This window comes from Acinetobacter sp. WU_MDCI_Abxb74, from assembly GCF_025513915.1.
Lineage (GTDB): Bacteria > Pseudomonadota > Gammaproteobacteria > Pseudomonadales > Moraxellaceae > Acinetobacter > Acinetobacter calcoaceticus_C.
In genome coordinates, this window is record NZ_JAHPRP010000005.1 from 57672 (window position 1) to 115342 (window position 57671).

General features: G+C 39.3%; 50 protein-coding genes and 1 pseudogene (2 of these 51 cut by a window edge). 27 read left to right on the plus strand and 24 right to left on the minus strand.

The window, feature by feature from the left end:
- The 7 genes from hutU to murI form a co-directional block, all read left to right on the plus strand.
- Positions 1-860, plus strand: partial view of a urocanate hydratase gene (gene hutU, locus KTH84_RS10400; RefSeq protein WP_133971127.1) — the 3' portion only. Its footprint begins 817 nt before the window's first position; only the last 860 of its 1677 coding nucleotides appear in the window; its start codon lies off the left edge, out of view; it ends in the stop codon at positions 858-860.
- Positions 861-947: 87 nt separating this feature from the next.
- Entirely contained in the window at positions 948-2486 is a 1539-nt protein-coding gene (gene hutH / locus KTH84_RS10405; protein ID WP_133971128.1) for a histidine ammonia-lyase, read from the plus strand.
- A gap of 64 nt (positions 2487-2550) precedes the next feature.
- Positions 2551-3963, plus strand: a complete 1413-nt coding sequence (locus tag KTH84_RS10410; protein WP_133971130.1) for an amino acid permease — start codon at positions 2551-2553, stop codon at positions 3961-3963.
- A gap of 51 nt (positions 3964-4014) precedes the next feature.
- Complete coding sequence (hutI, locus tag KTH84_RS10415) at positions 4015-5220, plus strand: imidazolonepropionase (protein WP_262473061.1); 1206 nt, start codon at positions 4015-4017, stop codon at positions 5218-5220.
- Positions 5221-5230: 10 nt separating this feature from the next.
- The gene (hutG, locus tag KTH84_RS10420) at positions 5231-6151 is read left to right on the plus strand and encodes a formimidoylglutamase (protein WP_262473062.1); all 921 of its coding nucleotides are present in this window, start codon (positions 5231-5233) and stop codon (positions 6149-6151) included.
- 252 nt (positions 6152-6403) lie between these two features.
- Positions 6404-8230: a DUF885 domain-containing protein gene (locus tag KTH84_RS10425; RefSeq protein WP_262473063.1), complete on the plus strand. Its 1827-nt coding sequence runs from the start codon at positions 6404-6406 to the stop codon at positions 8228-8230.
- A gap of 115 nt (positions 8231-8345) precedes the next feature.
- Complete coding sequence (gene murI / locus KTH84_RS10430; RefSeq protein ID WP_262473064.1) at positions 8346-9146, plus strand: glutamate racemase; 801 nt, start codon at positions 8346-8348, stop codon at positions 9144-9146.
- A 61-nt stretch (positions 9147-9207) separates the two neighbouring features.
- Here murI and KTH84_RS10435 read toward each other — a convergent pair whose 3' ends face one another.
- Positions 9208-10431, minus strand: a complete 1224-nt coding sequence (locus tag KTH84_RS10435; RefSeq protein ID WP_262473065.1) for a hypothetical protein — start codon at positions 10429-10431, stop codon at positions 9208-9210.
- A gap of 1072 nt (positions 10432-11503) precedes the next feature.
- On the opposite strand from KTH84_RS10435, the pseudogene KTH84_RS10440 reads away from it, so the two are divergent.
- Positions 11504-11798 (plus strand): annotated as a pseudogene (locus tag KTH84_RS10440) (hypothetical protein).
- A 226-nt stretch (positions 11799-12024) separates the two neighbouring features.
- Here KTH84_RS10440 and glmS read toward each other — a convergent pair.
- From glmS to KTH84_RS10480, 8 genes are all read right to left on the minus strand, one after another.
- On the minus strand, positions 12025-13863 hold the full coding sequence (gene glmS / locus KTH84_RS10445) for a glutamine--fructose-6-phosphate transaminase (isomerizing) (protein ID WP_262473066.1): 1839 nt from the start codon (positions 13861-13863) through the stop codon (positions 12025-12027).
- 12 nt (positions 13864-13875) lie between these two features.
- Positions 13876-15240, minus strand: coding sequence for a bifunctional UDP-N-acetylglucosamine diphosphorylase/glucosamine-1-phosphate N-acetyltransferase GlmU (gene glmU / locus KTH84_RS10450; protein ID WP_133971145.1), 1365 nt, complete (start codon positions 15238-15240; stop codon positions 13876-13878).
- Between the two features lie 15 nt (positions 15241-15255).
- On the minus strand, positions 15256-15771 hold the full coding sequence (locus KTH84_RS10455; protein ID WP_133747300.1) for a phosphatidylglycerophosphatase A: 516 nt from the start codon (positions 15769-15771) through the stop codon (positions 15256-15258).
- Entirely contained in the window at positions 15749-16666 is a 918-nt protein-coding gene (gene thiL, locus KTH84_RS10460) for a thiamine-phosphate kinase (protein WP_133971149.1), read from the minus strand. The genes KTH84_RS10455 and thiL overlap by 23 nt, the downstream gene beginning before the upstream one ends.
- Positions 16667-16682: 16 nt before the next feature.
- Positions 16683-17132 carry a transcription antitermination factor NusB gene (gene nusB, locus KTH84_RS10465; RefSeq protein WP_042895867.1) on the minus strand — a complete coding sequence of 150 codons (450 nt, stop codon included), beginning with the start codon at positions 17130-17132 and terminating at the stop codon, positions 16683-16685.
- Between the two features lie 3 nt (positions 17133-17135).
- Entirely contained in the window at positions 17136-17606 is a 471-nt protein-coding gene (gene ribE, locus KTH84_RS10470) for a 6,7-dimethyl-8-ribityllumazine synthase (protein WP_002119264.1), read from the minus strand.
- Positions 17607-17617: 11 nt separating this feature from the next.
- A complete protein-coding gene (gene ribBA, locus KTH84_RS10475; protein ID WP_016139809.1) occupies positions 17618-18739 on the minus strand; it encodes a bifunctional 3,4-dihydroxy-2-butanone-4-phosphate synthase/GTP cyclohydrolase II in 1122 nt (373 codons plus the stop codon).
- A 239-nt stretch (positions 18740-18978) separates the two neighbouring features.
- The gene (locus tag KTH84_RS10480) at positions 18979-20286 is read right to left on the minus strand and encodes a hypothetical protein (RefSeq protein WP_262473067.1); all 1308 of its coding nucleotides are present in this window, start codon (positions 20284-20286) and stop codon (positions 18979-18981) included.
- A gap of 59 nt (positions 20287-20345) precedes the next feature.
- Here KTH84_RS10480 and serB point away from each other — a divergent pair, with 59 nt between their 5' ends.
- From serB to KTH84_RS10495, 3 genes are all read left to right on the plus strand, one after another.
- A complete protein-coding gene (gene serB, locus KTH84_RS10485; RefSeq protein ID WP_262473068.1) occupies positions 20346-21569 on the plus strand; it encodes a phosphoserine phosphatase SerB in 1224 nt (407 codons plus the stop codon).
- A 409-nt stretch (positions 21570-21978) separates the two neighbouring features.
- The gene (gene aciT, locus KTH84_RS10490) at positions 21979-22314 is read left to right on the plus strand and encodes a ciprofloxacin tolerance protein AciT (protein WP_042896020.1); all 336 of its coding nucleotides are present in this window, start codon (positions 21979-21981) and stop codon (positions 22312-22314) included.
- Between the two features lie 251 nt (positions 22315-22565).
- The gene (locus tag KTH84_RS10495; RefSeq protein WP_003654185.1) at positions 22566-23045 is read left to right on the plus strand and encodes a hypothetical protein; all 480 of its coding nucleotides are present in this window, start codon (positions 22566-22568) and stop codon (positions 23043-23045) included.
- Between the two features lie 43 nt (positions 23046-23088).
- On the opposite strand, the gene dtd is transcribed toward KTH84_RS10495, so the two are convergent.
- Entirely contained in the window at positions 23089-23532 is a 444-nt protein-coding gene (gene dtd / locus KTH84_RS10500) for a D-aminoacyl-tRNA deacylase (protein WP_009391425.1), read from the minus strand.
- A gap of 168 nt (positions 23533-23700) precedes the next feature.
- Between dtd and pncB the strand changes: the two genes are divergently transcribed.
- The 5 genes from pncB (at position 23701) to KTH84_RS10525 (ending at position 28959) form a co-directional block, all read left to right on the plus strand.
- The gene (gene pncB / locus KTH84_RS10505; protein WP_262473069.1) at positions 23701-24915 is read left to right on the plus strand and encodes a nicotinate phosphoribosyltransferase; all 1215 of its coding nucleotides are present in this window, start codon (positions 23701-23703) and stop codon (positions 24913-24915) included.
- A gap of 147 nt (positions 24916-25062) precedes the next feature.
- Positions 25063-25911, plus strand: a complete 849-nt coding sequence (locus tag KTH84_RS10510) for a sulfurtransferase (RefSeq protein ID WP_262473070.1) — start codon at positions 25063-25065, stop codon at positions 25909-25911.
- Positions 25908-26759 (plus strand): archaetidylserine decarboxylase, encoded by an 852-nt coding sequence (gene asd, locus KTH84_RS10515; RefSeq protein ID WP_262473071.1) that lies wholly within the window; start codon positions 25908-25910, stop codon positions 26757-26759. Before KTH84_RS10510 ends, asd begins: the two co-directional genes overlap by 4 nt.
- A gap of 430 nt (positions 26760-27189) precedes the next feature.
- Positions 27190-28410 carry an acetamidase/formamidase family protein gene (locus KTH84_RS10520; RefSeq protein ID WP_133971163.1) on the plus strand — a complete coding sequence of 407 codons (1221 nt, stop codon included), beginning with the start codon at positions 27190-27192 and terminating at the stop codon, positions 28408-28410.
- 129 nt (positions 28411-28539) lie between these two features.
- Positions 28540-28959 carry a hypothetical protein gene (locus KTH84_RS10525; RefSeq protein ID WP_262473072.1) on the plus strand — a complete coding sequence of 140 codons (420 nt, stop codon included), beginning with the start codon at positions 28540-28542 and terminating at the stop codon, positions 28957-28959.
- 73 nt (positions 28960-29032) lie between these two features.
- Here KTH84_RS10525 and KTH84_RS10530 read toward each other — a convergent pair whose 3' ends face one another.
- The gene (locus tag KTH84_RS10530; RefSeq protein WP_262473073.1) at positions 29033-29794 is read right to left on the minus strand and encodes an AcfC family putative adhesin; all 762 of its coding nucleotides are present in this window, start codon (positions 29792-29794) and stop codon (positions 29033-29035) included.
- 241 nt (positions 29795-30035) lie between these two features.
- Here KTH84_RS10530 and KTH84_RS10535 point away from each other — a divergent pair, with 241 nt between their 5' ends.
- Entirely contained in the window at positions 30036-31232 is a 1197-nt protein-coding gene (locus tag KTH84_RS10535; RefSeq protein WP_262473074.1) for a lysophospholipase, read from the plus strand.
- Between the two features lie 66 nt (positions 31233-31298).
- On the opposite strand, the gene phoR is transcribed toward KTH84_RS10535, so the two are convergent.
- The 3 genes from phoR to KTH84_RS10550 all read right to left on the minus strand — a co-directional run bounded on the left by phoR (position 31299) and on the right by KTH84_RS10550 (position 34303).
- The gene (gene phoR / locus KTH84_RS10540) at positions 31299-32657 is read right to left on the minus strand and encodes a phosphate regulon sensor histidine kinase PhoR (RefSeq protein WP_042895849.1); all 1359 of its coding nucleotides are present in this window, start codon (positions 32655-32657) and stop codon (positions 31299-31301) included.
- A 9-nt stretch (positions 32658-32666) separates the two neighbouring features.
- Positions 32667-33377, minus strand: a complete 711-nt coding sequence (gene phoB, locus KTH84_RS10545; RefSeq protein WP_042895848.1) for a phosphate regulon transcriptional regulator PhoB — start codon at positions 33375-33377, stop codon at positions 32667-32669.
- 254 nt (positions 33378-33631) lie between these two features.
- Entirely contained in the window at positions 33632-34303 is a 672-nt protein-coding gene (locus KTH84_RS10550) for a TetR/AcrR family transcriptional regulator (protein ID WP_042895847.1), read from the minus strand.
- 212 nt (positions 34304-34515) lie between these two features.
- On the opposite strand from KTH84_RS10550, the gene KTH84_RS10555 reads away from it, so the two are divergent.
- On the plus strand, positions 34516-35349 hold the full coding sequence (locus KTH84_RS10555; protein WP_042895846.1) for an SDR family NAD(P)-dependent oxidoreductase: 834 nt from the start codon (positions 34516-34518) through the stop codon (positions 35347-35349).
- Positions 35350-35405: 56 nt separating this feature from the next.
- Here the strand turns inward: KTH84_RS10555 and KTH84_RS10560 are convergent, their stop codons facing one another.
- From KTH84_RS10560 to KTH84_RS10580, 5 genes are all read right to left on the minus strand, one after another.
- Complete coding sequence (locus tag KTH84_RS10560; RefSeq protein WP_262473075.1) at positions 35406-36773, minus strand: MATE family efflux transporter; 1368 nt, start codon at positions 36771-36773, stop codon at positions 35406-35408.
- Between the two features lie 106 nt (positions 36774-36879).
- Positions 36880-38034: a pyridoxal phosphate-dependent aminotransferase gene (locus tag KTH84_RS10565; protein WP_262473076.1), complete on the minus strand. Its 1155-nt coding sequence runs from the start codon at positions 38032-38034 to the stop codon at positions 36880-36882.
- Between the two features lie 28 nt (positions 38035-38062).
- On the minus strand, positions 38063-39373 hold the full coding sequence (locus KTH84_RS10570; RefSeq protein WP_262473077.1) for a DUF445 domain-containing protein: 1311 nt from the start codon (positions 39371-39373) through the stop codon (positions 38063-38065).
- Positions 39374-39386: 13 nt separating this feature from the next.
- On the minus strand, positions 39387-39950 hold the full coding sequence (locus tag KTH84_RS10575; RefSeq protein ID WP_004640061.1) for a CC0125/CC1285 family lipoprotein: 564 nt from the start codon (positions 39948-39950) through the stop codon (positions 39387-39389).
- 59 nt (positions 39951-40009) lie between these two features.
- Positions 40010-40549 carry a DUF924 family protein gene (locus KTH84_RS10580; protein ID WP_262473078.1) on the minus strand — a complete coding sequence of 180 codons (540 nt, stop codon included), beginning with the start codon at positions 40547-40549 and terminating at the stop codon, positions 40010-40012.
- Positions 40550-40717: 168 nt separating this feature from the next.
- On the opposite strand from KTH84_RS10580, the gene gshA reads away from it, so the two are divergent.
- The 6 genes from gshA to KTH84_RS10610 all read left to right on the plus strand — a co-directional run bounded on the left by gshA (position 40718) and on the right by KTH84_RS10610 (position 48894).
- Positions 40718-42295: a glutamate--cysteine ligase gene (gshA, locus tag KTH84_RS10585; protein WP_262473079.1), complete on the plus strand. Its 1578-nt coding sequence runs from the start codon at positions 40718-40720 to the stop codon at positions 42293-42295.
- A 16-nt stretch (positions 42296-42311) separates the two neighbouring features.
- On the plus strand, positions 42312-42827 hold the full coding sequence (locus KTH84_RS10590; protein WP_262473080.1) for a disulfide bond formation protein B: 516 nt from the start codon (positions 42312-42314) through the stop codon (positions 42825-42827).
- Positions 42828-42990: 163 nt separating this feature from the next.
- Positions 42991-46296: a type VI secretion system Vgr family protein gene (locus KTH84_RS10595; protein ID WP_262473081.1), complete on the plus strand. Its 3306-nt coding sequence runs from the start codon at positions 42991-42993 to the stop codon at positions 46294-46296.
- A gap of 11 nt (positions 46297-46307) precedes the next feature.
- Entirely contained in the window at positions 46308-48056 is a 1749-nt protein-coding gene (locus KTH84_RS10600) for a LysM peptidoglycan-binding domain-containing protein (RefSeq protein ID WP_262473082.1), read from the plus strand.
- Positions 48057-48077: 21 nt separating this feature from the next.
- Positions 48078-48536: a hypothetical protein gene (locus KTH84_RS10605; RefSeq protein ID WP_262473083.1), complete on the plus strand. Its 459-nt coding sequence runs from the start codon at positions 48078-48080 to the stop codon at positions 48534-48536.
- 1 nt (position 48537) lies between these two features.
- Positions 48538-48894: a DUF5991 domain-containing protein gene (locus tag KTH84_RS10610; RefSeq protein ID WP_262473084.1), complete on the plus strand. Its 357-nt coding sequence runs from the start codon at positions 48538-48540 to the stop codon at positions 48892-48894.
- Positions 48895-48962: 68 nt separating this feature from the next.
- Here the strand turns inward: KTH84_RS10610 and KTH84_RS10615 are convergent, their stop codons facing one another.
- Entirely contained in the window at positions 48963-50306 is a 1344-nt protein-coding gene (locus KTH84_RS10615; RefSeq protein WP_042895828.1) for an alpha/beta fold hydrolase, read from the minus strand.
- A 210-nt stretch (positions 50307-50516) separates the two neighbouring features.
- On the opposite strand from KTH84_RS10615, the gene KTH84_RS10620 reads away from it, so the two are divergent.
- Positions 50517-51098, plus strand: coding sequence for a YqiA/YcfP family alpha/beta fold hydrolase (locus tag KTH84_RS10620; RefSeq protein ID WP_262473085.1), 582 nt, complete (start codon positions 50517-50519; stop codon positions 51096-51098).
- A 14-nt stretch (positions 51099-51112) separates the two neighbouring features.
- On the plus strand, positions 51113-52996 hold the full coding sequence (gene parE / locus KTH84_RS10625) for a DNA topoisomerase IV subunit B (protein WP_042895824.1): 1884 nt from the start codon (positions 51113-51115) through the stop codon (positions 52994-52996).
- 140 nt (positions 52997-53136) lie between these two features.
- On the opposite strand, the gene KTH84_RS10630 is transcribed toward parE, so the two are convergent.
- Both KTH84_RS10630 and alc read right to left on the minus strand, forming a co-directional pair.
- The gene (locus KTH84_RS10630; RefSeq protein ID WP_262473086.1) at positions 53137-53640 is read right to left on the minus strand and encodes an ureidoglycolate lyase; all 504 of its coding nucleotides are present in this window, start codon (positions 53638-53640) and stop codon (positions 53137-53139) included.
- Positions 53637-54647, minus strand: coding sequence for an allantoicase (alc, locus tag KTH84_RS10635; protein ID WP_262473087.1), 1011 nt, complete (start codon positions 54645-54647; stop codon positions 53637-53639). Before alc ends, KTH84_RS10630 begins: the two co-directional genes overlap by 4 nt.
- Before the next feature lie 199 nt (positions 54648-54846).
- Between alc and hpxO the strand changes: the two genes are divergently transcribed.
- Positions 54847-56004: an FAD-dependent urate hydroxylase HpxO gene (gene hpxO, locus KTH84_RS10640; RefSeq protein ID WP_262473088.1), complete on the plus strand. Its 1158-nt coding sequence runs from the start codon at positions 54847-54849 to the stop codon at positions 56002-56004.
- Positions 56005-56056: 52 nt separating this feature from the next.
- On the opposite strand, the gene KTH84_RS10645 is transcribed toward hpxO, so the two are convergent.
- Complete coding sequence (locus KTH84_RS10645; RefSeq protein WP_262473089.1) at positions 56057-56782, minus strand: outer membrane protein OmpK; 726 nt, start codon at positions 56780-56782, stop codon at positions 56057-56059.
- A 121-nt stretch (positions 56783-56903) separates the two neighbouring features.
- Positions 56904-57671, minus strand: partial view of a nucleobase:cation symporter-2 family protein gene (locus tag KTH84_RS10650; RefSeq protein WP_262473090.1) — the 3' portion only. 600 nt of this gene lie beyond the right edge of the window; only the last 768 of its 1368 coding nucleotides appear in the window; the start codon falls outside the window, past its right edge; it ends in the stop codon at positions 56904-56906.

The following is a 57671-nucleotide window of genomic DNA, read 5'->3' on the forward strand; positions in this document are numbered from 1 at the left end:
ATGGCTACCTACCAGTAGGCTGGACTTGGGATGAATACCGTGAACGTGCGAAAACAGAACCAGAAACTGTTGTAAAAGCTGCAAAACAGTCGATGGCGAAACACGTACAAGCGATGCTCGATTTCCAAAAAATGGGTGTTCCAACATTTGACTATGGTAATAACATCCGTCAAATGGCGAAAGAAGAAGGCGTAGCAAACGCATTTGATTTCCCTGGTTTTGTTCCTGCATATATCCGTCCATTGTTCTGCCGTGGTATTGGTCCATTCCGTTGGGCAGCGCTTTCTGGTGACCCAGAAGACATTTATAAAACAGATGCCAAAGTTAAAGAGTTAATTCCTGATGATGAACATTTACATCACTGGTTAGACATGGCACGTGAACGTATTAGCTTCCAAGGCTTACCAGCTCGTATTTGCTGGGTTGGTTTAGGTTTACGTGCAAAACTTGGCTTAGCTTTTAACGAAATGGTTCGTAGTGGTGAATTATCAGCACCAGTCGTAATTGGTCGTGACCACTTAGACTCAGGTTCAGTTGCGAGTCCAAACCGTGAAACTGAAGCAATGCAAGACGGCTCAGATGCAGTATCTGACTGGCCTTTATTAAATGCATTGTTAAATACAGCAGGCGGGGCAACTTGGGTGTCTTTACATCACGGTGGTGGTGTAGGTATGGGCTTCTCTCAACACTCAGGCGTTGTGATTGTGTGTGATGGTACAGATGACGCTGCTGCACGTATTGCTCGCGTACTGACCAATGACCCTGCAACAGGTGTTATGCGTCATGCTGATGCAGGTTATGAAATTGCGATTAACTGTGCGAAAGAGCAAGGCTTAAACTTGCCAATGATCACTCAATAAAAACACATGGAAGAACTGGCGGTGCTTTTTGCAATTGTGAAAAGCACCGTCTCAGCAGAATATAGTGCCAAAAATTAGGAAGCCAACATGGAATTATTGATCCAACCGGGAAAACTGACCTTAGCTGATTTACGTCAAGCTTACCTCAACCCGATTAAAGTTAAATTAGATGAAAGTGCTTCAGCTGCAATTAACGCAAGCGTGGCTTGTGTAGAACAGATTGTAAATGAAGGACGTACAGCTTACGGAATTAACACCGGTTTTGGTTTACTCGCTTCAACCAAGATTGCTCCTGAAGATTTAGAACAATTACAGCGTTCATTGGTTCTTTCGCATGCAGCAGGTGTAGGTGAACCACTTGATGATGCGATGGTTCGCTTAATTATTCTATTGAAAGCAAACAGCTTGGCACGTGGTTTCTCAGGTATTCGCCGTAAAGTCATTGATGCTTTGTTGGCATTAATTAATGCTGAAGTTTATCCGCATATTCCTCTTAAAGGTTCTGTAGGTGCTTCTGGTGATTTAGCACCACTTGCGCATATGTCTTTAGTTCTATTGGGTGAAAGTAAAGCACGTTATAAGGGTGAATGGATACCAGCAGTTGAAGCTTTAAAAATTGCAGGTTTAGAACCTATTTCTTTAGCGGCAAAAGAAGGCTTGGCACTTTTAAATGGTACTCAGGTTTCTACAGCGTATGCTTTACGCGGTTTATTTGAAGCTGAAGATTTGTTTGCTGCTGCAACTGTTTGTGGTGGTTTAAGCGTTGAAGCGATGTTAGGTTCACGTGCGCCATTCGATGCTCGTATTCATGAAGTACGTGGTCAGCGTGGTCAAATTGATGTGGCTGCGGCTTATCGTGACCTCTTAACAGAATCAAGTGAAATTGCACATTCACATGAAGACTGTAGCAAAGTTCAAGATCCGTATTCTTTACGTTGCCAACCACAGGTGATGGGTGCATGTTTAACTCAAATCCGTCAGGCTGCCGAAGTATTAGCAATTGAAGCAAACGCAGTGTCTGATAACCCACTGGTTTTTGCAGCAGAAGGTGATGTGATTTCAGGTGGTAACTTCCACGCTGAACCTGTTGCGATGGCAGCAGATAATCTCGCATTGGCGATTGCAGAAATTGGTTCACTCTCAGAACGTCGTATTTCGATGATGATGGACCGCCACATGTCACAGCTTCCACCGTTCTTGGTCGCAAATGGTGGCGTGAACTCGGGTTTCATGATTGCTCAAGTTACGGCGGCTGCGCTTGCGAGTGACAACAAAGCGCTTGCACATCCAGCGAGTGTAGATAGTTTACCAACCTCAGCGAATCAGGAAGACCATGTTTCAATGGCACCTAACGCAGGTAAACGTCTTTGGCCAATGGCTGACAACGTCCGCGGCATTCTAGCTGTTGAATGGTTAGGCGCTTGTCAGGGTTTAGACTTCCGTGAAGGCCTAAAAAGCTCGCCTAAACTTGAACAAGCCCGTAAAATCTTGCGCGCTCAAGTGCCTTACTACAGTGAAGACCGTTTCTTTGCTCCTGATATTGAACAGGCAAGTGAATTACTTTCGAGTGGTTGTCTAAACGAGTTAATTATTCCAAACCTACTCCCTAGTCTATCTGAAGTGTGATTAATAAAACGGTCACATGGAGTGGCCGAATCTAACTAAATATCCTCAAGGATTGGAGATTATAATGTCACAAAACTCCACACTACAGCGGGGGTTGAACACCCGTCACATTCGTTTCTTGGCATTGGGCTCAGCAATTGGAACTGGGCTTTTCTATGGTTCGGCAACTGCCATTAAAATGGCGGGGCCTTCAGTATTACTAGCGTATATTGTTGCAGGGATTGCAATTTATATTGTTATGCGTGCACTGGGTGAAATGGCTGTCCATAACCCTGTATCTGGTTCATTTAGCCATTATGCATCACAGTACATTAGTCCACTGGCAGGTTTTACCACAGGTTGGACTTATGTTTTTGAAATGGTGATTGTTGCACTTGCCGATGTCACTGCTTTTGGTATTTATATGGGGTTCTGGTACCCCGATGTGCCGAGGTGGATCTGGATTTTATCGTTAATTATGTTCTTGGGTGCCATTAATTTAATTCACGTTAAAGTCTTTGGTGAACTCGAATTCTGGTTATCCATTATAAAAGTTACCGCCATTGTTGCCATGATTTTAGGCGGTTTGGGCCTTATGTTCTATGGTTTTCAGGCTGACCATAGCAATATCGTACCGGGCATTTCAAACCTATGGATTTATGACGGTTTTATGCCGCATGGTATTGCCGGTCTGGTGGCATGTTTATCTGTAGTTGTATTTGCTTTTGGTGGTATTGAGATTATTGGCATTACAGCGGGTGAGTCGCAAGATCCGAAAACGACTTTGCCAAAAGCAATTAATGCTGTTCCGGTTCGTATTTTACTTTTTTATGTACTCACGATTTTTGTTTTGATGTCGATTTTCCCATGGAACCAAATTGGTAGCCAAGGTAGTCCATTTGTCCAGATTTTTGAAAATTTAGGCATTAAATCAGCAGCAAATATTTTAAATATTGTCGTGATTACAGCGGCTGTTTCAGCAATTAACAGTGATGTATTCGGCGCAGGCCGTATGCTTTATGGCATGGCAAACCGTGGTCAAGCACCTCGAGTTTTCCAAAAACTGTCACGTAATGGTGTGCCATGGATGACTGTTGTGGTGATGGCCGGTGTGCTATTGACGGGTGTGGTACTGAACTACCTTATTCCTGAAAATGTATTCATGATCATTGCATCAATTGCGACTTTTGCAACCGTCTGGGTTTGGCTCATGATTTTGCTTTCGCAAGTGGCAATGCGCCGTAAATTATCTACTGCTGAAATTAAGGCGCTTGATTTCCCTGTATGGGGTTGGCCATATGCACCTGCGTTCGCGATTGGTTTTATGGTGTTTATTTTAGTGATGATGGGTTATTTCCCTGATTCACGTCCTGCAATTTATGTAGGCATAACATGGCTTGTTCTATTAACTATTGCTTATCGCATATGGGTAAAACCAGACCAGAACTTGGGCAAGGAAAGTAATCCTATCCATCAAAATGTTGAGATAGAAAGCTAACAAATGAACTGCCCAATGGTTTAACTATTGGGCAGTTTTGAGGAAAGGCTCATGAAAAAACTTTGGCAAAATTGCCACATTGCGACCATGCAAAATGGGCAATACTCCTACATTGAAGATGCTGCAATTGTCACAGAAGGGTATCTCATTCAGTGGATTGGAAAACAACAACAACTTCCTACCGACACATATTCCGAAACAGTTGATTTAAATGGAGCTTGGGTTACCCCAGGGTTTATTGACTGTCATACGCATAGTGTATTTGGCGGGAACCGTAGTGTTGAGTTTGAAAAACGCTTGCAAGGTGTGAGCTATGCCGAAATTGCAGCCAGCGGTGGCGGTATTGCAAGTACCGTACGGGCAACACGTGAAGCCAGTGAAGAACAATTACTAAATTCAGCACTTAAGCGCATTCGTTGTATGCAACAAGACGGTGTAACAACCATCGAGATTAAGTCTGGTTACGGGCTCAATTACGAAAATGAACGCAAAATGCTGCGTGTGATCCGTCAAATTGGTGAAGTCTTGCCAATGACGGTAAAAAGTACTTGTTTAGCCGCGCATGCTTTACCGCCAGAGTACAAAGATCAAAGCGATGCTTATATCGACCATATCTGTACAGAAATGCTGCCTAAACTACATGCTGAAGGTTTAGTCGATGCAGTTGATGCTTTTTGTGAGCATCTGGCATTTTCACCAGCTCAAGTTGAACGTGTTTTTAAAACAGCACAGTCTTTGAATCTACCTGTTAAGCTTCATGCCGAGCAGCTCTCATCGCTAGGTGGCTCAAGCTTGGCAGCACGTTATCATGCTTTGTCGGCAGACCATTTAGAATACATGACCGAAGATGATGTCAAAGCAATGGCAGAGTCGGGTACGGTTGCTGTGTTATTGCCGGGTGCCTTTTATCTATTACGTGAAACACAATATCCACCGGTTGAAAGTCTCATTAAGCATGGCGTGCGTATTGCGCTGTCGAGCGATTTAAACCCAGGTACATCTCCAGCACTTTCTTTACGTTTAATGCTCAATATGGGAAGCACGCTATTCCGTCTTACACCTGAGCAAGCATTAGCGGGTGTCACCATTCATGCTGCACAAGCACTCGGTTTAGAGCAAACGCACGGTAGTTTAGAGCAGGGTAAAGTCGCGGATTTTGTGGCTTGGGATATTGAGCATCCATCTGAAATTGTCTACTGGCTTGGCGGAGATTTGCCTAAGCGAGTGATTCAGCATGGACAAGAAGTTATTTTTTAAACGGTGTCATATGAATCACACATTTAAATGGCAAGGTCGCCATGATGGCGAAGGTGAAGCACACCAACGCATTCATCATATTATCAACAAAACCCAACACGCAGACTTTGCGCTGATTGGTTTTAGTTCTGATGAAGGCGTGAAACGTAACAAAGGCCGAGTTGGTGCTGCCGATGCTCCAGACGCAATACGTAACCAGCTTGCCAATTTACCTATTCATCGTCCAGTCAGTATTGTCGATTTAGGTACAGTAACTTGTGAATATGGCAATTTAGAACAAGCGCAAACTGAGTTGGCTGAGCAAGTCGCAACCAGCCTACAAAATGGTTTAAAACCGATTGTACTAGGTGGTGGACATGAGGTTGCATTTGGCAGCTTTAGCGGTTTATTCCAATATGTACAAGCACATGCGCCTGAACAAAAAATAGGAATTATTAACTTCGATGCCCATTTTGATTTGCGTGAAGCAGAGCATGCAACATCTGGCACGCCTTTTTTGCAGGCAGCACGACTTTCTGAGCAACATCAAAAACAATTTAATTATTTATGTATTGGGGTAGCTAACCATGCCAATACTAAAGTTTTGTTTGATACAGCTGATGCGCTGAATTGCTCATATTTACGCGATCATGAGGTTAATATTTTTAACCTGAACAACGTACTTGCGGCGGTTGATGCTTTTATTGAGAAAGTGGACTGTTTGTACGTTACGATTGATCTAGATGTATTTGCTGCTGCGGTTGCACCGGGAGTTAGTGCGCCAGCTGTAAAAGGAATTGATTTAGCTACTTTTGAAGCAATTTTTAAGCATATTCAAGAGACTGGAAAAATTAAACTTTTAGATATTGCTGAGTGCAATCCAAAATTTGATTTAGACAATAGAACAGCAAAATTGGCAGCCTATATTGTTTATCAATATTTGTTTTCTTGAGAAACAATTTTTAATGTAGAAATTCAAAAGTGCACTGAGATCGCTCATGTGCACTTCTTTAAGTGTCTGATACATTAAAGTCAGATACGGAATATAGATAGCAACTATAAATAATTTAATTAAAAAGAAAATTAATTTATAAAATCATTGAGTTAAAAAAATACTCGATTTTTACACCATTTTATATGCTGCTTGGCACGTAATTTGTTTTGTCTTTATTTTAACCTTCGTTAAATATTTCTGGATAATTAAATGAAAAACAGAACCTTACATTTTGCTTGTATCAGTGTTTTATTTTGGATGTCTCATTCTTCTGGTGCTGCAACCCCCGAAATTAATACGAATACCATCGAAAAATCACAATCTAAACCAAATAGTAATGTCTCTGTTCGGGTGAAAGCTTTAAACCAGCTTTTACAAGAACAGTGGGAATATACTTTAAAAAATAATCCTGAAACTGCAACTATTTTAGGAGATTTACGCTACAACAATCGATGGACTGAGCTTTCAAAAAATCAGATCGAGAAAGATAAAAAAAGTACTCAAAATTTCTTAAAACGTTTTGAAGCGATTAATAGCACAGGGTTTTCAGCAACTGATCAATTAAATAAAGATTTAATAATTTATCAGTTGAAAGAGTCACTTAAAAATTATGATTTGAAACTCTATGAGATGCCTTTCAATCAAATGTGGGGACTGCATTTACAATTTCCGGGGTTTATTAGTTCGATTCCCTTTGATAATGCTAAGCAATATGAAGACTATATTGCTCGTTTAAAGCAAATCCCTCTTATTCTTGATCAGGGGATTCAGTTAGCGAAACAAGGACAAAAAGATGGCTTGATGCCACCGAAATACTTAATTGAAAAGGTGGCAAAACAGATTAATAGCATTGCAACTCCTTCAGGGAAAGACAGTGTGTTTGCTTCTCCATTAAAGCAATTTCCAAACAACATTTCGAAAGTAGAGCAAGAACGTTTAAGCCGAGAAATGCTACAGGCCATAGATCAGCATGTTCGGCCTGCTTATCAAAAACTAGGGACGTTTATTCAGAAAGATTACTTACCCCATGGACGGCAACATGAAGGTATATGGAGCTTACCAAAAGGAGATGAGCTCTATCGCTTTTATGTAGAAAATAATACGACAACGTTAGAAAGCCCTGAAAATATTCATCAGCTCGGATTAAAAGAAGTTGCTCGTATTGAAGCTGAAATGCTTAAAATTGCCAAAGCACAAGGTTTCAGCGACTTAAAAAGTTTCCAACAATCCTTAAAAACAAATCCTGCGGTTTTCCCAAAGTCTCGTGAAGAAATTTTAGAGATTTATCGAGGGTATATTGCCCAAATGCAACCAGAGTTGCCGAAGCTATTTGGTTTATTACCCAAAAATAAAGTCGAAGTTTTACCTGTAGAGCAATATCGAGAAAAAGAAGCGGCAGGTGCGGAGTATCATCAAGGAACACCTGATGGTTCACGCCCCGGACAAGTTTATGTGAATACAGGCGACTTCTCTGAACGTTCAAAAATATCAATGGAAGCTACGGCTTATCATGAGGCTATTCCCGGCCACCATATGCAAATTGATATTGCCCAAAACCTGCCAAATTTGCCGATGTTCCGAAAGCAGCCTAACCACACAGCTTATATTGAAGGATGGGCACTTTACGCAGAGCAACTGGGTAAAGATGTTGGTTTCTATAAAGACCCGCTTTCAGACTATGGAAGACTATCGAGTGAGTTATTCCGTGCTTGTCGGTTAGTGGTCGATACGGGTGTGCATTATAAGAAGTGGACTCGTCAGCAAATGATTGATTTTATGCGAGAACATTCTGCTTTAGATGAACCTGATATTCAGGCAGAAACAGATCGATATATTGCTATTCCCGCACAAGCACTAGCATACAAGATGGGGCAACTAAAAATTTTAGAGTTACGAGAGTTAGCTAAACATGAGCTCGGAGATCGTTTTGATATAAAAGCATTCCATGACATGATCTTAAATGCAGGAACCTTGCCTTTAAATATACTGGATGCCCGTATTAAAAATTGGATTAAGGAACAAAAAGCGGCAGCTTAAAATAAAATTTGAAATTTAGGTCAGGTCCTCGTTGGGCCTGATGTAAAAACCGATAGAAAACAGAATATAATAATGAAAAATATAGTTTCTTTTAGAATTTTAAATTGGAAAAATAATGAACCAGAAGAATAACCCGATTGGAATGATTGATTCTGGTTTAGGCGGGCTGTCTCTATTTAAGCACATTCGGCAGGCCCTTCCGAATGAAGACATTATCTATTTCGCTGACTCGAAATATGTCCCGTATGGAGACAAAGAAAGCGACTGGATTGTTTCACGAACCACGCATTTAATTTCAAACCTAGTTGCACAGGGTAAATGCAAAGCGATTGTGATTGCTTGTAACACCATGACGGCTGTAGCGATTGAAACGATTAGAGCACAAATTAATGTGCCACTTATTGCAATAGAACCCGCCGTAAAACCCGCAGTAGCAATCACTCAAAGTAAGCATATTGCTGTCTTGGCAACTGCCACCACGGTTAAGGGAAAAAATCTCAAGAATTTAATCGAGACTTACGCACAAAATATCAAAGTATCTTTAGTACCTTGTATTGGTTTAGCCGAAAAAATTGAAACGGGTAAAGCACATACAGCGGAAGTTAAAGATTATTTAAAAAATATTTTGGCGCCGCTGGTCGAGCAAAAAGTCGATACGATTATTTTAGGATGCACACACTATCCATTTGTCTCAAACATTATTCAGGAAATTGTAGGTCGTGATATACAAATTCTTGAGCCTTCAGAAGCAGTTACAGCGCATTTAATCCGCCAGTTAAAGAGATATCATTTAAGGTCAGAAAGTCCAAATGAAGGGAATCATATTATTTGGACCAGTTCAGATCCGTTGGAAGTTGCGGACGTTACTTTTTCTTTGTTAGGTACTCATTTACCTGTAAAAGATATCGCTATATAAATTTTATAAGGATGGTAAGAGAGCTTTCTCTTACCATCTTATGTTCTAACTCAAATTAAACTTATTTAAATTCCCAGCGCTGTTTTGGGTCATTAGATCGTTGACTAATACCTATAGATGAACCCCAGAGATGTGTAAGTACAGCATTTGGTTGGCCTTCTACAAAGATATAACCATCTTCAAATGCCCACTTAGTTTGGTACTGGCGGCCCGCTCCTTGTAAGAAAACATCGCCACTATGCCAATTAACTGGTTTTATTTCTTTACCATTGGTACTTTTTAATGCTGTTTGCAGTTGCTCAAAAGACTCATTTGACTGTAAACCTATCTGCAAAATCTTTTTGGCCGTATCTATATTTTTTTCATTCGTATGTAAATCTAGCGTTTTTCTAAGCTCTAAAAGGACTTTTACGGCTTCTTTTTTAAGATCCTGAGAATTTTTATCTTCCTTATATTCTTCATAAACTTTTCCATAAAGCTCCTGCAGGTTCTCGTTCTTCATATTTTTTAGAAGAGCATTGATATTTTGATGGCGTAAATGTAGTCGGAACTCTGACCTTGAGGTCGGATCTTTTTGATCCAAGACATGTAATTGGACAGAGGCAAGAATAATCTTATAGAGTTGTTCGTTATGCCGGGTGAAAGGATTCTCAGATAAACCTTTAATTTCAGGAATATCTAAACCTAGATACGGAGAGGATGCATATTTATGGAACCTGTGTTCGATGCTACGAATTGAGTTATGAGCCAGTACCGTATTTAAAGAGTCATTCAGCTTAGTCTCATCAAGTTTGCCAATGAGTTCAGATTTAATGGTTTCTTCGCCGTTACTATGAATAAATGTTTTTAATAAACGAACAATATCAAGACCATCACTGGTTTTTAAATGGGCTAGTGTTTCTTCATCTTGCTTTGGTAAAAGACTAAGGAAGTGTTCTAAGTCTTTGTCTAATAATTTATATGCAATCGCATTTGTCTTAACATGAGCACCGAGAACCCAACTAGAACGAATATCTTTAACTTTGTTATAAAGCATATTCCGTTTGTGACCCCAGCTGTCTGCACTACTGTCAAAATACCAAAGCTCTTCTTCTATGTTTTTAACTTTATCGTGTACCGTAAATTCACGGTCATTTGTATGAGAGTACGATAACTGACCCGTTTCACCACGTGCAGTTACGGCATCTTGCATACCATGTGTCTGACCACCATACAGACTTGAAATACATGCACCTGTTTCTTTGTTAATGATTCTAAAGTTTCCTTCGGGGAATCCATTAGCCATGATAAGTCACTCCTTATAATTAGAAAGTTTTTGTAATAGTCGAAATTTATAGTTATCAAGTAAATTTCGAAGCGTGATTTATACCATAATTTCATATGTATAAATCCGAGTGTTTTTGTTGGTTTTTGTATATAAGATATTGATTTAGATATATTTATTAGAATATCTTAATAAAAGCCAGAAACTATGCTTTAGAGCTTTATGAGCACAATAAAAAGCTCAATATACTTTTAAATCTGTACAACGTATTGACGGTCTTTTGCTTTCTTAGATAAACATTTACCTGTAAAAGCTGTAGGAAAATAAGCTCTCGAACAGATGGTAAGAGATGGGGGATAGCATCTTTGGAGTAGGGGCTTTCTATAAGTTGTTTCTATGTCTCGCTTTTTCTCATCGTATATATTTATATAAACTGTTAAATTAGAATTAACGATTAATTTGTTTTATTAACTAAATATATATAACCAAAGTTTATATTTTAAATTTAATTAAAAGTTACAAATGCAATAAGGAGGATAATATTATTTAAATATTAATAAAATTATTATATTTAAAATTTTTCATTAAAATAAATTGACGTTCTTTATTATACCGATTAATATTTCGTTGCTGGCCTACATTGCCAGTCGGTTTTAGCAGACCGTATCCTAGCGAATGGGTTATACTTTCTGAGTATTTCCCATGTGGAACCTTTGTGCCCCCTTTTTCTCTATGGTAGGGCGGAAGGGGGACGCGTTCGCGCGTGCTGGTCGCTAGGTCAGTCTGCTAACCCTCTTTCGTTCTGCCACCCTAATCAATTGACGGTGATTTGGTGGTAGGACTCCATTTTTTAAGGAGTTGGCCATGACACTATTCAAACTCATTTTCTCTCTTATTTAACTATTTTATTTATTTAAAATTTAGGTTTTTTGCGACCTGAGTTTTTATATTTATAAATAATTTTATTTTAAAATTTTAATTATTTTATTTTCCTGTATTTGTGGGAGGGTTAATTATTGTTTGAAAATATTTTAATATTTGGATGAATCATATTTTTATTTTATTTAAAGATATAAATAATCATGAGAATAATATGAAACTTCATAAATTTATATTAGTTTTAAACCTTATGGTCGGTGTTTACGGTATTACAAATGATGATGCCAATGCTCAGCAGGAATTTAAAAGAATTTGTTTGTCAGGTGAACACATGCAAGCAAGTTGCGATTGTATTTGCCAACAGCTTGCACAGGTGTATTCACCTCAAACCGTACAGCGTTTAAAACACACCAGTTTGCAAAGTCCTGTTCTCCCACAGGACTTTGCCCCTAACATGTTTAGCAGCATTCAACGCTGCGACAAAAATGAAATGGGCTAAGTTCGCTTAGCTCCTTTATCTCTGTGTCGCAATGATCTCTCAAACTTTAAATCAGCGCAAAAGTAAAAAGTCCGTTGTGACACGGGGGCCTAGGGGAGTCCTCTATTTTCTTTCACGGGAAAGGGGCTGTGTGGCCGTATGAACGCAATAAAAAAGCCCGATATGCACTTACACATATCGGGCTTAATCAATCAGTTATTAAAGCAGGTGATGCCTTAATAATGATCTTTTTTGAATTACTCTACAGTGACTGACTTCGCCAAGTTACGTGGCTGGTCAACATCTGTACCACGTAATACAGCAACGTGATAAGACAACAACTGAACTGGCACGCTATAAATAATAGGAGCTAGCCATTCATTTACTGCTGGAATATGCACAACGTGCTGACGGTCTTTTTCATTGATTCCGCTATTTTCATCAGCGAAAACGAATAATTCACCACCACGTGCCTGAACTTCTTCCATATTTGATTTGAGCTTATCAAGCATTTCATCATGTGGAGCAAGAATCACGATTGGCATTTCATTATCAACGAGTGCTAATGGACCGTGTTTTAACTCACCAGCCGCATAACCTTCTGCATGAATATATGAAATTTCTTTGAGCTTTAATGCGCCTTCCAATGCGATTGGATAATTCGTACCACGGCCTAAGAATAAGCAGTGATTTTTTTCAACGAATAATTCAGACAAACGCAAAATTTCTGGGTCATTTTTGAGGGTATCAAGAATAACTTTCGGGCTGTGCCATAGCTCACGCGTAATTTCTTCAGTAAGAGCAGGACTAATACGTTGTTTAACTTGACCAATTTTCAAGATTAACAACATAAGCGCAGCAAGCTGAGTCGTAAACGCTTTAGTTGATGCAACACCAATTTCAGGACCAGCAAGAGTCAATAAGTGATGATTAGTTTCACGAACCATTGAAGACGTTGCAACGTTACAGATCGTTAAAGTCTGAATGTCGATATTGTTTGCTTTCGCACGTTTTTGAGTTTCACGTAGCGCAGCTAATGTATCGGCTGTTTCACCTGACTGTGAAATACAAATATAAAGTGTATTTTCAACAATTACAGGGGTGCGATAACGGAATTCACTCGCGATTTCAACTTGGCAAGGCACGCCAATGAGTTGTTCAAACCAATATTTCGCAATCATTCCTGAGTGGTAACTTGTACCACAAGCGATGATTTGTACGCTTTGAATTTTATTGAAATCTGCTTCGGCATTTTTCAAGAAATCGTCACGTAAACTATTACCATCAAGTGCTTGAGAAATCGTTTGCTTGATTGCTTCTGGTTGCTCATAAATTTCTTTGAGCATGTAGTGTTTGTATTCACCTTTTGATGCATTACTTACAGTTGCATCAAGCTCTCGCACTGGACGCTCAACGCGTTCGCCGTTTACAAATACTTCAATTGAAGTACGTGTAAGACGCGCAATATCACCTTCTTCTAGGTACATAAAGCGGTTCGTCACAGGTAAAAGTGCAAGTTGGTCTGAACTAATAAAGTTTTCACCAATACCTACGCCAATCACTAAAGGAGAACCTTCACGTACAGTAATCAGTTCATCTGGATAATCGCTATGGATAATACCTAGTGCGTAAGCACCTTTAAGCTGTGGTACAACAGTTTCAACAGCTTCTAAAAGGCTATCTGTGCTTTTTAGGGCTTCAGCAACTAAGTGTGCTACAACTTCTGTATCTGTTTGAGAAGTGAAGATATAACCTAAAGCTTGTAGGTCATCTTTTAGCTCTTGATAGTTCTCAATGATACCGTTATGTACGACAGCAACCTTACCAGACATATGCGGGTGAGCATTGTTTTCAGTTGGCTTACCATGGGTCGCCCAACGTGTATGCGCAATGCCGATAGCCCCTGTAAGTTGGTGTTCAGCAACTGCATCTGCAAGATTGATGACTTTACCTACACGACGCTCACGTAAAATTTGTTGATTATTTAGTAAAGCAACACCCGCAGAATCATAACCGCGGTATTCAAGACGTTTTAAACCTTCAATTAAAATCTCGGTTACACAACGTTCTGCAACGCCTCCGACGATACCACACATACTTCAATCCTCTTATTTTTTAAGCTTTTGGGGACGTTGATAATTTGCTTTTGAAATTTGTTGCGCACGTTCAAAGGAGAGACTTTGTTCGGCTACATCTTTCGTAATCACAGAACCCGCACCAACTGTTGCGCCATTCCCAATGGTCACCGGAGCAACCAGCGAGCTATTAGAACCGATAAAAACTGCATCGCCAATAGTGGTTTTGTGTTTATTTGCACCGTCATAATTGCAAGTAATTGTACCTGCCCCAATATTTGATTCAGCACCGATTTCAGCATCACCTAAATAGGTGAAATGATTAGCTTTACTACCTAATCCGATCGATGTGTTTTTAACTTCAACAAAGTTGCCAATATGCACTTCATTTGCCAATTTCGCCCCTGGGCGTAAGCGTGCAAATGGTCCAATCTGAGCATTTTCACCTACAACTGCACCATCAAAAACGCTATAGGCTTGAACTTTAGTACCTGCTGCAATTTTAGTGTTCTTTAAAATACAACCAGCACCGATTTCTACAAAATCACCAAGCTCACATTCACCTTCAATAATAACATTGATGTCAATACGAACGTCTTGTCCAACTTTTACAGAGCCACGTAAATCAAAACGTGCAGGATCGAAGAACATTACACCTTGCTGCATGAGCTTTTTGACTTGTTCTTGCTGGAACTGGCGTTCTAAAGCTGCAAGTTGTAAGCGGTCATTAACCCCTTCAACTTCAAAAGCAAGCTCTGGTTCAACAGAGGCAACTTTTAAGCCATCTGCAATTGCCATTGCAACGATGTCAGTTAGGTAATATTCACCCTGTGCATTTTCATTTGAAAGTTTAGGCAACCACTCATGAAGTTTTGCGTTGCTAACACAGTAAATGCCTGTATTGAATTCTTTAATTTGGCGTTGTGCTTCATTTGCATCTTTATGTTCAACAATGGCTTGAATTTTGCCATCTTGGCGCACAATACGGCCATAACCTGTTGCATCATCTACAGTAAGCGTAACTAAGCCAATTCCTGTCTGAGTCGATGCATCTAATAATTTTTGCAACGTATTTGCATTAATGCATGGTACATCGCCTGATAAAATCAGTGAAACACCTTCTTTTGGGAGTACGGGTAAAGTCATTTGTACTGCATGGCCTGTACCCAGTTGTTCAGCTTGCTCAACCCATTGAACATTTTCTTGGGCAAATGTTTGTTGTACGCGGTCACCACCATGACCATAAATTGTAATAATATTTTTAGCTTGTAATTGTTTTGCTGTTTGAATGACATGCCCTAATAATGGGCGACCCGCTAAAGGTTGTAGTACTTTAGGAAGCTGAGAACGCATACGCGTTCCTTTGCCAGCAGCAAGAATAATGACGGTAGTTGACATGTATAACTCTAATGATTAAGTCAAATGGATAATAATTAGTGTACAAAGAGCAGCCCATACACCGGCAATAATATCGTCAAGCATAATACCAAAACCACCATGCACTTGACGATCAATAACACGTATAGGCCAAGGTTTCCAAACATCGAAAATTCGAAATAATATGAAGCCGACGATTACCCACATCCAGTTCATTTGTTGTAAATAAATGAGAGGAAGAAAGGTAATAGATTGCCCTGCAAATTCATCCCACACAATTCGACCATCATCGTGTACATCTATGACTTTTGCAGTTTGCCCACAGATATAAATCCCGACCAATGACATGATAATCATCGCGATTAAGCTTAAGTTAAATCCAAGCGATAACCAGATCGGAACGAAGAGTAGGGCAAAGGCAGAGCCAAAAGTACCAGGTGCTTTAGGTGCGAGACCAGATCCAAAACCAACTCCACAGAAAACAATACAGCGGTTAAACCAAGACATATCTTTAAAATGAATGGGAGGCTTATGCAAAGTGTTGGTATCCATGAATTTGCAATGGGTAATCTGCACCCAAATGCTTAAAAGTTAGTTTTGTTTGCTCAATGATCTGTCCAATCATTGTAATCTTAACGTCTAGTTGTTTTTGCAAAAGTTTTTCATAATTTTGCGGTGTTATTGTAAAACATAATTCGTAGTCATCACCACCAGCTAGAGCATATTGCCAACGCTGTTGCTCTTCGAGTTGCTGTAGTGTTGAATCAATCGGTAACTTTTCTAAAAATAATCGAGCACCGACGTGTGAGGCTTTTAAAATATGGCCTAAATCTTGGGCTAATCCATCAGAAATATCAATCATGCTAGAAGCAAGACCTTTTAGCTGTTGTCCAAGCTGGCAACGTGGTGTTGGGTAGTCTAGTCTTTGTTGTAAGGGGTGTCCTAGGTGTTGTAAACCATAGGCTGCATCTCCAACTTGGCCGCTCACACAAACATAGTCACCGACTTTTGCGCCTGAACGTAACACAGCTTGTCCGGTTTCAATCCAGCCCATGGCCGTGACGGTAATGGTGAGATGTGGACCTTGAGTCGTATCTCCACCAATGAGAGCAACACCAAATTGATTACAGCAGTCATGAATTCCCTGACTGAACCCTTCAAGCCATTCATGGTCAATGGTAGGTAAGCTTAACGCAAGTAAAATACTATGAGGTTTAGCACCCATGGCAGCAATATCTGAAAGATTGACAGCTACACTTTTCCAGCCAATTGCATGGGGAGAGGTATCAAGAGGGAAGTGACGACCAGCAACTAGTGTATCTGCACAGATCACCAATTGTTGATTTGTTGGAGGGGTGACTAAGGCTGAGTCATCTCCAATACCTAAGGTGACATCTGTATAAGATTGTCTGTTAAAGTATTGGTCAATAATAGAAAACTCAGCCATATCAACTTCAAACCTATTAGTTTGCTTGTTGTTTTTCAGCACTACGTAGTGTTGAACTTAAACGATCTAAAACGCCATTAATGTATTTATGGCTATCTGCTCCACCAAAGTGTTTGGCGAGTTCAATGGCTTCATCAAGAACTACACGATAAGGTACTTCTAAATGATCACGTAATTCATAAGCCCCTAAACGTAAGGTTGCTAGCTCTACACCATCAAGTGCATCAAGTTCGCGGTCAAGTACCGGAATCAACAATGCATCAAGATCTTCGCGCTGTGCAATCACTTGCGTTAACAGTTCGTGATAGTAGTTTAAGTCGACCTTGTGCATGGCATTTTCAGCACGGGTACGTGCTTCAATTTCGTGTACAGGGTTGTGACTCATTTGCCACTCATAAATACCTTGTACAGCAAAACGACGCGCTTTGCGTTTTGCTGCATAAACGGCTTGCAGTGTTTGAGACATGCTTTAAATTGCCTTTAATAAATTAACCATTTCAATTGCAGTTAAAGCAGCTTCGCTACCTTTATTACCTGCTTTTGTGCCTGAGCGTTCGATGGCTTGCTCAATGCTATCAGTAGTTAATACACCATTGATGACAGGCAAGCTGCTTTCTAACGCAACTACACCTAAACCTTTTGCACATTCACCAGCAACGAAGTCAAAGTGTGGTGTGCTACCACGAATAACTGCGCCAAGTGCGATGATGGCATCAAACTGGTTTGATGTAGCCAATTTTTTAGCAACAATCGGGAGTTCCCATGCGCCAGGAGCATGAATAACAGTAATGTTATCTTCATTTACGCCATGACGTTTTAATGTGTCGATTGCACCATCCAATAAGTGTTCAACAACAAAACTGTTGAAACGACCCACTAAAATCGCATAACGACCTTCGCTTGCGAGATGTAATAAACCTTCAATACGGCGAATTGCCATAGCAACCTCGATTATTTCGTTGTGATTTGATCAGCAGTGATATATTCCACTACTTCTAAATTAAAGCCAGATAAGGCATTGAAACGTAATGGTGAGCTAAGCAGCTTCATCTTTTCAACACCTAAATCACGCAAAATTTGAGCGCCTACACCAATCGTTTGATATTGATGTGAAAGTGCTGCATTGGATTTCACCGGTTTTGGCTTATTTAAATCATCCAACGCTGGTCCCAAGTCTTGCAAATGATCTTGCCCGATCCAGACTAAAACACCGCGATCACTCGCTGCAATTGTCTGTAGTGCACGGTCTAGATTCCACGCAGGTTCACCATCAGCTTTATTTAGCTTAAGCAAATCACGAATTGGACTGAAACCATGTACACGTACTGTTGTAACACCTTCTTTTGGCTCGCCTTTGACTAAAGCCAAATGGATATCCGGGTTACCAATCTCACGATAACGATAGAGTTCAAATGAACCATATTCTGTTTGAATGGTTTTTTGATCCAGACGTTCAACCGTTTGCTCATTGGTCATGCGGTAATGAATCAAGTCCGCAATTGTACCAATTTTTAAGCCATGCTTCTCAGCAAAAATTTCTAAATCTGCACGGCGTGCCATTGTGCCATCTTCATTGATGATTTCACAAATAACAGAAGCTGGTTCAAGACCCGCTAAGCGTGTTAAATCACAGCCCGCTTCGGTATGACCTGCACGATGTAGAACACCGCCTGGTTGTGCCATTAATGGGAAAATATGGCCTGGTTGTACAATATCACTTGGCTTTGCATGCGCTGCGACAGCAGCTTGAATTGTATGTGCACGCTCTGCTGCTGAAATACCAGTCGTAATACCTTCAGCGGCTTCGATTGATAAAGTAAAGTTTGTACTATGCTGAGCACCGTTTTGGTCAACCATCAACGGAAGGTTTAACTGCTTACAGCGCTCACGGCTTAACGTTAGGCAAACTAGACCACGTGCATGGGTAATCATGAAGTTAATATCTTCAGGACGAACATGCGTTGCTGCAATGACAAGATCACCTTCATTTTCGCGATCTTCGTCATCCATCAAGATAACCATTTTGCCTGCACGAATATCGGCGACAAGATCTTCAACACGACTCAGCGGCATTCGCTTTCACCTTTTTTTGTCGTAAGACAATTTCTATTTAATAAATTTTGCATAGTTTACGCTGTTTAGAGAATTTTGCCTATGATTCTGATTTATCCAAATTTGCTACTCTAAAGAATAGATCCAGCTTTATTTATACAAATAAATCATAAGAAAATGGAATAATTTAAAATAAAAACAATGAATTTAAATAAAAAAACCTAGCCAAAAGGCTAGGTTCTGATGTGCACACTTACTTTTTATGAAGCTGCACTGCTTGGGCTATCATTTTGTGGGATTGATTTTTTTCCCATCAAAATCTCAGTCCGGATATTTTGAGCAAGTTCAGCACACTCTGCATTCATGCCATTAATCATAAATGCGTGACGAGTCATGACATTACTTGGGTTTGGCATTGCAACAAGTTGATAGCTGTCTTGAATTGCCTTGAGTTGATCATTCTCAAGATATAAAGCAGATTCTTTTGCATGAAGATGTTGTGCTAAACGTTGAGCAGCCTCTTGCGCATCAATTTGCATAGCTTCTACAGCATTACAAGTTGCACTACGAGTTTGCAAAGCAAAGCGTTTATCTTCGCGGTAACGTTTATATAAAACATCAGAAAGCAACTGGAATACGGTTCCAACCATAAGCAGACACTCTACAGCGTGAGTATGCGAAGTTGAAATCGCAAGTGTAGCGCCTTCAGCATTAAATTCATTTACGACTTCAATGTCCGATAACTTTAATTGGTAATGCTTCACGCACAACTCAATACTCTTGTTTAAAAAGAGCTGACAAAGTTTAAAGTACGGGACAGATACCGATTGGTTAACACTGCTTAATAATTGTTTAGGATCATAAAACTGAATGTTAAGTGCCAACACATGTTGGTTACTAGAATCTGAGGTTTTCTCTGGTTGTGGGCGAACCGATGGTTTACCTTTCGCTTGCTGCTGAGCTTGGGCAACTAAAGTCACCGTATTTTGTTTTTCGAGTGCAAGCGCCTGAGTTAACTGCTGAATTTCATGTTTTAAACGATTTTCTTCATTAATACGTGCCAAATATTCGCTACGGGTCGGACGAGCAATCGCGCGATAGGCAAGCCATAATAAAACATGCAAAAACAGAGAAGCTAAGATTGCCAGCCATTGAGTACGCAGAATTTCCCCAATACTTGGCTGAATAAGCGTAATTTCAATAGAGCCCACTTTCTTTTCATTTTGCAGCGCATCGCGAGCAAAAATCTCACCTTGGCGAGTTTTTGAAATTCCGCTTGTTGCCAGCACTTGTTTATTGGCATCAAGAATGCGAATAGACGCAACGCTTGGATTGGTCGCATAGCGATTGGCAATCAGAGCTAAAGATACCGTATTTGCCGGTTCTAGCTCGGATAAGCTGTCTGCAACGAGCTGACTGGTCATGAGCTGACCTTGACTCGCACGGTTTTCATTGAGCTGGTGTGTCGTTGCAATCACCAATAAAAAGGTATGCAATGCAAAACTAACGATCAGTAGGCTAGCAAATAGCCCTTGTCTAGGCGCAATCAAGTTAAACTTCCAAGGCAATTATATTGAAATTCGATTATGATTCTTACAATAGTTGTCACTCAGACTAGAGTCAATTCATGCGAGAAATCATTCTTATATCCTTTTTAGGACCAGACCAACCAAACCAGTTTACCCGATTAATGCAAGTACTATCCGTACATTCATTGCAAATACTGGATGTAGGTCAGGCTGTTATTCATAATCAACTTACATTGGGCATTGTGGTCGCGTCAGATAATGAAACTGCGACCGCATTGGCAATGAAAGAAATTCTGATTTTAGCACATGATATTGGCTTAACAGTGCGCTTTAAACCAATCACAGGCGCAGAATACGATCAATGGGTAAGTGAAGGTGGCCGTACTCGTTATATCGTCACGGCTTTAGCACCTGAACTCACTGCTGCACACTTACAAGCAGTTACACAAATTGTGTCTAGCCAAGGCTTTAACATTGAAACGGTTACCCGTTTATCAGGCCGTGTCGACTTTGAAAAGGATAGCGCATTCCCACGTCGTGCATGTGTACAGTTTGGTTTAAGTAGTGGTCCAACTTTAGACGCACAAGCCATGCGTGCAGCATGTTTACTTCTTTCAAGCGAATTAAATATTGATGTGGCTGTTCAAGAAGATAACGCTTATCGACGTAATCGCCGTTTAGTTTGTTTTGATATGGATTCAACATTAATTGAACAGGAAGTTATTGATGAGTTGGCGATTGAAGCAGGGGTGGGTGCACAAGTTGCTGAAATTACTGAAAGAGCGATGCAAGGTGAACTTGATTTTCAGCAAAGCTTCCGTGCTCGTGTTGCATTATTAAAAGGACTGGATGCTGCTGTTTTACCTAAAATTGCAGAGCGTTTAACTATTACAGAAGGTGCTGAACGTCTTATCTCGACCTTGAAAGCACTGGGTTATAAAACGGCAATTCTATCTGGCGGATTCCAATATTTTGCTGAATATCTACAAGGTAAACTTGGTATCGATGAAGTTCATGCCAACATTTTAGATGTGCATGATGGCTTTGTAACGGGTGCAGTTAAAGGTGCGATTGTTGATGGCGCCCGTAAAGCTGAGCTATTACGTGAACTTGCGAATAAAATGGATATTTCTTTAGAACAAGCCATGGCGGTAGGCGATGGTGCGAATGATTTACCAATGCTTGCGATTGCAGGGCTTGGTGTGGCTTATCGTGCTAAACCTTTAGTTCGTCAAAATGCAAATCAGGCTATTTCAAGTGTTGGCTTGGATGGCGTACTGTATTTGCTTGGTATGCATGACAAAGATTTAAACCGTGCTTAATCTATAGGGCTAAGCTTTAAGCGCTACTTCAGAGTAGCGCTTTTTTTATGCAGAATAGTTATAAAATCAAGGGTGTTATGCTCAAATCATGCACAGAAAAAAGGCAATAAAAAAATCTGAAAAAAACTTATTTTGGCCCTTAAAAACAGCATATTTTTTTGTAATGACACGCCAGAATTGATGCCATATAGGGAATCGAACTTTTTGAATTTTACAAAAATGTAATGACAAAAGAATGTTGCGACAAAGTATGTCGCATTAAGAAAAGACGGGTCTTTTTTTCTAAAAAAAAACATCCATAATGCATCCTAAGCTTCAATACAAATTATGAATTAAAGTTGTTTTTAGAATGAGGTCGGGTTTTTAAGACCGAATGTTTTTAGACGTTTTCATTAAGACGGAGGTTTCTATGGTAACAGCGAATTTTGCCGCTATCGCCGGATTCAGCTTGATCGCTGTCGCGCTTGTTGCTGTTTTCTTTTCTCCTTACCGTCGTTGGCTTGGTTTTATGCTTGCAGGGATGTTCTTTTGGGGGCTATTGGAAGTGGTCCGTTTTGGAGTTCAAGTCACTTTTGAAATGCCAGTCACATATAGTTATTTAACTGCACTAAGTCTAGCGATGGTAATAGTTACATTTATTTTGTTACGTGAGGATAAACAGGCACAAAAGGCTTTGGCAAATCGCCAATATATAGAACACACGCCAGTATATGAAGATGATCAGCAGCAATGTTCTAGCCGATAATTAAATTGTTATCTAACGGTAAAGAGGTATGCACAGCATGCCTCTTTTATTTACGAAACGTGATTTTTATTATACAAAGCATTTATTAAAAAATAGCCAGTTATGCTAGGATAGATGGGTCTGTTGACGTTTCATCTAGATTGCGTTGCCAGCTAAAAATTATCAGTTGATGCACAAAACACACGCAATGGTATGTCCTTGCTAAGTTTTGCTCTACAGTTTTCATAAAAATACAATAGGCGTGAATGTTCATGAAACTTTCTTCTATACCTGTAGTCAAATTACCTCTCGTTGATGTCAGTACAGACCCGTTAGATTTATTGGTAGCAGGTTTAGTGCTGCGTATGAAGCAATTGGCACGTACTAGCCCTAAGTTTATTGAATTGATTCATGACCGCGCATTTCGTATTCAGATCGGTACGGATTTAGGTGTTGCACGTCAGATCATTATTAATAATGGACAGATTGACACTGTTGCAGGCGCACCTGAAAAAGCTGATTTTATCTTGCAGTTTGCAGATAGCGAACAGGGCGTAAAAACTTTGATTAAAGGTGACCCAACAGCATTTATGACGGGTATGCAAAACGGCAGTATTAAAATGGAAGGCGACTTCAGCCTACTCGTTTGGTTTAACCAAGTGGCTAGACTCATTCCACCTAAGTTGCCAAAACCAGTTAAAGATAAAGTACGTCAGGCACGTGCTTTTATTAAAGAGAAAACTGGTCGTTAATCGCCAGATATAAAAAAACTCCCGTTCGGGAGTTTTTTTATATCTAAGCTTCGACTTCCAAATTAAACGTAACTGGACCATCGTTAATTAAATGTACTTTCATATCCGCTGCAAAAATACCGGTTTGAACTTTTTCAAATTGTGAATGTGTATATTCAACCAACTGTTCATATAACGCTTTGGCATCTGCTGGTGGCATGGCTGGACCAAAATCTGGACGTAAACCTTTTTGAGTTTGGGCCATCAGAGTAAATTGTGAAACAAGCAGGATTCCACCATTTGCTTGAGAGACATTCCAGCCCATTTTGCCCTGTTCGTCATCAAAGATACGATATTTCAAAATCTTATCAATAAGCTTTTGGCCAATTGCTAAAGTGTCATCTCGGCCGATACCTAAAAAAACCAGTAGTCCATGTTGGATTTCACCAGTCGTCTCACCGTCAACCACCACTTTGGCTTCAAGAACTCGTTGTATTAAAGCACGCATAGTTAAAGCAAATTTCTGCAATTAATTGAATTGGTTTAGTTTAGCAGAATTTAAATTAAATGATTTTTAAAAGGAAATTTCATGGAATTGCAACAATGGTCTAAAAGCCCGCAATTCATTTATAAAAATATGCTTTAATGCTAAGAAGCAAGCGAATAATCATTGACTATGTCTCCAATTATCCATTCTTTACTAGATACAGACTTGTACAAATTTACGATGTTACAAGTGGTTTTGCATAAATTTCCGCAAACACATAGTGTCTATCATTTTCGTTGCAGAAACTTAGAAGATACAGTTTATCCGTTAGTGGATATTTTGGATGACTTAAACGAGCAACTCGACCATTTATGTAATCTCAAATATAAAGAAGACGAGCTTCAATATTTGCGTAAATTACGCTTTATAAAAAGTGACTTTGTTGATTATTTAGAACTATTTCAACTGAAACGACGTTTTATTCAGGCAAGTATGGATGCCAAAGGCCGATTAGATATTCATATTGAAGGTCCAATGGTCCAAGCCATGATGTTTGAAATTTTTGTATTGGCAATTGTAAATGAACTTTATTTTAGCCGTATTAAAAACGATGAAGTATGGGCGGAGGGTGAGCGCCGTTTACAAGCCAAGCTTGAATTGGTTCAGCAATATGAAAAAACTCAAAAACCGAATGACCCACCATTTTTAGTCTCTGATTTTGGTACACGTCGCCGTTATAGCTTCGTATGGCAAAAGCATGTTGTGGCAGCCTTTCATAAAACAGTGCCAAATGTATTCCGTGGTACAAGTAATGTCCTGCTCGCAAAAGAGTTAAACATTACACCAATTGGGACCATGGCTCATGAATTCCTACAAGCTTTTCAGGCACTTGATGTACGTCTGCGTGACTTTCAAAAAGCGGCTTTAGAGACATGGGTTCAAGAATATCGTGGAGACTTAGGAATTGCTTTGACTGACGTTGTTGGTATGGATGCGTTCCTGCGAGATTTTGACTTGTACTTCGCGAAACTATTTGATGGTTTACGTCATGACAGTGGTGATCCCTATGAATGGGGCGATAAGGCCTATGCGCATTATCGTAAATTAAAAATTGACACCAAAACTAAAATGCTGACCTTTAGCGATGGGCTTAATTTGCCAAAAGCATGGGAATTGCACCAATATTTCAAAGATCGTTTTCAGGTGAGTTTCGGTATTGGAACTAATTTGACCAATGACATGGGACAAAAACCACTCAATATTGTGTTGAAACTGGTTGAGTGCAATGGCCAGTCTGTTGCGAAAATTTCAGATAGTCCCGGTAAAACCATGACTGATAACGATACTTTCTTGGCTTATTTACGTCAGGTTTTTGAAATCGAAGAACTTGAAGAAGTCGTTTAATTAAAAAATAATCTCGCTATTTTGTATTTTTAAAAGTAAGAATGCTGATATCTGATTTTCTGCTAAAGAGTTGCAGAAAATCAGAGTTTGATAGATATATGCTTATGCTAATATGAAATTAAGCTGGTATAAAAAGAAACCATGACGATGACACTCCCGGATTTTAAACTCGATTTATTAATAGAAGCAGAAGAATTGGTACCTTATTTAGGCAATGAATATATTCGCATTGTAGATTTGAGCCGTGCTTCTGTTTATGAACAACTCCATATTCCACATGCTATTCATTTACAACCTAAGTGGTTAGTGGCTCAACAAGAAGAAGCTACGGGTATTTTACCAGATGAAGCTGGTTTACAAGCGCTTATTGAAAAATTGAATATTTCGCCAAATCATCATGTCGTGGTCTATGACGATGAAGGTGGGGCATGGGCTGGACGTTTAATCTGGAATTTGCATTGCTTAGGATTTACCCGCACCAGTTTAATTAATGGCGGTATTCATGCGTGGTTAGGGGCTGGACTGCCAACTACAACCGAAATTGAAAAACTTCCGAGAGTTGATGATTTAATCCAAATTGATTTATCGCATGCTGCTCAGTTTCGAGTGAACTACGAAGAACTACGAAAACAAGTCGAACAAGAAAATGTTCAATTGTGGGATTGCCGGACAAGTGATGAATATAGTGGTGTCCGTTTAGCAGCGCGACGCGGCGGTCACATTCCAAATGCCCTCCATTTTGAATGGAGTACTGCACTTAATCGTCAAAATCATCTAAAATTGCATCCGCTTGAACGCACGCGGCAGCGCCTTGAACAACTGGGGTTTGATTTAAAACAGCCTGTAGTTGTGTACTGCCAGTCACATCACCGTTCCGGTTTAGCCTATATTTTGGCTAGACTCTTGGGCTGGGAAGCAAAAGCCTATGATGGTGCGTGGAGTGAATGGGGCAATCGCCTCGATAGTCCTATTATTACTGGAGAATCACCGTCGTGAGTTTCACATCTCGATTAAAAAAAGAATTATTTATTAAGGCGCAAAACCTTGTACCACAGCATCAATTGAGCCGTGTGGTAGGTAAAGTTGCTGCGAGCGAAAATCCAGTTGTGAAAACTGCTGTTATTCATGCATTTAAAACCAAATATGGGATTGATTTGTCGATTGCTAAACAAGGCAATGCACTGAAATATAAATCTTTTAATGACTTTTTTACTCGGGCTTTGAAAGAAGGTGTACGTCTAGTTGATGAAAATACAGACAGTATTGTATCACCTGCCGATGGTGCAATTTCTCAGATTGGTAAAATTACTGTGGGTGAAGTATTTCAAGCAAAAGGTCAAAGCTTCTCTGTAGAGAAATTAATTGGTGACCCACAACTTGCTCAACCGTTTCAAGACGGTGAGTTCGCGACAGTCTATTTATCTCCACGTGATTACCACCGTGTTCACATGCCATTTGCAGGTACATTAACTGAAACGTTATATGTACCGGGTGAGCTATTTTCAGTAAATCAGGTGACTGCTGAAAATGTACCGGGACTATTTGCTCGTAATGAACGCATGGTGTGTTTATTTGATACGGAACTTGGCCGCATGGCTGTTGTTTTAGTAGGTGCAATGATTGTTGCTGGTATTGAAACTGTGGCAACAGGTAAAGTAAAACCTTCAGGTCGTATCGAATTACAGCATCATCAGTTGAAGCTGGAAAAAGGTGCCGAGCTTGGACGTTTTTATTTAGGTTCTACTGCCGTTATTTTATTTGAAAAAGATAAGATCGAGTGGGAACAACGTTTTAAAGCTGAGTCTATTGTTGTGATGGGCGAGCGTATGGGGCATACAGTTTAGTAAGTTATATAAGCCTTATAAAACAAATAAACCCTGAGTTTAATTATTCAGGGTTTATTTTTTTGATTTAAACTATATAAAAACACAATATACTATGTTGTTTGGAATTATATTATATAGAAATATAATTATTATTAAGTGATCTAAATTAGTACATTATATGAAGTAGGCCATTCATATGTGGTTAAAGTGAGCAAAAATATTAATATAATTAAAATTTTATAAATAAAAAGAGAAATAAATATTCAAGTTAGACTTAAGTCTTAATTTTTAATTTATTTAAAGATAAGTTATTAAATATAAAAAATTATTTAACTTTTAGAACAGCGAATAACTTTTTTTACATACTACACAAATACAGCTTTGGCACACTGCTTGCTAACTATTCAGGACCTTACTGTAATTTTCATATTTTTTAGGTTCTAAAATCATGTTAAAAGTTAAACGCCTGACAGCTTCGGTTTTATCTGTACTTTGTATTTCACTCAGCCATGCCAATGATTTTAAAGTTTTAAATCAAATTTCAAAACAGCCTACTCAACTTCAAACTGGCGAATATAAAGGCAATTATTACGTTCCATCTACTTTAAATACCATTACATGGGGCTATTTACCGAATCGGGATGCCAAACCCGTACTTACTGTTCCATCAGGTAGTGTTGTGACATTTGATACGGTTTCTCATGAAGGTTTGCTTGAAGACCAAGGACGTAATGCTGAAAAGTTCTTTAAATCGAAGGGCGTAAATTCTAATGAAATATTGGAAGATGCAAAAACAATTACACAGTCAAATTTAAAGCATGATTTTCATAAAGATGGACCACATATTGTGACTGGCCCTGTTGCAATTGAAGGTGCACAGCCCGGTGATATTTTGAAGGTTGAAGTACTTAAAGTTGAGCCACGTGTTCCTTATGGTGTCATTTCAAATCGGCATGGTAAGGGTGCTTTAGTCGGAGAATTTCCTAAAAAAGAAAAGCAAGAAAATGCATCAGCTGAGCATCCTGAACGTTATGGAAATGTATCGATTTTCACACCAATTGAAAAAAATGCTAAAGGTGAATACGAAGGTGTATTAAAAACAGAATCGGGTAAATCAATACGTTTTCCACTGTATCCTTTTATGGGAATTATGGGCGTAGCAGCAAATACTTCTGAACCTGTTCATTCTGTACCACCTGCAATGTATGGCGGAAATATTGATATTAATGAACTAGGTGCAGGTTCAACAGCCTATTATCCTGTTCAGGTCAAAGGCGCGTTATTTTATACGGGTGATAGTCATTTCGCGCAAGGGGATGGTGAAGTAGCATTAACTGCATTAGAAGCTTCAGCACGTGCGACGCTAAAATTTACCTTGCTCAAGGCGGGTAAAGATAAAATACCGGGTAAAGAGTTAACACAACCTTTAGCTGAAAATGCTGAGTTTTGGATTACGCCGGGACTTGATGAAGATCTGGATGAAGCAATGAAAAAATCTACACGAGAAGCTATTCGTTTCTTAAACCAAGAATACGGCATTGATGAAGCAATAGCGTATGCGTATTTAAGTGCCGCAACTGATTTTGAAGTTTCACAAGTTGTAGATAAAACAAAAGGTATTCATGCAAAAATCCGAAAAGCTGATTTTAAAGAGTTTGAGAGTAAATAATTAAGTGAACTAAGCTTGGTATTTAAAATATTAAATACCAAGTTAAATTCATTTCAACTATTAATAAGTTTTAAATATTTTATAATTGAGTATAATAAATATCGCACATATTTATTAGTATAAAATCTAATGCACTCACTTCCGAACGGTCTACTTTATATTGCTGCATTATTAACATTCTGTGCAGCATTACTTCATTTTGTTTGTGTGTTCTGGGGGGCAAATGGTTTTCGGTTTTTAGGAGCTGGAAAAAGTATTGTCCAAATGGTCGAAAGAGGGCATTGGTATCCTAATTTTACAGCTATAGCTGTCGGTTTAATCCTGACTGTATGTTCTATGTATGCCTTCTTTGCAGCAAAGGGAATACAGATATTACCTTTTACCAAACTTATTTTGTCGCTTGTCGCAGTTATATTTCTGATCCGTGGTTTTGCTTTTCCATTGTTAAAGTCAAAATTTGTCGGAAATAGTGATTTATTTTGGTATGTCAGCTCAGCCTTTTGTTTAATACTGGGTACTTTATATGCCGCAGGCGTATATTTAATTTGAAATGAATATATTTTAAGTTAAGTAGAATTAATCATTTTAAAAAATAAAAAGGGAGCTAGGCTCCCTTTTTTAACTATTTAGTCCAACCATATTTTTTGAAAATAGTATTGCCTTGCCGAGATGATAAAAACTCTACAAAACGTTTAGCTTCAGCATCTTTTAGACTATGTTTTGTTAATGCTACACCTGTATCGCGATAGACAACCAGCTCTGGTTCGATAGGTATAATTTGCCCAATGTTAGGGTTACTCACTCCCCAAATATTAAAGACTACCCAAGCATCGTAGCTACTATTTTCTTCCCAGTTTTTCTTAGCAATACCTGTGTTTGCTGCATACATTGCAATATTTTTTCGAAAGGATTTGGTTAATTGAATATTTCCCGTTCTACCAGCAATATCCTCCCACATACCGACTTGACCTGCACCATGCGTAACTAAAACTTTAATGTTGGGTTTGGCTAGGTCTTTAAATCCTTTAATATTTTTAGGGTTTCCGTTACGCACTAAAATGGCTGCGGGGCGTAAATATAAAGGTTCGACCGAGTCTTTTATAATTTGTTCAGAAAAAGCATTTTCGAAATCAGACATCATGGCCTCGGAACCACTATATATAATATCGGCATCTAATTTAGCTTGGTCAGACCATTGAGAAGTAGGACCAGATGTCACGTTGACTGCTATTCCAGTTTTACTGGTGAATTGCTTAGCTGCTTCTTTCATTGCAGGTGCTGGCCCACCAGGACCATATACTTGTATGTCTGCAAAACTATAGATTGGTAGAGAACTGAGAGTAAGGTAAAGCAGGTACTGTATAAATTTATATTGTTTTGACATTTTAATCGCTATAGTAATTAAGAAAATATCAGCATATATTTTTTATTATTTAAATGGGATTAATTTTTGCAACGATATTTATAATGTTTTTTTTAAATATATTTTAATTAAATTTTAACTAGCTATATCTAAATGTAATTTATTTTGAGTTGAATATGAATGTGGTTGATTTTATGGTAGTTTATATTTTATAAATTGATTATTTAAAAATATATAGTGTAAATAATAGAGGAGTAATCCCTTGATTAGAATAAGTAATTTTCTTTTTAAAATTTTATTTAGCAGTGCTTGTTTGGTGTCTGGATCTGCTATGGCCGCTCCAATTACAGATTTGAATAAGCAAATTGTGAGCGAAAAACCGGGTTCAATATTGTCTCTAGAACAGCAAGATGTGACGGATTTATTTCCTCATGCAGATCAGCGCTTGTTGGTAAATTATCGTAGTCGAGGTATTCAGGGCGAACCTATTGTTGCATCGGCTTTTATTTTATTACCGAAAGGAACACCACCAAAAAAAGGCTGGCCGATACTTGCTTGGGCACATGGCACGACTGGAGTTGCTGATACCTGCGCGCCTTCTGGTGATTATGTTGATGGGCCAGTTCATTCATATCAAGAAGTTGCTTCCAAAGCTTTAGATGGTTGGCTTGCACGTGGCTACGCAGTTGTTGCACCTGATTATCAAGGTTTAGGTACATTAGGCGCGCATCCCTATATGAATGCAAAGAGCCAACTGCATACAGTGGTTGATGCAGTGCGTGCATTACATTTGCTTAAGCCCAAAAGTTTTAATAAACAGTGGTTAGTAATGGGACACAGTCAAGGCGGGGCTGCGGCAATTGCAGTATCTGCCTATGGTCAAAAAGATGCGCCCGAACTCGATTTGAAAGGCGCGATAGCCCTTGCACCAGGTGGCTATCAATATGAAGGTATTGCAGAATATGTGCAGAGTCATCCAAACCCAGAACCTAGCGTGGCTGCTTTCTTCCCGATTGTGCTATTAGGAGCACAAGCAGCAGAGCCAAGTATTGTTCCTGAAAATTTAGTCAGTCCAGAAATGAACGCGGTGCTCACTCAAGCGCGCAGCCGTTGTTTATCTGAACTTCAATCTGATTTAAAGAAATCTCCTTCTAGCATATTTCGACCTAACGCTGATTTAAAACCTCTCTTGGCTTATCTAAAACAACAGTCCATTGAAAATATGGTGCCTACCGTACCATTAATGATTGTTCAGGGTTCTAAAGATCATTTAGTTGATCCTAGAGGGACATCTGCCTATTACCAGCAGTTATGTAAATTAAAAAAACCAGCCATCTATCAAACGATTGATGGCGGAGATCATCGTGATGCATTGCGTCAGAGTAATACTTTTGCCACTAACTTTTTAAATGTAATAGAGAAAAATCAAAGTAATTCGTATTGCTCGACTTCTAGGTAAATGGTTTTAAATGCTACAAAAAAGCCGACTTTTCATGAGTCGGCTTTTATATTTGAAGGGGGGATTTTAGGTCATGTTATAGAGTCTTTCTTTAGGGAAAACTGCTGTAAAAGTGGAACCTTCATTTTCTTTAGATTGCACATCTAAATAAGCGCCATGCTGCATCAATACATGTTTTACAATCGCTAAACCTAAACCTGTACCACCTGTTTGGCGACTACGGTCACTGTCTACGCGATAGAAGCGTTCAGTCAGGCGTGGTAAATGTTTTGGATTAATTCCAATGCCTGTGTCTTGTACACTAAAGTAAGCATGTTCACCGTCGTCATGCCAGCCAATCGTAATGGTTCCGCCTTTTGGGGTGTATTTGATGGCGTTAGTAATTAAATTACTAAATGCACTGGCAATTTCCATATCAGAACCAATCAGGTCACAATGGCTATCAATATGTAAATTCAGTGTATGGCCATAATCGGCATTGTAGGCCTGAGCATCATCAAAGAGTTGATTCATTAAACTCGGCATTTCAATAATCTGATTTTTTGCAATTTTCTTATTATTTTCTAAATTTGATAACAGCAGTAAATCATTCACCAAAGCATTCATGCGCTTGGTTTGTGACTGCATCTGGTCAAATGCACGTTTCCAGCGTGGACTAATATCTTCCTGATCGGTAAAAGTCTCGATATAACCACTGAGTACGGTTAATGGCGTACGAAGTTCATGCGAAATATTATCTACGAAGTCTTTACGCATCTGTTCAAGGTTGTGCATACGCGTAACGTCATAAGCCACTAGTAAACGACTTTCTCCACCAAATCGTGTGAGCTTAACCTGTACATATCGGTCATCATCAAAGTTGGAATGGAGTTTGATACCGTCAGGGGCCTGATCAATATTGTTAAAATATTCAATAAAACTAGGCTGGCGTAAAATCGTTAATAAATTTCGGCCACGATCAAGAGGACTAATGCCTAATAAGCGTTCAGCAGCAGGGTTCCACCATTCAATTTGATGTTGGTCATCAATCAGAACAACCGCTTCAGCAAGTGCAACTAACGAGGATTGAGCTCGATCAATTAAACCGACCATTTCGGCCTGAACAATTCGTTCCTGACGCTGAGCACGGTAAACATTAAATAATAATGCCCCCCAAATCCCATTAAGATTTGGAGGTACGTCATAAGGCTTATTTGCAATCCAGTCATTGACCAGATATAAAGAACGCAACTGGAGTGTAAAAAAACCCACAAAAGCGATAAAAATACAGCTCCAGAAATACCCAAGGCCTAAACCGACTAAACCGGCAATAATTAGAAAAAATAATAAAAGCCGTAAATCTTGTTTGGCAAACGTCCATAAACTACTGTAACGGGAAAGCTTTTGTTCACGTACCTGTTCAGGGACGGGGTAGGGTTCATACATAAATCTTGGTTAACCTGCGGCTAAATCTGCACGTGTTGAGAAGCGGTAGCCAGTTCCGCGCACAGTCTGAACAAATCGGTCAACACCAAAAGGTTCTAAAACTTTACGCAAACGACGGATGTGCACATCGATAGTTCGATCTTCGATATATACATTACCGCCCCATACCTGATCGAGCAACTGGGCACGTGTATATGCTCGCTCTGGATGGGTCATAAAAAACGCAAGTAAGCGATATTCAGTTGGACCCATTTCTAAAATACTGTTGCCGAAGCTTACGCGTTGGCTTACAGGATCAAGAATTAAACCATTGGCGTCAATCATTTTTTCGCCACTTAATGCATTTGCACGACGTAAGACTGCTTTAATACGTGAAACCAGTTCACGTGTTGAGAAAGGCTTCGTCATGTAATCATCTGCGCCAGCGTCAAGACCTTGTACTTTATGGTCTTCTTCTCCGCGAGCGGTGAGCATAATTACTGGAATTTCTGCTAAGTTCTCATCTCGTTTTAAGCGGCGACATAAATCGACACCACTTACGCCTCCAGGTAACATCCAATCGAGCAAGATAAGCGCCGGACGTTGGTCGACGATAATTTGATGAGCTTGTTTGGCATCTTCCGCCTGTAAACACTGAAAGCCTGCCATGTCCAAAGATGTATGGATCATTTCGCGAATAGGAAGCTCATCATCGACAATTAAAATATAGTCATCTTTCACAGCGCAATATCCTATAGATTTAACGGTGAACCGTTTTGTAGTTATGACAGGCTTATTACAAAGATTAATTATGACAATTTCATTGCAGAAAAGTCTATAAAATTAAAATTAGCAATAATTTGTGACAAAAGTAAGGCAATGATGTGACCATATGATGACATGAAAGATTAAATATTCTTAAAACTATTCAATAAGTTAATACCTTAAAAGCTTGACTGGTTTTGCACATTTTAGAGTGTCAAAAAACTTTAATATTATTTTGAAACCTTGGCCAATAAAGATAAGAATACAATGCGGCATGCGGTTAAAACCTGTTCAAGAGACTGCTCAAACCCTCCCATGACCCATCGAATTGCAATTTGAGTGACATATCCATTTAAGCCTGTCGCGATTAAGGATAGCTCATTTTCGTTGTGTTGGATTTGCGGCATAGTGAGCATGACAAAGGCCTGAATCATGCGGTCAAACTGCGCAAGTGTTTCTTGAATGGTGGCCTGATTATGTAATTCTTGTACCAAAACTGCGTCAACATAGACAATGCGGGCTAACCGTGGGTCATTTTTTAATGTAGTCAGCAGTGCTCGTAAACCAGCATCTACCATTTTTTCTGGATCTGGCGTCGCTTTAATTACGGCTTGCATTAAGTTTTGCTGCAATTCTTCAATCATTTTTAAGAAAATCGTTTGGAATAAATCCTCACTTTTTTTAAATGATTCATAAAAATAACGTTCAGTCAGTTTTGCTTCTTGGCAAACATCTTTGACGGTGACTGAAAAAAAACCAAGTGTTCCATAGGTGGCAATACCGGCTTCAATCAATTTTTCTCGGCGTGCCTCTTTACGTTCTGAAAGAGATAACCCTTTGAACTGACGTTCTTTACTCACACTTTTGGTTTTCTTTTTACTGGTTGAGTCGTTTGTCGCCATAAATAAAACGTATCCTAAAGAAGGGTTTCCTAATTTATCAGTTTTTGCCAAATATGCTCACTATGATAAAGCTCTCAGCAGAATTGTGCCATTCTATCTGAAATTACAGTGTACTATATTGACAATGGATATTGTCAAAATTATATTGAAGATGTCTGAATTGCACATGCAATGAACCGGTTGTGCAAATATCGAAAAACAAAGGATGGACAATGAAAAATTTTAAAAACAAAGTCGCTGCAATTACGGGCGCAGGTTCTGGCATAGGGCAGCAGCTCGCAATTCTTTTGGCACAACAGGGCTGCCATCTTTCGTTGAGTGATATTAATGAACAAGGGCTACAAAAAACTGTTGAGCTTTTAAAGCCGTACAAAGATATTACCGTTAGCACAAAAAAGCTTGATGTTTCTGACCGTGAATCAGTAAAGCAGTGGGCTCAAGAAACTGTGCAAGATCATGGGTCAGTTAACCTGATTTTTAACAATGCTGGGGTGGCTTTAGGCTCAACTGTTGAAGGTGCAACTTACGAAGATTTAGAGTGGATCGTTGGAATTAACTTCTGGGGCGTGGTTTACGGAACTAAAGAATTCTTGCCGTTTATTAAGCAAACTCAAGATGGCCATATTATTAATATCTCAAGCTTGTTTGGTTTAACTGCCCAACCCACACAATCTGGCTATAACGCAACTAAATTTGCGGTGCGTGGTTTTACCGAATCACTCCGCCAAGAGTTAGATATTGAAAAAAGTGGTGTAAGTTCTTTGTGTGTGCACCCAGGGGGAATTCGGACCAACATTGCTAAGGCTGCAAAAATGAGTGATAGCCTGAGTACTTTAGGTATGGACCCTGCTAAATCGATTCAAAATTTTGACAAGTTACTGCGTACTCCACCCGAAGAGGCAGCACGTCAGATTTTAGAAGCGGTATTGAAAAATAAACGCCGCTTACTCATCGGTAGTGATGCAAAACTTCTTGATGTATTCCAGCGCTTATTCCCAACTGGATATCAACGTGCTTCTACCATTGTGACTAAATGGATGAAGTAATTTTAAATTAAAAAAAGCCATCAATTGATGGCTTTTTTTATAAGAATTGATTGGTTCTAAATAAGAACTTTAATTTTCTTTTTCTTCCAGATAAATTGGTAGTACAGTCCTTGAATAATACACAAACTGACAAATGCTAAGGCATAGGCAAACCAGATACCTTTAAGTCCCCACATTGAGCTAAACCAATAAGCACATGGAATTTCAATAAATAAAATAGCAGAAATATTAATGAGCATAGGGATAGTCACAGTGCCACTTGCACGCATGATTGATGCAAAAATGGCCCCTGCACCAAAAAATAAAATTGCCCAAAGCACAATAAATAAAAGTTGTTGGCCTAATACCACAACAGTTGGGTCGGTAATGAACAGAGCCATGAGGTATTTTGAAAATAGATAGCCCAGTACAATTAAAGCACCCGTAAATAAAAAGTTCATGCCTAAGGCAGTACGAGTCACACGAGATAACAAATCAGGTTTACCCGCGCCAATTGCCTGTGCTGCAAAAATTGAAGCTGCAATTGAAATAGAGATAGCAGGGAACTGAATGTAATTGAGTACCTGATTTACTGCGCCATAGGCTGCTGTAGCATGTGATCCATAGTGATTGACCAATCCGACAATAACTAAGCCTGCCATTGAGGTCGTAATCATTTGAATGCCGGTTGGAACACCTAAGCGCAAAATGATTTTGCTCAGTTCTGAATTATGACGGATATGTTGCAGAAGCTGACGATTCGGTCTAAGCGGATGCTTTTTCTTGTTTAGGTAAATCGCAAGAAAAATTAAAATAGCCACATACCCTGTTATGGTTGCAATAGCTGGTGCAATAATACCCAAAGCAGGAAAGCCGAAATAACCTTTAAGTAGAATTGGGGTAATCACCAAACCAATTACACTGGTTAAAGCAAGGGCAAGTAAGGGAGTCGTGCTGTCACCCACACCACGTAAAATTGATGTGTAAATAATATAAATAAACAGAAGCGGACTACCAGCCAGCATCCATTGCACATAAGGCAAAGAGAGGTGCATGACCTTTGGATCTGTGCCTAATAGCTCTAAAATATCATGTGCAAAAAACACCCCAATAATCGCGGTAATTACTCCACCAATCAGTGTCATAAATAGGGTGGAACCGACCACACTTTGGACTTTCTCTATATTTTGCGCGCCCCATGCTTGCCCTACTAAAACTGTCGTACCAGTTGAAATACCAATAATAAAAGCGAGGAGCAAAAATAAAATAGGGAAAAAAACCGAGACGGCAGCAATCGCATCTACCCCCATCATTTGACCAACGAAGATGGTGTTAATGGTTCCCGACAAGTTCTGCAAAATATTGGTTGCGATCAGCGGCAACAAGAAAACAAAAAATGTTTTCCATAGATTTTGCTGATGAATTAATGACTGTCTTGGTGGCATGTGTTCTCCATCGCCCATCTCTTTGATGAGCGGGGCAGATATCCAACTTAGCATAGTTGGAGCAAATGGCTTGTAGTGTTTTTACTATGCTAAGTGACTAAATTTATTAACATTGATTCAAAATTTCTCCAGCTTTTTGCAGAGTCTCATCATTTTTAGCAAAGCAGAAACGAATTAGGCGTAAGGATTCTGGCGCGTGCTGATAGAAAACTGAAACAGGAATAGCCACAATTTTGTGTTGTTCGGCTAGAAACTGGCACATTTCAACATCGTTCAGGTCAGGCCGAATTTGGCTGTAATCGAGATTTTGAAAATAAGTGCCTTGAGAAGGCTTAAGCAAGAAACGACTATTATGGATCGCCTGATTAAAACGATCTCGTTTAGTCTGGTAAAACTGCGAAAGCTCTTGAATATGTTCTGGATGTTGCTCCATATATTGCGCTAGGGCAATCTGACAAGGTGTAGTGCCACAGAAATTCGCATATTGGTAAATCTGGCGGAATAAACGCATTAACTCAGGTGAAGCGACGCAATAGCCTGTTTTCCAGCCTGTGACATGAAAGGTTTTTCCAAAAGAACCAATCACAAAGCTACGCTCTCTGAGTTCTGGAAAATGCAATGCGCTAAAGTGTTGTTGACCGTCAAAGACCAGATGTTCATAGACTTCATCGGATAAAACCACAATGTTTTTATCTTGAATCAGTTCAATAAGTTCTAACCAGTCTTGTTTATCCCAGATTGTCCCTGTCGGATTATGGGGAGTATTCACCACAATCATACGAGTTTTGTCATTAATCAAATCTTTAACGTGTTGCCAGTTCACCTTAAAGTCTGGAGCTTCAAGCGCAATATGAATCGCTTTACCACCTGCTAACTGAACAGAAGGGCCATAGCTGTCATAACTTGGGTCAAAAATAATGACTTCATCGCCCGCATTGATACATGCTTGTATTGCACAAAAAATTGCAATGGTTGCGCCAGGAGTAATGGTAATTTGCGTTACAGGATCAAGTTGAAGTTGGTCGCGTTGCTGAAATTGTAAAGCAAGCTGTTCACGTAAAGCGAGAATACCATCACCAGGTGGATATTGGTTATGTCCAGCCAAAGTTGCCTGAGCTAAAGCTTCCAGCAGGGCAGGCGGTGCTGGAAAATCTGGAAAGCCCTGCGACAGGTTGAGTGCACCTAGTCGCTGTGCCATTGCCGTCATGGTACTGAAAATAGTAACGCCTTGCGTGGCCAATTTTGACTGAAGCTGTAGCATATTGTTCTCTTATTAAAAATATTTAAAGTTATAAAATTGATTCGATAACCGCCCGTATTACGCCTAGTGTTAAGCCGATAAATGCCCCGACTACAACACCATTCACACGGATCATATGTAAGTCGCCACCGACTTCGTTTTCAATCTTTCCGATCATTTCACGTGAGTCCCATTCATGAATGCGTTCGCTGACATAGCGGATGATTTTATGGCTATATTGGTCTGTAAAATTCAGCGCAAGGCCTGTCATTTCTTTGTTCAACACTTCACGCACTTTGGCATTTTGAACGAGATTTTCACCCAACTGTTGAATAGCGGCCTGAAGGTTCATTGCGATACCAGAGTCTTTTTTCATTAAATCTTCTTTAATGGCATCACACAAAATGGTCACTGCACCACTAATAAAATTCAAGACTTGTGGGCTATCTAAAAGGGCATCTTTCCCGCTGTTGAGGCGTTGACTGGCAGCACTGTCCGGTTTTACCAGCTCAAGCATGAGAGCATGCGCTACCGTTTCAATTTCTTGGCGCCATGGGTGTTCATGGTCTGCCAGCATCGATTCTACTTTTTCAACCAGTGAGTCGATCGTTCGTTGTTGAACATCAATACCAATCCAGCTTGCACCTTTTGCAAGAGACCAGACACCAAGTGCCTTAAACATTTTTCGGGTTAATTCACGGGTCTTATCTGGATTTTGTACGACCCACTCATGTGCTATGTCGAGACCGCGTTGTAAAACGTCTTGGTGAAAGTCATTTTCCAGCACGGCGCGTAACATTTCACTCGCAAGTTTGTTAACTTGTGTATTACGTACCCATTGCACACTATTGTTTTGCACAAAATTTGCAATTTGCTCTTGGCTGACAAACTCAAAGATTTTCGGCACAGTTTGCTGAATAAGCTGCACCACTTGTGTATTGTTTTGAGGACTTGCCAGCCATTGACCAATTGCGAGGCTTAAGTCAGTTTTTTCTAAGCTTCGTTCTACCACTTGAGGTGAAAGAAAATTTTCCTGTACAAAACGGCCCATTGACTCTGCAATACGCGCTTTATTACGTGGAATAATTTCGGTGTGATCGCGTAGAAATTTAGGAATGGGTAATTTACCAAAGGGGTTCCGAAACAGAACTGTAATGGCATACCAGTCAGCTAATCCACCAACTACACCAGCTTCTGCTCCTAGCATCAAAATATGAATAAATTCTGTGTATTCTGGCAGAAAGCGATCGGCCACCATCAGCGCAACCCACAGCACAATCACGATGATAAGCGCTAGAGTGGCAAAATATTTGCTACGTTTAAGACTGGGCACGTGGTGAACTTCTTCTGCCATGTTCATAAATTTATCCTGTTCATTTTTGTTTTACTGGCGGCTCAGGCGGGGGCAACAGCTCTCCTGTCGGACTCAATCCATATTTTTGTCCGATTGATTTCAAGATCAATGTCGCATCAAAAGCGTCCTGAGGAGCCTGCTTTTGATCCCGATAACATTCAATAGTATACGACACTTGAACAGGGTCGATATTGACCACTTGTGGGTAATCATAGAACGGATCATGCCAGAAACCAGGGTAGCGACGACCGTAACCATATGGGTAAAAGCTTGGGGCAGATGGATAGACCACAGCCTGACGTGGCGGTTTCTGACTTTGATTACTTGGATCATTTTGCACTTTAAAAAAGCGGAAGCCTTTTTGTACCGTCGTTTGTGCTGATTTTACCAAGGTAATTTCTTCGGCTGCGCCATAACTCATGTTTGGGTCGGCTTGAAAGCTGATCCGAAAAGTTTGTGCATTGAGAGGATAGGCCGAGAATTGTCCGAGTTGGTCAAAGGTTCTTGGTTTACTTGGCGTTGTCGCACAGGCAGTTAAAGTTAAGGCAGTGCCTAAAGCTAAACAAAGAGAGAGATATTTCATGATGAACTCCCAGCTGAGCATTAAAGAATGGATGACTCAGCGTTAAAAATTAAGAAGTTTTAAAAACTACTGTTGGGTTCTAATAAAAATTCGGTTTCCTCTGGAGTGGAGACACGTCCAAGAATCGCATTGCGATGAGGATAACGTCCAAAGCGATCTATAATCACTTTATGCTTTTTCTCAAAGCTTAAGTTAATTTCATTGCCGAGGCGTTGAAATAGTTTGAAGGCAAACTCATGGATCAATTTTGATTCACTATGCATAAACGGCATATATAAAAAAGAGCGTTGCTCTGGATTAAGCTGTGCGTCCAATTGCAAACTAATAGCTTCTTGTGCCAAAGCTAAGGCTAAGCTGTCATAGGCAAAAGATTGGGGCTGATCACGATAAATGTTGCGAGAAAACTGGTCTAGTACAATAATCTCTGCCAGACGGCCTTCAGCCGTTTTTCGCCAAGACCAGAGTTCTGCTTGAGTTGCCTGTCGATGAACGTCAGAAAAATTTTCACGAATTTTTTTGTCAAAATCATCACTTTTTGCAAACCAAAGTGAACGGTGTTCAGGTGAAAACCAGAAGTTTAAAATGTCTTGATCGTTCATGATATTGACAACTCTTTAGCAATTATTCTTCAATAAAATCACAATTCTTTCGTGTCTTAAATAACAAGATTGTGATAAAAATTGCCAAACTGGAATGATGTGAGTATATAAATAGCCGTATCATCTCACGATTTTGTATATAGTGATCTTTAATAAGCGAGCAAATGCATGAGTCAACCCACTACACCATCTCAATCAGTTATTCCTGCTTGGGTGGATTCGTCGCTACTACAAGGCATGTTACGTGGAATAGAGCGTGAAAGCCTACGTATGCAAAGTAATGGGTTCTTATCGCAAGAGTTACATCCAAAAGCATTAGGTTCGGCTTTAACACATCCGCAAATCACGACTGATTATTCAGAAGCATTGATGGAGTTTATTACCTCACCAAAGCCAACGATTGGTGAAGCTTTGCATGAGCTCACTGATATTCATGCGGTTGTGCATCGTCATTTAGAAAATGGTGAAAAACTCTGGCCGCTGTCTATGCCATGTATGTTAGACGACAATGAAGAACGGATTCGTCTAGCGCAATACGGCACTTCTAATATTGGTCGCTTTAAAACACTATATCGCCGTGGTTTGGGAATTCGATATGGTCGTCGTATGCAGACGATTTCAGGTGTGCATTACAACTTATCTTTTCCTGATACGCTTTTTGCTGAATTGCAGGCACAAGAAACAGATGAACAATTAAAATCATTAAGTTTGCAGGATTATCGCAGCCATCGTTATTTTGGCCTCATTCGTAATTTTATCCGCTTAACACCACTGGTTATGTTTTTAGTGGGAGCGAGCCCAACAGTATGCCGCTGTTTTTTAACCGGACATAAACATCAGTTGTTACCTTTAATCAAAGGTTCATACTATTTGCCGTATGCTACAGCTTTACGTATGGGGCGCTTGGGCTATCAAAACTCTGCTCAAAAAAGCTTGGGTATTCATTACAACAATTTGGCTGGCTATCTGGATGGTTTACAAAAAGCCGTTCATTCTCCTTACCCACCATTTAGCCGTTTAGGGTTAAATGATGCCGCTGGTGAGCCGTTGCAAATTAATGACCATGTTTTGCAGATCGAAAATGAATATTACAGTCTGGTCCGTCCAAAACAGGTGCCTCAAGCAGGTGAAACGCCGTCTCAAGCCTTAAAAAATCGAGGGGTGGGATATGTTGAGCTACGTGCTGTTGATGTAAATCCATACTCGGCAATTGGTGTTGATGAAACAACGGCAGGCTTCCTTGAAGTGTTAGCACTTTATTGCTTGCTAAGTGACAGCCCAGAGTTGTTAGGCCCTGAGCAAGACTTGATTGAAAAGAACCAGACGGAAGTGGTAAACCGAGGTCGTGCGCCGAACGCAACTATTACAGATTCAAATGGGTCTTATCACATCGAAGACTGGGCACGTTTGTATATTGCTCAAATGCAAGATTGTGCAGAATTACTCGATCAGACTTATGCAACAGACTTATACAGTTCAGCATTGGCAGTCATGCAAGCGCGAATTGATGAAGTTGATGAAACTTTATCTGCCCATGTCATCGACGATACGTTAAAGCATGGTGGAACTTGGAGTTTTGGTAGCCACATGGCGCAATTACATGCTGAAAGTTATGAACAGCATGAGCTTAGTGTGGAAACCTTGAAACATTTTGAGCAATTGGCTGCACAATCTTTACAGCAGCAAGAACAACTTGAGCAAGATACTCAGGTCAGTTTTGACCAATATCTTGAACAATATCGATAATAAAATGAGGTTTTACATGCGATTAAGTTACCGTTTGGTGAGTGGACTACTTGTTTTAGCAAGTATTGTCGGCATGTCTTTTGCGTTGTATCTGGAACATGTAAAAGGTTTAGAGCCTTGTCCGCTCTGTATTTTTCAACGTGTCGGCTTAATGGCAATGGGCCTTGTGGCACTGATTGCATTTTTGCATAACCCAGTTTCTAACGCGGTTAAACGCTTTTATGCATTTTTGGCTGGCATCGCGATTTTATGGTCAGTGGGTGTGGCAGGACGTCATGTCTGGCTACAACATTTACCACCAGATCAAGTACCAAGCTGTGGTCCGGGCTTAAACTATTTAGTTGATGCCTTACCAATGAAAACAGTTTTACAAGAAGTCTTGTCGGGTTCAGGTGAATGTGCAGCAATTGACTGGACCTTTTTAGGTCAAGCTTTACCAGTTTGGTCACTGGTCTATTTCATTCTGCTATTACTCGTATGTTTATGGCAGTTGTTCCGTTTTTATCCAGTGTTTAAGACTGCTAAAAAGTAAGTTTAAACAGATTAAAAAAAGCCCAATATTATGTTGGGCTTTTTTTATTGTTTTAGAATTAATCAAAATATAAAAAAATAAATTAAAAAAAGCATAACAATGTAGACAGATAGTTCTGTTTTTTATAAAGTGCAGCCGTTTTATATCCTTATGATTATAAAAAATGTTTTTTAATATCTTTAATGTTTTGGAAAAAATAGGATTAAGTGCACAGAAACGCGCGATCCACGTGCAATTTTCTAATGAATTGCTTAATCACCAAGTTTTTTTACAACGTATAGAAGGCCAACATCAGCTAAATGGGGGAATTGAAGCTGAGTTAATTTGCCTTTCGACGAGTGCCCAAATTGCATTGAAGCAGTTTATAGGCGTTCAGGTTGCTGTTGATCAGGTTACAGATTCTGGACAATTATTTCGAACTACAGGAATTGTGACTGAAGCCAGTTATGGCCAGAGTGATGGCGCTTTAACGCTTTATAAATTGACCTTAAAAGATGCGACAAATTTATGGCACAAACGCCGTAATAGTCGTGTTTTTATGAATAAAAGTATTGTAGAAATCACGGAAGTTCTATTCAAAGAATGGCAAGAAAAAAGTCCACTTTTTGCGACAAGTTTAAGTCTAGACCTGAGTGGGTTAAGCCAAAGTTATGATACTCGTCCATTTATCATGCAGCATAATGAATCCGACTATGACTTTCTTACGCGTTTATGGCGAAGTGAAGGCGTTAGCTGGCTAATTGATGAATCAGAGCTTTTCGTTCCTCATTTTACTGCTCCAGTACAGGCTCAAAAGCTTAGACTCATTGATGATAATAACCAGTACCAAGCTTTAGCACGCCGTAGCATTCGCTATCATCGAAGTAGTGCGACAGAATATCAAGATAGTATTACGGGTTTTGTTGCGGTGCGGAGTCTGCAACCGACTGCGGTACATGTGCAACGCTGGCAGCCCGACGCCTTAGCACAAGAAGAAGGCGCTGGTTCCGTCATCACTACCCATACACATTCAGATAACTTTGATTCAGCGAGTTTAAGCCTTGAACAAGCATGGCACATGAGTCCCGCTTGGATGCAAGATTTAAAAGGTGAGGATCAGGCTACTGCTTCAACCAGTAATCAGCTAGAGAAACTGAATCAGCAATTTAATGACATGTATGCAAGTCAGGCCAAATACTTTAAGGCTTATAGCAGTGTCAGAGATAGCCAAGTCGGCTATTGGTTTAATCTTCGAAAGCATCCTGAAGTTGATCAACATGAAGGGGCTGATCAAGAGTTCCTGATTATCGCTAAAAATTTCTATAACCAAAACAATCTACCTAAAGATCTCCATCAGCAGGTCAGCCAGTTATTAACCCAAAGTCGTTGGGACAAACACGGTTATGACGATATTGAGCGTCAAGGTAATGAGCTGACTTTAATTCGCCGTCAAATCAAAACGACACCTGAATATAATCCAGAACAACATCGACCAATTGCCTACCCACAAAGAGCGAAAGTCGTAGGGCCAGAGGGGGAGACTATTCATGTCGATGAATGGGGACGCATTAAGGTGCGTTTTCTATTTACCCGTAGTGATGATCATGGACATGATGGTGGCGCAGGTAGCAATGACAATGATACAGATTCAGCTTGGGTTGATGTCCTGACTCCTTGGGCAGGAGAAGGTTATGGCGCGCGCTTCTTACCGCGTATTGGTGAAGTAGTTGTAATAGACTTCTTTGATGGCAATATCGATCGTCCATTTGTGACGGGACGAATCCATGAAGCACAGCGTTCACCGACCAAGTTTGATATAAAAGGACAGCTTCCAGATACTAAAAAACTCAGTGGTATTCGCAGTCAGGAAATCAGTGGTAGTGGTTTTAACCAATTACGATTTGACGATACGACAGGGCAAATCAGCACTCAACTACAAAGTAGCCATGCCGCAACACAGCTGAATTTAGGTAATTTAAGCCATCCTAAAGAACAAGCGACGAGCCAAGGTCGTGGTGAAGGATTTGAGCTTAGAACAGATGCATGGGGGGCGGTGCGTGCAGGTAAAGGGATGCTCATTAGTACCTATGCACAAGAGCAGGCAATTGCAGATCACTTAGAGGCTGCTCAAGCACAATCCTTACTCTCACAAGGCTATGAAAGCATGAAAATGCTCAGTGATGTTGCAGCAAAGCAGCAAACTGATGCCTTGAACGTGATTAACCGGTTGCCTAAATTCATCCAGTCACTTGAGCTAAAAACCACAGGGCAGGCATTAAATAGCACGGTAAATCTATTTAAAGAAGGGATTAATAACGATCCTATTCATGCGTTAAAAGACTGCGGTGGCTTTATTCAAGACATGGGTGCTCTAGGTGGCGATGCAAAAGGAGTTGTAAATGAATTTAATACTTTCTTTAGCGATGCTAAAGATGCGGTAGAGAATTTAAAAGCCTTTATTGAAAATGTTGAAGAACATGGCGCTGATATCGTTAAAGGTAAACTCGCAAGCATTAAAGATCGAATTCATCAAAATCCATTTGAAAGTCTTAAAGAGGTCAGCAAAGTCTTAGCCAATGTCGAGACTAAAGACTTTGATTTGATGAGTGTATGCGGAACTTTTAGTAAAGGTAGCAAATTGGAAGTGACACCTTCTAAAGCATTGGGTTCTTTGCAAGGCTTTATGGAGGGTTATACCCAAGGTTTAGAAAGTAGCTCGGATGCGAAACAGCAAGAACAAGGCAAAATTTTTAGACAAGCCCTTATGTTATTAGCATCGCCAAATGGTATTGCTTTAACGACACCTGAAAATATTATTCTGCAAGCTTCGCAAGATATTGCTGAAAGTGCCAGTGGTTCAATTAATTTAAGCGCACAGAAAAGTATTATTGGGCATGCACAAGACAAAATTAGTCTGTTTGCTGCACAAAAGGGTTTCCGCGCTTATGCAGCAAAAGGAAAGCTCGAGCTACAAGCGCAAGATGATGCTATTGAAGCGATTGCCAAGAAGGTCATCAAACTCATTTCTACAGAAGAAAAAATCGAGCTTACAAGTCCAAAAGAAATTGTATTAACGGCAGGTGGGTCACAGCTCAAAATTAATGCGGATGGCGTATTTTCAACAACAGGCGGTAAGTTTGAAAGTAAAGCTGGGCAGCATTTGTTTACGAGTGGGGCTAAGGTTTCTTATGAGGTTCCTGAGTTGCCTAGTTCTTTTGATTATAGTAATAGAATTGATTTGTATAAGATTTTTCAATGGAGTGTTTTCGAAAATATTAAATATAGCGCAATTTTTGAAAATCAAAGAGTTACGCAAGGGAATTTAGATGAATTAGGAAGAACAGAAAGATTCAAGAGTAGTACCCCTGATAAAATGAAGGTTTTAGTGGGATATAGTGCTGATAAATGGCATAAAGAAACAGAAGAGTTTGAGGATTTTGATGACTATGAAATCCACAATGATTCTAACTTAAATAATAATTCTAATTAAGGGGAGAGAAAATGAATAAGAAAGGTTTAATTCAGTTTAGGTTTGTTGAATTATTTACTGGTAATAACATACCTAATTTATATCATGTTATTAAGAATGAAAAGGGTATAACTATTGCTTCCGGAATGACGAATAGTAATGGCTTAACAGTAATGATAAGTAGAGATGTAGGTGATACTCTTTATGTATATTTAAAAAATATTATAACAGGTGATTTGAAAGAAAAAGTTAGACACACTATTGTTTATAAAAAGGAGATAGTAAGAGTAACATCATCAAAAATACTATTAGATAATATTACCTTAGCAAAATCAACGAATAAACCTGGTAATTATAGATATTTAACGCATAAAGTAAAAAAAGGAGAAAATTTATCTTCAATTTCTCATCGATTTAATTGTAAAATTAGTGAAATTGTACATTTAAATAAATTAAAAAATCTTGATCATATAGATGTTGGACAAATTATTAAAATTCCATATAAAGGTGCATCGAGTGATACTAAAAAAAATCCTGATAACAATCAATCTAAGCATGAAAATAATAAATCATCTTCTACTCAGAAAGTAAATTCACATGAAAATAATAATAAAAATACTTCAGATAAACCTCAAAAAAGAATAGAGTCAAAAGATATAACTGACGAATATACAAAAGAGTCAGGAAAACCAATGAAAGTTGCTACTAATGCAACTTCACCATGTATTTGTAAACAATATAATTTGGCTTGGGGATCTAAAGTTAGTTGTGAATTTAGGAAAAGAGTTATAAAAATAGCACAAAATTTGTGGCCTAGTGATTCAGAGAATATGGCAAGCCAATTAATGGCTGTTATACATTTAGAGTCTGCCGGTACTTTTAGTCCAAAAATTGGAACTTTTGTCAGCAAAAAATTAACAGATGATGCTAAAGGTGGTTATGTTGGTCTTATCCAATTCGGAAAATTTGCTTCAATTGATTTAAAAGTTAAAAGATCTGATTTAGCAAAAATGTCAGCCGTACAACAATTAGATTATGTGGAAAAATACTATAAACTAAACTCTGCTCATACAAAGATTAAAACTCTAACTGGATTATATTTATGGGTGAATTATCCTAAAAATGTCAAAGAAAATCGATTAGAAGATGAAGATATTGTGTATGCGGCACCTAAAGACGCAGAAGTAACTTCTAAAAATTTTTTAGAAAGCCCATATCACCAAAATCCTAGTTTTATGAAAGAGAATGATGAATATAAACGGGATGGCAAAAAAGTTATTAAACAAGGATTTAAAAATGGTTCAACTAAAGTTTGGGAGGTTGAACAAGAAATTAAAAAACATTTAACCGAAGGTATAAAAAGTCAAAATTTAGAGAAAAATTATAATTGTGCATACATAAATCATACTGAGATAAAAAATACTCAGAAAATTAATTTGGAAAAATTTGCTGAAATTTTAAGAAAGAGAGCTAAAGAAAAAAGTCAACATCAATGTGCAAAATATGTAAGAATTGCATTAGAGGCTGGGGGAGCCGACACTTCAGGACATCCTATCGCAGCATCAGATTGGGGGCCAACTCTCAAAAAAATAGGTTATAAAGAAATACCTGAAGAGTTTAATAAACCTCAATTAGGTGATATTTATATCATCACCAAAACTGATAAGCATCAATATGGCCATATTGCAGGCTATGATGGTAGCCAATGGATTTCTGATTTTAAACAAAAAGGTTATAGAATTTATAGCGATCATGTTAACTACAGATATTTTAGAATGTAATTTGTTAAATAGGAGATTTTAATGAAACTTTTAATTTTAGAAATTTTATGTTTAAGCCTTTTATCTGGTTGCGTTTCCGCAAAAGAAGCTGAATGTTACAATACTTCAAAAGCTCTAATTACAGATTTATACAATAAATTTCCTATTAATGGAGATGAGGTTATTGAAAATAAAAATAGAAAAACATTAAGTAATTTTTTTGATAAAAACCTTACAAATTTAATTATAAAAGATCAAGAGTGTAGTACAAAAAATAATGGGGTTTGTAATATTGATTTTAATATTTTAATTCATTCTCAAGATACTCCTAATAAATATAAGATATTACAGGATACGGATAATTTACTAACAGTTAAAGTTGAATATCATCAATACTCAGAATTTATTAACTTTGTTATTGATAAAGAATCTTCTTGTAAAAAAATAGGAAATATAAAATATGATGATGGAAGTGATTTAATTAAAATGCTGCGGAAATAACATGAAATATTTAATATTATTCTTAATTTTACTATTTGCTAATCATACATTTGCAAATACAGAAATATGGAATGGTACATATCACTATTATAGTTCAGAGGAGCTACCTAGTGGAAATGTTGCGACGATAGAGTCAACTTTAACATTAGCACCAAAAAAATGTGTGTACTCTATTATTGGTTTTCAGGTTGATAAATCCTATATGTGCAAAGTGAAAGAGAAAAATAACGAGCTATATTTCTTTAATGTTCAAAGTGGTGAAAAGTTAGGAAAAGTAGTCTTTAAGAAAGGAAAATACTATCTTTATTCTGATGAAATTTTAGATAGTAAAGACAACTTATTTTTTAAAGATAAATAATAGTTATAGAGCTCTTTTTAAAATATTTCAGATTCTATAAAAAAGCCCAACATAAGTTGGGCTTTTTTTTACGTCTCTACAATTCCTTCTAAATCTTCGAGCGTATAGTTCGGCATATCAATAATATGGGTTTGGATACCTTCTTGCACGTAATCATTAACATGAGGATATAACCAGCGAGTGATCTGTTCGGCAACGCTTGAATGATATTGAATTTCAAAGTGGTTTAAGCCATAAAATACGGCTTTATGTGAATCTGGCACTTTAAGTTGAAAACGTGGATTTGGATGTTCACCCAGCGCGCTTTTAATACTTACCAAGTAGTCACCAATCACAGTGAGTGCTTTATTACGCACTTTTTCAAACTCGAGGGTGCCTGCCACTAAAAAGGTATTGATATGAGAGGGCAAAGGAGCAGGGGCACGGTTATCATCCATCATGCCAATACGGGCATCCATATATTCCCAGTCGTCATCACGAACACTGCCATGTCGTAAATCTAAGATACCGTCACTGCGAATATTGACCAGTTGACCCAGTAAACCTACAAAAGGGAAAGCCCCTAGTTTATCTTGTATGGTAAAACCAAAACGCTCTAAGACTGCACCATGATGTGGAGAGCCAATACAAACCAGATTCTCAACCATATGAATCCATTGGTACATATTTTGTTTGCCGTAAAACAGCGCACTGCGGGAAACGAGTCCGCCCATACTATGGCCAATCACATCAATGCTGGTAATTCTTGGGTTACGCTGTACTAGGTCTTCTAATAAATTTGAGAAACTGCGTCCATTGGCTGAAATACGGCGGCCTGTATTGTAATTTAAATACAACATCGTGTTATGGTCACGCTGGGCTAATAAGCGTTCCCCAATGCCGCCATAATGTGCATTTGACCAAGTCAGATGGTTCATACACAAACCATGAACTAAAATCACAATACGACCCGCAAGCTCACCTTGTTGTATAGCTCCGTAGTGATCGTATAGGACCATTGGCAAGGCGAGAGGACTGTGCTGTTTAAGTAAGTAATCCCCAAAAATACCATTCAAGATTCCAACTAAAAAATGAAGACTTGGTGTCAAAGGCTTTTCATGGAGTGTTGGGAACTTTTCAATAATACGGCGTAAGCTGGGTGCTAAAAAGCAACTACCATATTTTTGTAAGGCCCCATAAGAAAACTGATATGCCTTTTGAACTAAAGGTCGTTTTTGAAAGTTTTTAGCATTTTGAGTACTAATACCAAAAGCATTTTTTAATACTTCAATATTAATGACTTGTATTAATTCATGTACACCATTTAAGCTGGTACTGAACAGTTGAGCTAAACCCTCTAATACATCTGCCTGACTAGGTGGCGTACTATCCCATTTACAATAAGTCTCATGTAGTGGTGTTAAGCTCGGCATATCTTTTCCCCATATACGTTATAACCGACGTTTTAAGCTGTACTTTTTATAAACGGCAGTAAACGTTTCCATCTTAGTAGTTTAAATAACACATTTTTTTAAAATACTGATGAATGGTTAGTTGAGTGGTTTTTCTTGTCTGACAATTGTGCTTTTCTATACAAACTGAGAACAAAATTGTGAAATTTGTCTCAATTTAGAGGGAAATATATGAATATTATCTACCTCCATGGTTTTAACAGTAGCTCTCTTTCGATTAAAGGATTGAGCTTAAGGCAGTATTGTAGCGAATTAGGAATTAAAGTGCATTTGCCAAACCTAAATAGATCTCCAGATCAGGTGGTTGAGCAAGTTTCAGAGCTTATTGAAAGTCTGGATGATGTTGCATTGGTCGGAAGTAGTTTGGGTGGTTTTTTTGCGACATATTTTGTCGCGAAATATAACATTCCGGCTGTACTGATTAACCCTGCTATGCAACCATGGAAGTTGTTTGATGAGTTATTTCAAGTTGAAAGCATGCCCTATATGGTCAACGATCAGTGGTTAATTGATCATGTTCAGTTACGACAGTTACAACAACTTGAACTGAAACAGCCTAAAAATGCCGACAAAATACTCGTCTTGTTGCAACAAGGCGACGAAATTTTGGATTATCGTCAAGCACAACGCTATTATAGTGCTGCAACCCCATCCTCATTGATTTTGACGGATGCTCATGGCAATCATGCTATGGAAGATTTTGAAGAAAAATTACCGTTAGTGATCGAATTCTTTGCGCACACCATCAAATAAGGAAAACGTACAACGTGACACAATATACGGCTCAATCGCTTGAAGTCCTTTCCGGTTTAGACCCTGTTCGTCGTCGTCCAGGTATGTATACCGATACGACTCGACCTAACCATTTAGCCCAAGAAGTTATTGATAATGCTGTTGATGAAGCATTAGCGGGTCATGCCGACAAAATATGTGTCACAGTTTATAAAGATGGTTCGTTATCTGTTGAAGATAATGGACGTGGTATGCCGGTTGATATTCATCCTGAGTATGGCCAAAGCGGTATCGAAATTATTCTGACCAAGCTCCATGCTGGTGGTAAATTTAGTACTGATAATTACCAGTTTTCTGGTGGTTTACACGGTGTCGGTATTTCTGTTGTTAATGCTTTATCAACACGTGTTGAGGTAGAAGTACAACGTCAGGGCAATCTCTACCAGATGGCTTTTGAGCAAGGTGAACCCGTTGCTCCTTTAACTGTGTTAGAAGGCAAAGTCCCAAAACGTGCGACAGGTACGACCGTACATTTTTGGCCCGAAACTAAATATTTCGACAGTCCGAAGTTTGCTTTAAAAGCACTCAAACATAACTTAAAAGCCAAAGCTGTTTTAGCAGCAGGCTTAAAAGTTATCTATATTGATCAAATTAATGATGAAAAAATCGAATGGCAATTTGAAAATGGGCTAGTCGACTATTTGATGGATGAATTGCAAGATCGTGAAATCTTGCCAAATCCGGCTTTTGTGAGTTATGGACAAGCAGATCGGGCGGCATGTGAGTTTGCAATTTGCTGGAATGTAGAAGGCGGCGAGCAGGTTCAAGAAAGTTATGTGAACCTGATTCCTACTGCCCAAGGCGGTACTCATGTGAACGGTTTACGTTCAGGGGTGACCGAAGCATTACGTGAGTTCTGTGAGTTACGTAACTTGTTACCGCGTAATCTGAAGCTTTCAGCAGAAGATGTCTGGGATGGCGTGAACTATATTTTATCACTCAAGTTTCAGGAACCTCAGTTCTCGGGTCAAACCAAAGAACGTTTATCAAGCCGAGAAGCGGCTAATATCGTTTTAAATATCGCTAAAGATGCTTTTTCACTTTGGCTGAACCAACATGCTGAAATTGCCATGCAATTGGCAGAAATGGCGATTTCGAAAGCGGGTCGTCGTTTAAAAGCGGCTAAAAAAGTTGAGCGTAAAAAGATTGTTTCTGGGCCTGCTTTACCGGGTAAATTGGCTGACTGTGTGGGGCAAACGCGAGAAGACAGTGAATTATTTATTGTTGAGGGCGACTCAGCAGGTGGCAGTGCTAAGCAAGCACGCAATAAAAACTTTCAGGCGATTATGCCAATTCGTGGAAAAATCTTAAATACTTGGGAAGTTTCTTCAGATGAAGTCTTGGCTTCTCAAGAAGTTCACGATATTGCGATCGCAATTGGGGTAGATCCGGGTAGTGATGATTTGTCCGAGCTACGTTATGGCAAAGTTTGTATTTTGGCCGATGCGGACTCAGATGGTTTACATATTGCGACTTTGTTATGTGCGCTGTTCGTTAAACACTTTCCTGCATTGGTTGAAGAAGGTCACCTGTTTGTAGCAATGCCACCATTATTCCGTATTGATATAGGTAAAGATGTACATTATGCCCTTGATGACGACGAGCTTGAAGTCATCTTGAAAAATGTCAAAGGCAATAGAAATCCGCAAATTACCCGATTCAAAGGACTGGGTGAGATGAACGCGATTCAGCTACGTGAAACGACCATGGATCCAAATACACGTCGTTTGGTGCAGCTTGATTTGGACGATACGCATTTAACAGCAGGATTGCTTGATAAATTACTTGCTAAAAAACGTTCCGCGGACCGCAAGCAATGGCTTGAGCAAAAAGGCAATTTAGCAGATATTTCTGTCTAAAAAAATCTATTAAAAAAGTCCCCGCCAGTTGAGCGGGGATTTTTTTTATGTAAACCTAAATTGTTGGAAATCACCACAACGGTTGCTAGCATTGATGTTTAGAACATTAAACTTAAATAGATAGATCTGTATATTTGAATTTAGACAGTAATTTTTATAGCGTGTAGAAATTGAAAAACATCACAATTTGCTCCGCCTCCAATTCGATCCACTACTGCAAAATCACTCGGTGCTTCAAAGGTAAGTAGTGGATGATGCCATGTACCTGCGCGGTAATTAATGCTTTGCTTTCCATTCGAAATAAATGCACATAGCTTTGAAATATCGGGAATATTCTTGTCCAAAGCAGGTGCCACAATAATTAAAAACTTTTGTTGTTGTAAGGGGATAAATGCTTGAGAACCTTTCGGATGACGCTCAAGCATCGAAATTTCCAGAGGTAAAACGCTGGTCTTAATATTCCGAAAAATACTAATCCCTGCTTTTGCTTCACCTTCAATTTCTGTTTCAACGAGCGCGTGGTAGCGCTCGGTGTGGGCATCATTAATATGAAAAAAGTCATGCCCGTCACAACAAATGACTTCTCCAAAGGGCTGAAAGCTCTCAATGGTTAAGGGTTGAATTTGGACATTATTCATGATCATGACTTGGCAATTTTTCCCCATAAACGTACACGGCTAATGCCGCCATCTGGAATCATGTTAATACGAATATGAGAGATTTTTTCATGCTGCAAAATTTCATTTACATATTCATGAATATGGTCCATTTGCATAGGTTGAGCTTCAAGTAAATAAGACCAGAACATACTCTGTGGAATTAATTGTGCATCTGTTGCATTTTCAAGATAAACCGCCTGAATGGAGACTTGGGCAGGAAAGTTTCCTTTAAAGTGAGCCGTATCAATTTCAAGCTTCTCAATTTTTCCGCTTTTACCTAATGCAAGAATACACCAGTCATAACCCGGTGCTCGGCGACGTTTGGTTTCCCATCCATCTCCCATGTTGACTCCACGGCCTGGGTTAATCAAATTACGTGGATGTCCAAAATGGGCATCGCTATACGCTACTACGCGACCGCCATTTTCTAGGGCCAATAAATCGAGTGTTTGCTCGCTGTCAGTCACCTGAATATGAACTTCCCCATAGACACGTAAACGGGCGATTCCACCATCTGGGAAAATATTGAGGCGTATGTGAGTGAAAAGTGCATCATTATTGACCATAAAAATATGATGTTGGCTTGGGCCTAGCTCAGTATTTCCTAAAATACTTTCCCATTTTGCTCCTGTAAGGTCATCATTTGGTGCATAACAAGCTTCTAATGATGCAGATGCAGGATAATTTCCTGTAAAAAAGCTGGTATCAATATCAAGTGCACTGATTTTCCCACTCACACCAAGCTTTACAATACACCAGTCATAGCCTGCATGACGCTTACGGCGCGTTTCCCAACCGTCCATCCATTTGCCGTTGTCATCAAATTTATCTTCAACAAAAACAGGTGCTTCAAATTGCAGCATACGCTTTGCTTCGGCAAAAAAATCATCTGAACACTCAATGATTTGTGCACCAATTCGGGCATCTGCCAAATTAGTTTTTGTATTCAAAATTTCAGGAAGTTCAAAAGCTGGAGCGTGCAGTGTTGCCATAATGGAGTATCCGTATTTCTTATTAAAAACATGATTTTTCATTTAAAACAGCCCTAACACTGAGCGTGCTAAGACGAGTTTTATCCTTAAATATATAAGCATGGTGCATGCCAGTTTTGTGGAAAAGCTAAATAAATTTTGAACGATGGCATGTTTTTAGCATAAGCACCCTATAGGTGAATATCTATAGGAGAGTGTTATGAATGTGGTGATTATTGGTGCGGGAATGGGAGGTCTAACCACAGGCATTGCATTAAAGAAATTTGGTCATCAAGTTCGTATTTATGAGCAAACTGAAAAAATTCTTCCTGTCGGCGCGGCAATTTCGCTGTGGTCGAATGGTGTGAAATGTCTAAACTATCTGGGATTAACCGAGAAAATCGCTCAACTTGGTGGACAAATGGATGACTTGGCCTATGTCGATGGTTTAACTGGAGATGTGATGACACAATTCAGTTTACTGCCATTAATTGAAGAAGTAGGGCAAAGACCTTATCCAGTTGCACGCGCCGATTTACAAAACATGCTGATGGATGAATTTGGCCGAGATCAGATTTATTTAGGCAAAAAAATGGTCAATCTTGATGACAACGCTGATTTTGTTGAGGTGCATTTTGCTGATGGTAGCTCTACACAAGCCGATTTAGTAATTGGGGCAGATGGCACTCACTCTCTTACACGGGCCTATGTGTTGGGCCAGCAAGTACAGCGCCGTTACGCGGGTTATGTAAACTGGAATGGTCTGGTTGAAATATCTGAAGATTTAGCACCGGCCGAGCAATGGACAACTTATGTGGGGGAAGGCAAGCGTGCCTCTCTGATGCCAGTTGCGGATGGGAAATTCTATTTCTTTTTAGATGTGCCTTTACCAGCAGGTTTAGAAAATAATCGAGATGAATATAAAAAACTTTTAAAACAATATTTTGCTGATTGGTGCTTGCCAGTACAGCAGCTCATTGAACGTTTAGATCCGCAAAAGACCAATCGCGTAGAAATACATGATATTGAGCCGTTCACTCAGTTTTATAAAGGCCGCGTGGTGATTTTGGGTGATGCTGCCCATAGTACGACACCTGATATTGGGCAAGGCGGTTGCCAAGCGATGGAAGATGCTATTTATTTAGCGCGTTCTCTGCAAATTAACACTTTAGGTATCGAAGATGCTTTACGTCGCTATCAAAACAAACGCAATGAACGTGCAAATGAATTAGTACTTCGTGCACGTAAACGCTGTGATGTGACCCATATGAAAGATGAAAGTGTTACACACGCGTGGTATGCAGAATTACGCCGTGAACAAGGTGGACATATTATGCAGGGGATTATTAGTAATATTGTGGGTAATCCACTCGATTAAAATAAAAACAGCAAGGAATTTTCCTTGCTGTTTTATCTTCTAAATTAGAGTCTTAGAAGTGGTATTTTACCAATGCGCTTACGTTATTTTCGTCAGCACCTTTAATACCGAATTTGTTATTCCACACAGAGTGCTCAATACCGAGGTATAAACGTGTGTCAGGAGAAATGTGTTTACCTACATTCCATTTCCATTGGGTGGTCCAGTTTAACTCGCTGGCATGGTCATCTTCTGCAGTTGACCAGTCAAGGAAACCATCTACCAAGAAATCTTCAGATGCGAGTTTAAATGGAATGCCATAAACAAACGTCATTTGGTAATCGTCGTCAGTTTTCTCATTATTTGCACGGTAGAAGTTTAAATTTGCATATTGGAAATATGGGATATCTAAATCAACTGCAAAACCATAAAGGAAGTTATCGAAGTTTTGGCCGCTTTGAGTGTTACTTTCCCAAGTGGTACTGATCAACACATCTTTTACTGGACCATACGCCAGTTTTTTACCTGACACTTCGCCTAAGCTTAAACGTGGTGATAACTCAAAATATGTACTTTTATGATCGTCTTCACCACGCATGTGGTCCATGAAGAAAAACACATCAGCGTATTTAACTTTCGCTGCATATTCCAAAGTAATCGTGGTTTCTTTTTCATCTACAACTTCATAGTTTTCACCATAAAGTCCAGTCACGCTAAAATCTTGCCAGATTGGTTTTGCCTGAACCATGGCAGTTGCAGATAACAAGGCACAAGTTGCCGCAAGTTGCTTTAATTGCATTTAAATGATCTCCCCCCAAATAAAGCATGCTAAGGATACATTGTCTTAAGCAAAAATGAAGCCAAATTTGATCAACGGTTAAAAAAAGGCCCACCGAAGTGGGGCGCTAAAAACTGAATTATTAATGTGTATTTTGTGTCTTTATTGTTTGGCTTAAATGTGGGGTACGCGAGCTGCGAAATGTAGGTAAATGATTAAATAACAAATTCAACAAGATAGCAAAAATACAAGTTGAACTAATGCCTGAATGGAACAAAGTTTGTACCCAAACAGGAAAATGGGCATAAAACTCATGGTTAATAATTGGAATCATACCAGCAGATAAAGCAGTCGCGACAATAATTAAATTTTTCTGATCGTTATAATCTATTTTTGCCAAAGTGCGAATTCCGCTCGCTGCAACTGACCCAAATAAGACTAAACCTGCACCACCAAGTACGGGCATTGGAATCGCTGCAATTAAACGCCCCATAATAGGGAGTAGCCCCAAAATAATCAGGATGAATCCACCTGCTGCCACTACAAATCGGCTTTTTATGCCTGTAATCGCAACCAGTCCAACATTCTGGGCAAAAGCGCTTTGCATGAACGAACCAAAGAGAGGGGCGAAAGCACTTGAAAACATATCTGCACGAACACCATTGGCGATACGTTTCGAATCGACTTCAGTTCCTACAATGTCTCCGACAGCAATAATATCGGCTGTGGTTTCCGTCATGATGACTAAGGTCACAATCAACATTGACAAGATTGCGCTTAACTCGAATGTTGGCAAACCAAATGCAAATAAGTGTGGGAATTGAACCCATGCACCAGAGCTCACTTGACTAAAATCACCAAAACCCATGAAGTAGGCCAGTATAGTGCCTGCAACAATTGCCAATAAAAT

Excerpts from the sequence above, each read along its gene's own strand:
- hutH (WP_133971128.1), top strand. The coding sequence starts at position 948 with ATGGAATTATTGATCCAACCGGGAAAACTGACCTTAGCTGATTTACGT.
- KTH84_RS10410 (WP_133971130.1), top strand. The coding sequence starts at position 2,551 with ATGTCACAAAACTCCACACTACAGCGGGGGTTGAACACCCGTCACATT.
- hutI (WP_262473061.1), top strand. The coding sequence starts at position 4,015 with ATGAAAAAACTTTGGCAAAATTGCCACATTGCGACCATGCAAAATGGG.
- hutG (WP_262473062.1), top strand. The coding sequence starts at position 5,231 with ATGAATCACACATTTAAATGGCAAGGTCGCCATGATGGCGAAGGTGAA.
- KTH84_RS10425 (WP_262473063.1), top strand. The coding sequence starts at position 6,404 with ATGAAAAACAGAACCTTACATTTTGCTTGTATCAGTGTTTTATTTTGG.
- murI (WP_262473064.1), top strand. The coding sequence starts at position 8,346 with ATGAACCAGAAGAATAACCCGATTGGAATGATTGATTCTGGTTTAGGC.
- KTH84_RS10435 (WP_262473065.1), bottom strand. The coding sequence starts at position 10,431 with ATGGCTAATGGATTCCCCGAAGGAAACTTTAGAATCATTAACAAAGAA.
- glmS (WP_262473066.1), bottom strand. The coding sequence starts at position 13,863 with ATGTGTGGTATCGTCGGAGGCGTTGCAGAACGTTGTGTAACCGAGATT.
- glmU (WP_133971145.1), bottom strand. The coding sequence starts at position 15,240 with ATGTCAACTACCGTCATTATTCTTGCTGCTGGCAAAGGAACGCGTATG.
- KTH84_RS10455 (WP_133747300.1), bottom strand. The coding sequence starts at position 15,771 with ATGGATACCAACACTTTGCATAAGCCTCCCATTCATTTTAAAGATATG.
- thiL (WP_133971149.1), bottom strand. The coding sequence starts at position 16,666 with ATGGCTGAGTTTTCTATTATTGACCAATACTTTAACAGACAATCTTAT.
- nusB (WP_042895867.1), bottom strand. The coding sequence starts at position 17,132 with ATGTCTCAAACACTGCAAGCCGTTTATGCAGCAAAACGCAAAGCGCGT.
- ribE (WP_002119264.1), bottom strand. The coding sequence starts at position 17,606 with ATGGCAATTCGCCGTATTGAAGGTTTATTACATCTCGCAAGCGAAGGT.
- ribBA (WP_016139809.1), bottom strand. The coding sequence starts at position 18,739 with ATGCCGCTGAGTCGTGTTGAAGATCTTGTCGCCGATATTCGTGCAGGC.
- serB (WP_262473068.1), top strand. The coding sequence starts at position 20,346 with ATGCGAGAAATCATTCTTATATCCTTTTTAGGACCAGACCAACCAAAC.
- aciT (WP_042896020.1), top strand. The coding sequence starts at position 21,979 with ATGGTAACAGCGAATTTTGCCGCTATCGCCGGATTCAGCTTGATCGCT.
- KTH84_RS10495 (WP_003654185.1), top strand. The coding sequence starts at position 22,566 with ATGAAACTTTCTTCTATACCTGTAGTCAAATTACCTCTCGTTGATGTC.
- dtd (WP_009391425.1), bottom strand. The coding sequence starts at position 23,532 with ATGCGTGCTTTAATACAACGAGTTCTTGAAGCCAAAGTGGTGGTTGAC.
- pncB (WP_262473069.1), top strand. The coding sequence starts at position 23,701 with ATGTCTCCAATTATCCATTCTTTACTAGATACAGACTTGTACAAATTT.
- KTH84_RS10510 (WP_262473070.1), top strand. The coding sequence starts at position 25,063 with ATGACACTCCCGGATTTTAAACTCGATTTATTAATAGAAGCAGAAGAA.
- KTH84_RS10520 (WP_133971163.1), top strand. The coding sequence starts at position 27,190 with ATGTTAAAAGTTAAACGCCTGACAGCTTCGGTTTTATCTGTACTTTGT.
- KTH84_RS10525 (WP_262473072.1), top strand. The coding sequence starts at position 28,540 with ATGCACTCACTTCCGAACGGTCTACTTTATATTGCTGCATTATTAACA.
- KTH84_RS10530 (WP_262473073.1), bottom strand. The coding sequence starts at position 29,794 with ATGTCAAAACAATATAAATTTATACAGTACCTGCTTTACCTTACTCTC.
- phoR (WP_042895849.1), bottom strand. The coding sequence starts at position 32,657 with ATGTATGAACCCTACCCCGTCCCTGAACAGGTACGTGAACAAAAGCTT.
- KTH84_RS10550 (WP_042895847.1), bottom strand. The coding sequence starts at position 34,303 with ATGGCGACAAACGACTCAACCAGTAAAAAGAAAACCAAAAGTGTGAGT.
- KTH84_RS10555 (WP_042895846.1), top strand. The coding sequence starts at position 34,516 with ATGAAAAATTTTAAAAACAAAGTCGCTGCAATTACGGGCGCAGGTTCT.
- KTH84_RS10560 (WP_262473075.1), bottom strand. The coding sequence starts at position 36,773 with ATGCCACCAAGACAGTCATTAATTCATCAGCAAAATCTATGGAAAACA.
- KTH84_RS10565 (WP_262473076.1), bottom strand. The coding sequence starts at position 38,034 with ATGCTACAGCTTCAGTCAAAATTGGCCACGCAAGGCGTTACTATTTTC.
- KTH84_RS10570 (WP_262473077.1), bottom strand. The coding sequence starts at position 39,373 with ATGAACATGGCAGAAGAAGTTCACCACGTGCCCAGTCTTAAACGTAGC.
- KTH84_RS10575 (WP_004640061.1), bottom strand. The coding sequence starts at position 39,950 with ATGAAATATCTCTCTCTTTGTTTAGCTTTAGGCACTGCCTTAACTTTA.
- KTH84_RS10580 (WP_262473078.1), bottom strand. The coding sequence starts at position 40,549 with ATGAACGATCAAGACATTTTAAACTTCTGGTTTTCACCTGAACACCGT.
- gshA (WP_262473079.1), top strand. The coding sequence starts at position 40,718 with ATGAGTCAACCCACTACACCATCTCAATCAGTTATTCCTGCTTGGGTG.
- KTH84_RS10590 (WP_262473080.1), top strand. The coding sequence starts at position 42,312 with ATGCGATTAAGTTACCGTTTGGTGAGTGGACTACTTGTTTTAGCAAGT.
- KTH84_RS10595 (WP_262473081.1), top strand. The coding sequence starts at position 42,991 with ATGTTTTTTAATATCTTTAATGTTTTGGAAAAAATAGGATTAAGTGCA.
- KTH84_RS10600 (WP_262473082.1), top strand. The coding sequence starts at position 46,308 with ATGAATAAGAAAGGTTTAATTCAGTTTAGGTTTGTTGAATTATTTACT.
- KTH84_RS10605 (WP_262473083.1), top strand. The coding sequence starts at position 48,078 with ATGAAACTTTTAATTTTAGAAATTTTATGTTTAAGCCTTTTATCTGGT.
- KTH84_RS10610 (WP_262473084.1), top strand. The coding sequence starts at position 48,538 with ATGAAATATTTAATATTATTCTTAATTTTACTATTTGCTAATCATACA.
- KTH84_RS10615 (WP_042895828.1), bottom strand. The coding sequence starts at position 50,306 with ATGCCGAGCTTAACACCACTACATGAGACTTATTGTAAATGGGATAGT.
- KTH84_RS10620 (WP_262473085.1), top strand. The coding sequence starts at position 50,517 with ATGAATATTATCTACCTCCATGGTTTTAACAGTAGCTCTCTTTCGATT.
- KTH84_RS10630 (WP_262473086.1), bottom strand. The coding sequence starts at position 53,640 with ATGATCATGAATAATGTCCAAATTCAACCCTTAACCATTGAGAGCTTT.
- alc (WP_262473087.1), bottom strand. The coding sequence starts at position 54,647 with ATGGCAACACTGCACGCTCCAGCTTTTGAACTTCCTGAAATTTTGAAT.
- hpxO (WP_262473088.1), top strand. The coding sequence starts at position 54,847 with ATGAATGTGGTGATTATTGGTGCGGGAATGGGAGGTCTAACCACAGGC.
- KTH84_RS10645 (WP_262473089.1), bottom strand. The coding sequence starts at position 56,782 with ATGCAATTAAAGCAACTTGCGGCAACTTGTGCCTTGTTATCTGCAACT.